Origin of the sequence: Noviherbaspirillum sp. ST9 (assembly GCF_048799745.1) — a bacterium.
Lineage (GTDB): Bacteria > Pseudomonadota > Gammaproteobacteria > Burkholderiales > Burkholderiaceae_D > Noviherbaspirillum.
In genome coordinates this window covers 55611-111746 of sequence record NZ_JBLWFR010000009.1, presented here as the reverse complement: position 1 = coordinate 111746, position 56136 = coordinate 55611, and the positions used below count along the sequence as shown (strand labels likewise).

56 protein-coding genes (2 of these 56 running past the window's edge) are annotated in these 56136 nt (G+C 62.0%); 18 read left to right on the top strand and 38 right to left on the bottom strand.

The window, feature by feature from the left end:
• Positions 1-1263, top strand: the final stretch of a protein-coding gene (locus ACNOHI_RS20630) for an EAL domain-containing protein (RefSeq protein WP_420476589.1). Its footprint begins 1869 nt before the window's first position; the window shows 1263 of its 3132 coding nt (coding positions 1870-3132); its start codon lies beyond the left edge, outside the window; it ends in the stop codon at positions 1261-1263.
• Positions 1264-1296: 33 nt separating this feature from the next.
• On the opposite strand, the gene ACNOHI_RS20625 is transcribed toward ACNOHI_RS20630, so the two are convergent.
• The 3 genes from ACNOHI_RS20625 to ACNOHI_RS20615 are packed head-to-tail and all read right to left on the bottom strand — an operon-like array spanning position 1297 to position 3193.
• Positions 1297-1890 carry a DUF938 domain-containing protein gene (locus ACNOHI_RS20625; RefSeq protein WP_420476588.1) on the bottom strand — a complete coding sequence of 198 codons (594 nt, stop codon included), beginning with the start codon at positions 1888-1890 and terminating at the stop codon, positions 1297-1299.
• 12 nt (positions 1891-1902) lie between these two features.
• Complete coding sequence (locus ACNOHI_RS20620; RefSeq protein WP_420476587.1) at positions 1903-2655, bottom strand: Mut7-C RNAse domain-containing protein; 753 nt, start codon at positions 2653-2655, stop codon at positions 1903-1905.
• A gap of 4 nt (positions 2656-2659) precedes the next feature.
• A complete protein-coding gene (locus ACNOHI_RS20615; RefSeq protein ID WP_420476586.1) occupies positions 2660-3193 on the bottom strand; it encodes a phasin family protein in 534 nt (177 codons plus the stop codon).
• A gap of 171 nt (positions 3194-3364) precedes the next feature.
• Here ACNOHI_RS20615 and ACNOHI_RS20610 point away from each other — a divergent pair, with 171 nt between their 5' ends.
• The gene (locus tag ACNOHI_RS20610; RefSeq protein WP_420476585.1) at positions 3365-4204 is read left to right on the top strand and encodes a universal stress protein; all 840 of its coding nucleotides are present in this window, start codon (positions 3365-3367) and stop codon (positions 4202-4204) included.
• Between the two features lie 217 nt (positions 4205-4421).
• On the opposite strand, the gene ACNOHI_RS20605 is transcribed toward ACNOHI_RS20610, so the two are convergent.
• The 4 genes from ACNOHI_RS20605 to ACNOHI_RS20590 all read right to left on the bottom strand — a co-directional run bounded on the left by ACNOHI_RS20605 (position 4422) and on the right by ACNOHI_RS20590 (position 7824).
• Positions 4422-4796 carry a translational machinery protein gene (locus ACNOHI_RS20605; RefSeq protein WP_420476584.1) on the bottom strand — a complete coding sequence of 125 codons (375 nt, stop codon included), beginning with the start codon at positions 4794-4796 and terminating at the stop codon, positions 4422-4424.
• Positions 4797-4816: 20 nt separating this feature from the next.
• The gene (locus ACNOHI_RS20600) at positions 4817-5212 is read right to left on the bottom strand and encodes a TraR/DksA family transcriptional regulator (protein WP_420476583.1); all 396 of its coding nucleotides are present in this window, start codon (positions 5210-5212) and stop codon (positions 4817-4819) included.
• A gap of 174 nt (positions 5213-5386) precedes the next feature.
• Positions 5387-7102, bottom strand: a complete 1716-nt coding sequence (locus ACNOHI_RS20595; RefSeq protein WP_420476582.1) for a methyl-accepting chemotaxis protein — start codon at positions 7100-7102, stop codon at positions 5387-5389.
• Between the two features lie 386 nt (positions 7103-7488).
• Positions 7489-7824 (bottom strand): hypothetical protein, encoded by a 336-nt coding sequence (locus ACNOHI_RS20590; RefSeq protein WP_420476581.1) that lies wholly within the window; start codon positions 7822-7824, stop codon positions 7489-7491.
• Positions 7825-8166: 342 nt separating this feature from the next.
• Between ACNOHI_RS20590 and ACNOHI_RS20585 the strand changes: the two genes are divergently transcribed.
• The 3 genes from ACNOHI_RS20585 (at position 8167) to ACNOHI_RS20575 (ending at position 9100) form a co-directional block, all read left to right on the top strand.
• Positions 8167-8367 (top strand): CsbD family protein, encoded by a 201-nt coding sequence (locus ACNOHI_RS20585; protein WP_420476580.1) that lies wholly within the window; start codon positions 8167-8169, stop codon positions 8365-8367.
• Positions 8368-8476: 109 nt separating this feature from the next.
• The gene (locus ACNOHI_RS20580) at positions 8477-8722 is read left to right on the top strand and encodes a DUF2188 domain-containing protein (RefSeq protein ID WP_420476579.1); all 246 of its coding nucleotides are present in this window, start codon (positions 8477-8479) and stop codon (positions 8720-8722) included.
• A gap of 108 nt (positions 8723-8830) precedes the next feature.
• The gene (locus ACNOHI_RS20575; protein WP_088709384.1) at positions 8831-9100 is read left to right on the top strand and encodes a GlsB/YeaQ/YmgE family stress response membrane protein; all 270 of its coding nucleotides are present in this window, start codon (positions 8831-8833) and stop codon (positions 9098-9100) included.
• A 113-nt stretch (positions 9101-9213) separates the two neighbouring features.
• On the opposite strand, the gene ACNOHI_RS20570 is transcribed toward ACNOHI_RS20575, so the two are convergent.
• Both ACNOHI_RS20570 and ACNOHI_RS20565 read right to left on the bottom strand, forming a co-directional pair.
• The gene (locus tag ACNOHI_RS20570) at positions 9214-10515 is read right to left on the bottom strand and encodes an NAD(P)/FAD-dependent oxidoreductase (RefSeq protein WP_420476578.1); all 1302 of its coding nucleotides are present in this window, start codon (positions 10513-10515) and stop codon (positions 9214-9216) included.
• A gap of 53 nt (positions 10516-10568) precedes the next feature.
• Positions 10569-11360: an HAD family hydrolase gene (locus ACNOHI_RS20565; RefSeq protein WP_420476577.1), complete on the bottom strand. Its 792-nt coding sequence runs from the start codon at positions 11358-11360 to the stop codon at positions 10569-10571.
• Between the two features lie 131 nt (positions 11361-11491).
• Here ACNOHI_RS20565 and ACNOHI_RS20560 point away from each other — a divergent pair, with 131 nt between their 5' ends.
• A complete protein-coding gene (locus tag ACNOHI_RS20560) occupies positions 11492-12460 on the top strand; it encodes a LysR family transcriptional regulator (protein WP_420476576.1) in 969 nt (322 codons plus the stop codon).
• Here the strand turns inward: ACNOHI_RS20560 and ACNOHI_RS20555 are convergent, their stop codons facing one another.
• From ACNOHI_RS20555 to ACNOHI_RS20530, 6 genes are all read right to left on the bottom strand, one after another.
• A complete protein-coding gene (locus tag ACNOHI_RS20555; protein WP_420476575.1) occupies positions 12461-12964 on the bottom strand; it encodes a septal ring lytic transglycosylase RlpA family protein in 504 nt (167 codons plus the stop codon).
• Between the two features lie 105 nt (positions 12965-13069).
• Complete coding sequence (locus tag ACNOHI_RS20550) at positions 13070-14779, bottom strand: long-chain-fatty-acid--CoA ligase (RefSeq protein WP_420476574.1); 1710 nt, start codon at positions 14777-14779, stop codon at positions 13070-13072.
• Positions 14780-14885: 106 nt separating this feature from the next.
• The gene (locus ACNOHI_RS20545) at positions 14886-15650 is read right to left on the bottom strand and encodes an SDR family oxidoreductase (RefSeq protein ID WP_420476573.1); all 765 of its coding nucleotides are present in this window, start codon (positions 15648-15650) and stop codon (positions 14886-14888) included.
• Positions 15651-15708: 58 nt separating this feature from the next.
• A complete protein-coding gene (locus tag ACNOHI_RS20540) occupies positions 15709-16920 on the bottom strand; it encodes an acyl-CoA dehydrogenase family protein (RefSeq protein ID WP_420476572.1) in 1212 nt (403 codons plus the stop codon).
• A gap of 165 nt (positions 16921-17085) precedes the next feature.
• Complete coding sequence (locus ACNOHI_RS20535) at positions 17086-17856, bottom strand: SDR family oxidoreductase (protein WP_420476571.1); 771 nt, start codon at positions 17854-17856, stop codon at positions 17086-17088.
• Position 17857: 1 nt separating this feature from the next.
• Positions 17858-18565, bottom strand: coding sequence for a histidine phosphatase family protein (locus tag ACNOHI_RS20530; RefSeq protein ID WP_420476570.1), 708 nt, complete (start codon positions 18563-18565; stop codon positions 17858-17860).
• Positions 18566-18664: 99 nt separating this feature from the next.
• Between ACNOHI_RS20530 and ACNOHI_RS20525 the strand changes: the two genes are divergently transcribed.
• The gene (locus ACNOHI_RS20525) at positions 18665-19564 is read left to right on the top strand and encodes a LysR family transcriptional regulator (RefSeq protein ID WP_420476569.1); all 900 of its coding nucleotides are present in this window, start codon (positions 18665-18667) and stop codon (positions 19562-19564) included.
• Between the two features lie 109 nt (positions 19565-19673).
• On the opposite strand, the gene ACNOHI_RS20520 is transcribed toward ACNOHI_RS20525, so the two are convergent.
• A complete protein-coding gene (locus ACNOHI_RS20520; protein WP_420476567.1) occupies positions 19674-20069 on the bottom strand; it encodes a response regulator in 396 nt (131 codons plus the stop codon).
• Between the two features lie 133 nt (positions 20070-20202).
• On the opposite strand from ACNOHI_RS20520, the gene ACNOHI_RS20515 reads away from it, so the two are divergent.
• Positions 20203-20586: a helix-turn-helix domain-containing protein gene (locus ACNOHI_RS20515; protein ID WP_420476566.1), complete on the top strand. Its 384-nt coding sequence runs from the start codon at positions 20203-20205 to the stop codon at positions 20584-20586.
• Between the two features lie 23 nt (positions 20587-20609).
• Here ACNOHI_RS20515 and ACNOHI_RS20510 read toward each other — a convergent pair whose 3' ends face one another.
• The 4 genes from ACNOHI_RS20510 to ACNOHI_RS20495 form a co-directional block, all read right to left on the bottom strand.
• A complete protein-coding gene (locus ACNOHI_RS20510) occupies positions 20610-22259 on the bottom strand; it encodes a methyl-accepting chemotaxis protein (protein ID WP_420476565.1) in 1650 nt (549 codons plus the stop codon).
• Positions 22260-22508: 249 nt separating this feature from the next.
• A complete protein-coding gene (gene fumC / locus ACNOHI_RS20505; RefSeq protein WP_420476717.1) occupies positions 22509-23903 on the bottom strand; it encodes a class II fumarate hydratase in 1395 nt (464 codons plus the stop codon).
• A 70-nt stretch (positions 23904-23973) separates the two neighbouring features.
• Positions 23974-24636 carry a DUF599 domain-containing protein gene (locus ACNOHI_RS20500; RefSeq protein ID WP_420476564.1) on the bottom strand — a complete coding sequence of 221 codons (663 nt, stop codon included), beginning with the start codon at positions 24634-24636 and terminating at the stop codon, positions 23974-23976.
• 57 nt (positions 24637-24693) lie between these two features.
• Positions 24694-28026: an EAL domain-containing protein gene (locus ACNOHI_RS20495; protein ID WP_420476563.1), complete on the bottom strand. Its 3333-nt coding sequence runs from the start codon at positions 28024-28026 to the stop codon at positions 24694-24696.
• 212 nt (positions 28027-28238) lie between these two features.
• On the opposite strand from ACNOHI_RS20495, the gene ACNOHI_RS20490 reads away from it, so the two are divergent.
• Positions 28239-28724, top strand: coding sequence for an SRPBCC family protein (locus tag ACNOHI_RS20490; protein WP_420476561.1), 486 nt, complete (start codon positions 28239-28241; stop codon positions 28722-28724).
• 54 nt (positions 28725-28778) lie between these two features.
• Here the strand turns inward: ACNOHI_RS20490 and ACNOHI_RS20485 are convergent, their stop codons facing one another.
• The 7 genes from ACNOHI_RS20485 to rpsP form a co-directional block, all read right to left on the bottom strand.
• The gene (locus tag ACNOHI_RS20485; protein ID WP_420476560.1) at positions 28779-29120 is read right to left on the bottom strand and encodes a DUF3579 domain-containing protein; all 342 of its coding nucleotides are present in this window, start codon (positions 29118-29120) and stop codon (positions 28779-28781) included.
• Between the two features lie 294 nt (positions 29121-29414).
• On the bottom strand, positions 29415-30371 hold the full coding sequence (locus tag ACNOHI_RS20480) for a CobD/CbiB family protein (RefSeq protein ID WP_420476559.1): 957 nt from the start codon (positions 30369-30371) through the stop codon (positions 29415-29417).
• Positions 30372-30440: 69 nt separating this feature from the next.
• Positions 30441-31109, bottom strand: a complete 669-nt coding sequence (locus tag ACNOHI_RS20475) for a CoA pyrophosphatase (RefSeq protein WP_420476558.1) — start codon at positions 31107-31109, stop codon at positions 30441-30443.
• Positions 31110-31237: 128 nt separating this feature from the next.
• The gene (gene rplS / locus ACNOHI_RS20470; RefSeq protein ID WP_420476556.1) at positions 31238-31621 is read right to left on the bottom strand and encodes a 50S ribosomal protein L19; all 384 of its coding nucleotides are present in this window, start codon (positions 31619-31621) and stop codon (positions 31238-31240) included.
• Positions 31622-31720: 99 nt separating this feature from the next.
• Entirely contained in the window at positions 31721-32473 is a 753-nt protein-coding gene (gene trmD / locus ACNOHI_RS20465; RefSeq protein WP_420476555.1) for a tRNA (guanosine(37)-N1)-methyltransferase TrmD, read from the bottom strand.
• A gap of 23 nt (positions 32474-32496) precedes the next feature.
• The gene (rimM, locus tag ACNOHI_RS20460; RefSeq protein ID WP_420476554.1) at positions 32497-33003 is read right to left on the bottom strand and encodes a ribosome maturation factor RimM; all 507 of its coding nucleotides are present in this window, start codon (positions 33001-33003) and stop codon (positions 32497-32499) included.
• 70 nt (positions 33004-33073) lie between these two features.
• Complete coding sequence (rpsP, locus tag ACNOHI_RS20455; RefSeq protein WP_420476553.1) at positions 33074-33325, bottom strand: 30S ribosomal protein S16; 252 nt, start codon at positions 33323-33325, stop codon at positions 33074-33076.
• Positions 33326-33537: 212 nt separating this feature from the next.
• On the opposite strand from rpsP, the gene ACNOHI_RS20450 reads away from it, so the two are divergent.
• Positions 33538-33888 carry an NINE protein gene (locus ACNOHI_RS20450; protein ID WP_420476552.1) on the top strand — a complete coding sequence of 117 codons (351 nt, stop codon included), beginning with the start codon at positions 33538-33540 and terminating at the stop codon, positions 33886-33888.
• Here the strand turns inward: ACNOHI_RS20450 and ACNOHI_RS20445 are convergent.
• The 9 genes from ACNOHI_RS20445 to ugpQ form a co-directional block, all read right to left on the bottom strand.
• The gene (locus tag ACNOHI_RS20445; RefSeq protein WP_420476551.1) at positions 33885-34100 is read right to left on the bottom strand and encodes a DUF1059 domain-containing protein; all 216 of its coding nucleotides are present in this window, start codon (positions 34098-34100) and stop codon (positions 33885-33887) included. The two genes, ACNOHI_RS20450 and ACNOHI_RS20445, sit on opposite strands and share 4 nt — an antisense overlap.
• 124 nt (positions 34101-34224) lie before the next feature.
• On the bottom strand, positions 34225-34662 hold the full coding sequence (locus ACNOHI_RS20440) for a DUF4864 domain-containing protein (protein WP_420476550.1): 438 nt from the start codon (positions 34660-34662) through the stop codon (positions 34225-34227).
• Positions 34663-34806: 144 nt separating this feature from the next.
• Complete coding sequence (locus ACNOHI_RS20435) at positions 34807-36600, bottom strand: acyl-CoA dehydrogenase (RefSeq protein WP_420476549.1); 1794 nt, start codon at positions 36598-36600, stop codon at positions 34807-34809.
• 153 nt (positions 36601-36753) lie between these two features.
• Positions 36754-37683 (bottom strand): electron transfer flavoprotein subunit alpha/FixB family protein, encoded by a 930-nt coding sequence (locus ACNOHI_RS20430; RefSeq protein WP_420476548.1) that lies wholly within the window; start codon positions 37681-37683, stop codon positions 36754-36756.
• A gap of 27 nt (positions 37684-37710) precedes the next feature.
• Positions 37711-38460 (bottom strand): electron transfer flavoprotein subunit beta/FixA family protein, encoded by a 750-nt coding sequence (locus ACNOHI_RS20425; RefSeq protein ID WP_420476547.1) that lies wholly within the window; start codon positions 38458-38460, stop codon positions 37711-37713.
• A 265-nt stretch (positions 38461-38725) separates the two neighbouring features.
• Positions 38726-38953 carry a sulfurtransferase TusA family protein gene (locus tag ACNOHI_RS20420; RefSeq protein ID WP_420476546.1) on the bottom strand — a complete coding sequence of 76 codons (228 nt, stop codon included), beginning with the start codon at positions 38951-38953 and terminating at the stop codon, positions 38726-38728.
• Between the two features lie 111 nt (positions 38954-39064).
• Complete coding sequence (locus tag ACNOHI_RS20415; RefSeq protein ID WP_420476545.1) at positions 39065-39583, bottom strand: NUDIX domain-containing protein; 519 nt, start codon at positions 39581-39583, stop codon at positions 39065-39067.
• The gene (gene alaS, locus ACNOHI_RS20410) at positions 39583-42210 is read right to left on the bottom strand and encodes an alanine--tRNA ligase (RefSeq protein WP_420476544.1); all 2628 of its coding nucleotides are present in this window, start codon (positions 42208-42210) and stop codon (positions 39583-39585) included. The genes ACNOHI_RS20415 and alaS overlap by 1 nt, the downstream gene beginning before the upstream one ends.
• A gap of 118 nt (positions 42211-42328) precedes the next feature.
• Complete coding sequence (gene ugpQ, locus ACNOHI_RS20405; RefSeq protein WP_420476543.1) at positions 42329-43072, bottom strand: glycerophosphodiester phosphodiesterase; 744 nt, start codon at positions 43070-43072, stop codon at positions 42329-42331.
• Positions 43073-43172: 100 nt separating this feature from the next.
• Between ugpQ and ACNOHI_RS20400 the strand changes: the two genes are divergently transcribed.
• Complete coding sequence (locus ACNOHI_RS20400; protein ID WP_420476542.1) at positions 43173-45746, top strand: EAL and GGDEF domain-containing protein; 2574 nt, start codon at positions 43173-43175, stop codon at positions 45744-45746.
• Positions 45728-46966, top strand: a complete 1239-nt coding sequence (locus ACNOHI_RS20395) for a CaiB/BaiF CoA transferase family protein (RefSeq protein WP_420476541.1) — start codon at positions 45728-45730, stop codon at positions 46964-46966. The genes ACNOHI_RS20400 and ACNOHI_RS20395 overlap by 19 nt, the downstream gene beginning before the upstream one ends.
• 176 nt (positions 46967-47142) lie before the next feature.
• On the opposite strand, the gene ACNOHI_RS20390 is transcribed toward ACNOHI_RS20395, so the two are convergent.
• Both ACNOHI_RS20390 and ACNOHI_RS20385 read right to left on the bottom strand, forming a co-directional pair.
• Positions 47143-48468 carry a TldD/PmbA family protein gene (locus ACNOHI_RS20390; protein WP_420476540.1) on the bottom strand — a complete coding sequence of 442 codons (1326 nt, stop codon included), beginning with the start codon at positions 48466-48468 and terminating at the stop codon, positions 47143-47145.
• Entirely contained in the window at positions 48465-49913 is a 1449-nt protein-coding gene (locus ACNOHI_RS20385; protein ID WP_420476539.1) for a TldD/PmbA family protein, read from the bottom strand. The genes ACNOHI_RS20390 and ACNOHI_RS20385 overlap by 4 nt, the downstream gene beginning before the upstream one ends.
• A gap of 203 nt (positions 49914-50116) precedes the next feature.
• Here ACNOHI_RS20385 and ACNOHI_RS20380 point away from each other — a divergent pair, with 203 nt between their 5' ends.
• The 6 genes from ACNOHI_RS20380 to ACNOHI_RS20355 form a co-directional block, all read left to right on the top strand.
• On the top strand, positions 50117-51715 hold the full coding sequence (locus ACNOHI_RS20380; protein ID WP_420476538.1) for a gamma-glutamyltransferase family protein: 1599 nt from the start codon (positions 50117-50119) through the stop codon (positions 51713-51715).
• 124 nt (positions 51716-51839) lie between these two features.
• Entirely contained in the window at positions 51840-52220 is a 381-nt protein-coding gene (locus ACNOHI_RS20375) for a DUF2306 domain-containing protein (RefSeq protein ID WP_420476537.1), read from the top strand.
• A 14-nt stretch (positions 52221-52234) separates the two neighbouring features.
• The gene (locus ACNOHI_RS20370) at positions 52235-52507 is read left to right on the top strand and encodes a 2TM domain-containing protein (protein WP_420476536.1); all 273 of its coding nucleotides are present in this window, start codon (positions 52235-52237) and stop codon (positions 52505-52507) included.
• Positions 52504-53577, top strand: a complete 1074-nt coding sequence (locus ACNOHI_RS20365) for a sensor histidine kinase (RefSeq protein ID WP_420476535.1) — start codon at positions 52504-52506, stop codon at positions 53575-53577. The genes ACNOHI_RS20370 and ACNOHI_RS20365 overlap by 4 nt, the downstream gene beginning before the upstream one ends.
• Entirely contained in the window at positions 53574-54365 is a 792-nt protein-coding gene (locus ACNOHI_RS20360; protein WP_420476534.1) for a LytR/AlgR family response regulator transcription factor, read from the top strand. Before ACNOHI_RS20365 ends, ACNOHI_RS20360 begins: the two co-directional genes overlap by 4 nt.
• Positions 54366-54541: 176 nt before the next feature.
• Positions 54542-56136: the 5' portion of a methyl-accepting chemotaxis protein gene (locus tag ACNOHI_RS20355; RefSeq protein WP_420476533.1), read on the top strand. 469 nt of this gene lie beyond the right edge of the window; the window shows 1595 of its 2064 coding nt (coding positions 1-1595); the start codon lies at positions 54542-54544; the stop codon falls past the right edge of the window.

Below are 56136 nucleotides of genomic sequence, written 5' to 3'. Positions count from 1 at the left end.
ATGCTGTTCCATCAACGGCTGGAACACGCGCTCAACATTGCGGAACGTCCCGGACGTTCCCTGGAAGTCCTTTTCCTCGATCTCGACAGGTTCAAGCACATCAACGACACGCTCGGCCATGCGACGGGAGACCGGGTCCTGAAAGAAGCCGCTTCCCGCCTGCAGAGCATCCTGCGCGAATCGGACACGGTGGCGCGCCTGGGTGGCGACGAATTCGTCGTACTGGTGGAAAACATCGGGGAGCCGCATCGGGGAGGAATCATCGCGGAAAAGATTCTGAGCGCCTTTTCCCCGCCCTTCCTGCGCGACGAGGAACCGCTGAACGTCAGCACGAGTATCGGCATCGCCAGTTTTCCCAATGATGGCACGGACTCCGAAACACTCCTGAAAAACGCGGATATCGCGATGTACCGCGCCAAGGAAACCGGGCGCCATACCTATCGCTATTTCTCGCCGGAGATGAACGAGCACGCTGCCGAACGCCTCGCGCTCGAGAACGCACTGGGGCGCGCGATCGAACTCGGGCAGTTGTCCCTGCATTACCAGCCGAAGATCGACATCCTGACCAACCGCATCACCGGGATGGAAGCACTGCTGCGCTGGGACCATCCGACACTGGGATCGATGGCCCCGGCGCGCTTTCTTTCCGTCGCGGAGGAAAGCGGCCTGATCCGACCGATCGGCTACTGGGTAATACGCACAGCTTGCGCGCAGAACAGGGAGTGGCAGCGAGCCAGTCCGGTGCGGCTGCGCGTCGCTGTCAACCTGTCGGCCAAGCAGCTGTCGGACAACCGGCTGGCCGACAACATCGATGCCATCCTGGCCGAGACCGAACTGGACGCGCAGTATCTCGAACTCGAAGTCAGCGAAAGTGCCGTCATGGCTGATCCGGAACGGGCGATCGGCGTGCTGAACAAGTTGCGCGATCGCGGCATTTCGATTGCCATGGACAACTTCGGCATCGGCAATTCCTCGCTTGCCTACCTGAAGCGTTTCCCTATCCGTGCAGTGAAAATCGATCACTCCTTCGTACAGGGCCTGCCGTACAACAGCGACGACTCCGCCATCACCAAGGCGATCATCACCCTTGCACACAGCCTGGAGTGCAGTGTGATCGCCGAAGGCGCGGAGACGCAGCAGCAGTTCGATTTCCTGCGCGATAACGATTGCGACAGCGTGCAAGGTTTTTACTTCAGCGCCCCCATGCCCGCCGAACATTTCGAGGACTTGATCAAGGTGCAGTCGAAGTTGCACCTGCATTGAGCCGTCAGATCGTCACACGGCGCGCGTCCCTCCTCACGACTTTTGCCAGACCAGCAGCCGGTTGTTGGCTGGCATGGCGCAGTCCTCCAGCAGCACCAGTCCGTTTTGCTGCGCCACCCTGTTCACGTCTTCGAAATTGCGCAGGCCCATGTGCTCTCCCTGCGCCTTGAGCGACATGTCGAACAGCGCATTGCTTTCGCTGGTAAACCGGCCTTCGTAGTTGAAGGGCCCGTACACGCACAGGGTGCCGCCGGTGCGCAAGGCCCGTGCAGCGCCCATCAACATCGTCTCTACTTCCTCCCAGGCCATGATGTGGCAGGTATTGGCGGTGAACACGGCGTCCCAAGGGCCGGCGGGCCACTGCGCTGCGCGGACGTCGAGTTCGAGAGGCGGGAGGACGTTGGACGGCGCCTCCTCGGCAAGCCATGCGTGGATGCCCGGATGATTGGATGGCAGGTCGCTCGTCTGCCAGGTGAGCGCCGGCAGGGCGGCGCCAAAATACACGGCGTGCTGGCCGGTCCCGCTGCCGATCTCCAGTACCCGCCCTGACGGCGGCAAGATGCGGCGCAACTCTGCGAGGATGGGTTCACGATTGCGTTCGCATGCGGCAGAAAACGGCTTGGTCATGGCAGGCTCCCTTCAGTCTATGCCGGCATTGCGCAACATCTGCTCGACACGCACACGCATGCGTGCCACGTGCGAACCATCCCAATAGACATGGGCGCATTCGGCGCATTCAAAAAAGTGCTCGTAGAACTGGCGGCTGTGCTGGGGAACACGGTGTGCGACATCCTGCTTGGCGACGGCGCGCAGCTCGCCATTGCAGGTAAGGCAGCGGCTGAAGGCGCGCACGTGCGGCGCCAGCCTGAAGCGCGCGATGACTTCGGCCATCTGGCGCTCGGTGTCCAGCGCATGCAGGTAGCATCCCAGGACGATTTCCTTGCGGATCAGCAGGTCGCGGTCGCGGGTGAGGACGATGCGCTCCTCGCCCGCGGCAATGCGCGCCACTTCCGCGTCGCTGTAATCGTTGCGGTAGAGGACGTCGAAACCGAGCATGCGCAAGTCCTTCGCGAGTTGGCCCAGGTGCGCGTCCGCGATGAACCGGCCCGGTACGGAGGGCTCCGGCCGCAGGCGCACTGCCGGCTCCATATCGATCGAGGAAAAGACGGGATACACGCTCACCCGCTCGCCGTCCTTCAGCCGGTGCGAAAAATCCACCGCCACGTCATTGATGCGGATCAGTGCCACCTCGGTGTGCGGAACGCCCAGCGCCTCGATCATGTGCTTGACCGTCGCATCCCGCGAGCAGAGGTGGCTGAATGTGCGCTGGCGGTGCAGCGGCGCAAGGAAGTTGTTCAACTCGGCGTAGAAGCGGAAATGCGCGGTGGTCATCGCGCTAGCGCCCGCGGCGTGCGTAGGCAATGCGCAGCTTGCCGGACTCCCACGCAGGCGCGTTCAGGTTGAGCGCGAGCCGTCCGGCGCGGGCGGCGTCGGCGGGAAATCGGAATGCGCTGCCGGTCAGCGCCTGGAAGAAGGATGACATGGCCCGCCATCCATCCACCTCGCCGGGCCTGGCAAGACGCTCCCAGTGACGCGCGGGATCCGGCTGACTGGCGAAGACACGCAGCATGCCGCCCTGCATCTCGGCGATGATCGTGACCATGTAGTAGCCATAGTCCAGCGCGCGCTTCACCCCCGGGTGCACTTGGGCGGCCGCCAGGGACAAGAACTGTCTTGTGTCGCGGGCGGCGGCAAGTTGCCGTGTCGAAAAGTTGCTTTGCTCCAGCGTCAAGCGGAGCATTCCCATGTTCAGCTCGGCAACCTGGCGCATGCCCTGCACCAGCGTATCGCCGAACATCGTGCCAACAGCGAGCTGCCATGACACTTGCTCCCGTACCGCCCGGGAAACCTCGTCATGATTCGCGAGCATCCGATTCTCCTGCGCCGGTCCGTCCGGCGCCCCTTCATTTTATGTAGGGCACGAATGAAATCAAGGCAACGTCCGTCATCGCCTCGCTTTGATGCCTGTCAAATTTCCGAAGAGGCATCTTCGGAGGCATGCTGTGTCTAATCACGACCGCACGAAGCCGAAAAGCACACCATGCCCTACAAAACCATCCTGGTGCACGTGGATGAATCCAGCCGTGCGAGTGAACGCATCAAGATTGCCGCGGCGATTGCGATGGCGGAGCGTGCCCACCTGATCGGCACGGCAGTGACGGGCGCGTCACGCTACCTCCTGCAGTCGCGCATGCTGGCCGAACTCGATCCCAGCCTGCAGGCGCATCTCGCCTTCCTGCGCGGGCGCGCCGAGCGCGGCCTGGCGGATTTTGAGGCGGCGGTGCGCATGCTGCGCTTGTCGTCATACGAAAAGCATCTCGTGGACGACGAGGCCGGCGGAGGAATCTGCATGCAAGCGCGCTATGCGGACCTCGTCGTCATTGGCCAGTATGATCCGGAGGAAACCTCGCCGGTCGTGATGCCGGACTTTCCCCAGTACGTGGTGCTGCATTGCGCACGACCGGTACTGCTCGTGCCGCATGCCGGGCGTTTCGAGAATATCGGACGGCGCGTGCTGATCGCATGGGACGCCAGCATGCAGTCCACCCGTGCCGTCACCGATGCCATTCCATTGTTGCAGCGGGCCCATACGGTGGATGTGGTGGTGTTCAACGCCGGTGCGCAACAGCAATTGCAGAGCACGCGGCCTGGGGCGGACATTGCCGCCTACCTTGCTCGGCACGATATCAAGGTGGAAGTCTTGCGCCGGCGCACCGAGGAGCCGATAGGCGACGCGCTGCTTGCCCTCGTACAGGAACTCGGCGCCGACCTGATAGTGATGGGCGGTTACGGCCATACACGCTTCCGGGAAATCATTCCCGGGCGCGTCACTGAAAAAGTAATGGCTGCGGCAACCGTGCCGGTGATGATGTCCTGCTGACTTCGCCGCGATATCCCCGTCATTCCCGCGAAGGCGGGAATCCATGCTGAGTTTGTATCAATCAGCTCACTATGGATTCCCGCCTGCGCGGGAATGACGGACTACTTTATGCGATAGACCGAACGCACTTACCCGCCCGCACGCCAGACGACGGACAAAGGAGGGCGAGTCATGAACGGAATGGCGCGTTCTGCCCTTGCTCTTTTCCGATAACGCATCAAGCCGCAAGCGGCAATGCGCTGAAGTGCTTGCGCGCCCAGGGCACCATTTCTTCGTCGCTCGGGTGATCGACCGTCTCCAGCGCCACGATCCTGTCGGCCACGTGCGGATATCCGCGGCGCAGGTGGACGAGCAATTCCAGGCGCTCGAAACCCGGTCCGAGAATCAGGATGCCGTCGGCGTCGCTGATCGCCTGGGCGATATCGTCGAAATAGCGCGCCGTGTCAGGCGCATGCACGCTTCGCTCGGCAGGCAGGGTTTCTGGCGCGGTAGCGTACGTCTTGATGATTTCGGTTTTCACCAGCGCGCGATTGAAACGGCTGACGCACGCCTGGTCGTAATCGATCCAGACGACCACATGATTGATCGACATACAATTTTCCTTGAGACGAATTAGAGAGACACGCCGTGGCTCAGCCCGTGCTGTTTTTCATAGGCCTGCTGGCATTTCACGCAGCTCACGGCGGTGGGCAGTGCGTTGAGCCGCGCCGCGGGAATCTCTTCGCCGCAGTCGACGCAAATCCCGTAAGTGCCGGCCTTGATGCGGGCCAGCGCTGCATCGATATCCCGCAGGCGCACGAGTTCATGACTCAGGAGCGCGATGTCGGTGTCATTGAGCAGGTCGGCTTCCACCCAGTCGCCCACGGCTTCAAGGTGGTTCAGCAGTGCCAGCTTGCCAGGCTCTCCGGCGGAATGAAGATGCTCTCGAATGTCGGCGAGCACGGATTCGCGCTCGGCGAGCAGCACGTCTTCCATGGCTGCCATGCCAGTGTGGCGTGGGGCGTTCATGTTATCCTCCTTGCAACCCCGTCTTTCAGTACAGGGCTCAAGATGCAGCGTAAGGGATTTTTCTTTACGCAATGAATGACCTGGATCAACCTTGCCCCACTCGTCGTCGAATCTTCCCGCACAAACAAAAAAGGCCGCAACACGTGCGGCCTTTCCAAGCGATCCCGTTGCGGGTCAGAACTCTTCCCAGTCGCTGTCGTTGCCGGGCCGAGTCGTCGCGACCTGCCTTTGGACGGGGGCGGCCACCGCAGTGCGCGGCTTCGGCAGCGGAACGACGCGTGCCGGAGCGGCCGGAGCGGCCGGAGCGACGGGGACCGCCGCCGTGGCGGGCGCATGCATGGCGTCCAGCTTGAACACGCTGACGACGTGCGCGAGGCTCGACGCCTGCTCCTGCAGCGACGATGCCGCGGCGGCCGCTTCCTCGACCAGCGCCGCGTTCTGCTGCGTGACTTCGTCCATCTGGTTGATCGCCTGGTTGACCTGCTGGATGCCGTCCGTCTGTTCCTTGCTGGCCACCGAGATCTCACTCATGATGTCGGTGACGCGCTTGACGCTCTCCACGATCTCTTTCATCGTGGCGCCGGCCTGGTCGACCAGGCGCGCACCGGTGTCCACCTTCTCGACCGAATCGTCGATCAGCAGCTTGATTTCCTTGGCCGCCGCCGCCGAACGCTGCGCGAGCTGGCGCACTTCCGTGGCCACAACCGCGAAGCCCTTGCCCTGTTCGCCCGCGCGGGCCGCTTCGACGGCGGCGTTGAGCGCGAGGATGTTGGTCTGGAAGGCGATGCTGTCGATCACGCTGATGATGTCGACGATCTTCTTCGCCGACTCGTTGATGGAGCCCATGGTCAGGACGACTTCGGACACCACGGCCCCGCCCTTGACTGCCACTTCGGACGCTGATGCCGCCAGCTGGTTTGCCTGGTAGGCGCTATCCGCATTCTGCTTGACGGTCGACGTCAGCTCTTCCATTGAGGACGCCGTTTCCTCCAGCGAGCTGGCCTGGGTTTCGGTACGCGCCGAGAGGTCGAGGTTGCCGGCGGCGATCTGGCGCGACGCGGTGGCAATCGATTCCGTGCCCCCGCGCACTTCGCTGACGATGCGCACCAGGCTTTGGTTCATGTCCTTGAGGGCCTGCAGCAGTTCGCCCGTTTCATCCGATGTCGTGACCTTGATCTCCTTGGTCAGGTCGCCCGCCGCGACGGCCTTTGCGACCCCCACGGCATCGGCGAGCGGCTTGGCGATCGCGCGCAGCAGCCAGATGCAGATGACGGTGCCAAGCAAGACCGCGAAGAGCATGCCGCCGATGCAGGAATTGCGCACCCAGACGTACATGGTCTCGTTCTTCTGGTAATCCGCCTTCGCCGTCTCCCGCTGGTATTGCATCAGCTTTCCGGCGGAGTCGACGACGGGCACGAACAATTCGGTCATCGGGCCGCGCATGAGCTGGGCGGCCTTGGCAGTGTCATTGGCGCGCAAGGCGGCGACCGCCGGCTTCAACCCTTCTTCGAGGAATTTCTTGCGGCTGGCGACGAACTTGTCGGCAAGTGCCGTTTCCTCCGCGGAGATCTCATCCCGCATGTCCGCCATCAATTGTTCCCACTGGCGGTTGATCTCGACGATCCGCTTCTCCACGCCATCCATCTCGCGCTGGACGCCTTCCGGCGTGTCCGTCAGCGCCTGCGCCACCGCGAGCTGGTTGCGGTCGATCAGCCGGATGATCTGGTCGATTCCGCCCATCGGGACGAGCCGGTGCTCATAGGTGATGTGCAGGGTCTCATTGGCGGCGTACAGGCTCGACAAGCCGACGACGGCGCCGGAGACGCACATGAGTGAAAGGAAGCCGACCACGAAGATCAGGCGCGATTTGATGCTGAGATTCCTGAGCATGCCTTTGCCTCTTTTTTGTTTGCCCGCGAAGCCTGGACCCGCACATCCCTGCGTCGCTTGTTATCGTTTTGTTGACCTGTGTAGCGCTTGCGGGACCTTCTCGTCGGCACACCTGCACCGGCCGCGAAAAGTTGATTTTGGTCAATATTTTATTGAGGATAGGGATTGTACCGGCGAAAAACATTGATTCCAGTCAATTTTTTTCGGGTGGGCGCCATCACACCGTCGGCTGCAGCACGGCATGCGGAGGGGATGGGTTGGCGGGGAAAAAGCGGAGCGGGCAAGAAAAAGCTGCCTCGGCCGGGGCGAGCGCCCGCGAGGGAGCACAGGCTGCCCTGCCGGCACTTCAGGATGAAGTCCGGGAGGACAGCCGATGGACGGGCATGTCAGTGAAAGTGGCTGGGCTGGCCGCCAGTCGGGGCTGCTTCAGCCGGCGGTGCCTTCGGCTTGCCCTGGGCGTCGCTGAGACGATACTTGGTGCGGCGATCGCCCATGAGGTCGCGCAGCTCGCGAATGCTCATGCCGGTCGTTTCATGCATGCGAATCAGCAGCGAGGCGCCGATCGGCAGGCGGCGGTGGCGGATCTTGCTGATGACCGGCGGGGCGACTTCCAGCATGCGCGAGAGTGCCGCGTCGTTCTTCAGATTCATCCGTTCGAGCAACGTGTCCAGTAGACGATTGGGATCGTAGCTTTCCTGGCTCGACAGCGCGTGTTCGGTCATGATTGGCTCCTGATAAAAAAAACAACTCATCGTACTTAGGTGTAACAAATGACACCTTGACTTCAATTAAGTTTCCAAAAACAACAGAAATTATTGAAATTTTTCCGGGACGAGGTGAGCATCCACTCCCGGCCGCCTCCGCATCGGCAATATTGCCAATCACACCACTTCACAGCGTCGATTTGACGCCTCCGCTGTATTGTTTTCAAACGCGCTGGAACATTTACAACCAGGCACTGCCAAATGGCCCACATGTCTGTTGATTAAGTATAGGCACAGGATTTGCAACGGCTAGGGCGCACCAAGGAAGCATTTCTCATTTTTAAACAAAAGGAGATTGTCATGAATTGGGATACCGTCGCAGGGAACTGGACACAGTTCAAGGGCAAGGTGAAAGAGCAGTGGGGCAAGCTCACCGACGATGAGCTGGACATGATCGCCGGACAGCGCGACCAGCTTGCCGGAAAAATCCAGGAGGCCTACGGGATCGGCCGCGAGGAAGCAGAAAGGCAGATCGACGGCTTTGAACGGACGCTTCACTAATCCGCGCAGCGCTTCATCCCCCCTTCTCAATGCCAGGCCACCGGACCGCGGCTAACCGTTTCCACACACGAGCATGAACCGCCTGGCCGGCGGGCAAGGAGTCAGCGACATGGGATTCGATCAGCAAGGCACATTGGTCATCTGCGTGTCACCCGGCCTGAACGGCCGATGGGATGTCTCCGAAAAGGGGCAGGACGTACCACTTGCATCGTTTGACGATAAGGAGGATGCCTATGCGTATGCCACTCAACTGACGAAATCGAAACAAGACGCGACTGTCCTGGTCGAGGATGAGGAAGGGTTTTCACCTCTCCCGACTGACGACAAGGGCGGCATCCGCCGGCCGCGCGGCTGATTGAAGCATTCACGGCGTGATTCGGCAAACAGGAATTCGACGTGATGAACCATTCCCCAGGCAGCCAGTCTATTGATGTAGCCACTTTGTCAACATAGGAGGTAAACCATGAACTTCATTATCTGGATCGTTGTAGGCGGTATTCTCGGCTGGCTCGCCAGCCTCGTGATGCGCACGGACGCCAGCCAGGGCCTGCTGCTCAACATCATCGTCGGTATCGTGGGCGCACTGCTCGGCGGATGGCTGCTCGCACCGCTGTTCGGCACGGGAACCATCAACCAGAATGACTTCAGCATCTCATCGCTGCTGGTGTCCTTCCTGGGCGCGGTGATCCTGCTGGCGATCGTCAATCTCCTGCGTCGTGGTACGCCACGCTAACGGCGAAAGGAAATAGCGCAGCACAGAATACCCTGCCGGTTCAGTGAGCCGGCAAAAAGAAACAGGCGCGAATTCCCGGCTTGCGGGAATCGCGCCTGTTTCCGTTTCAGGCGTTAGTGAAGTTTGACGGGCGGTGTCACCTTGCCGCGTATCCAGTGCGCGACCGACTGCGCGGCCATGCGTACAAAACCGTGCAGTGCCATCACATGCTTCTGATACATGAGTCTGTACAGCACGCGCGCCGCCATGCCGCCGACAAGCATCTCGCGCTTGTTCGCGCCACCGATCAGTACCCCCATCGCGGCAAAAGGGCCGAGCGACACGACCGAACCATAGTCGCGATAGCGGAATCCCGCCGCCCTGTTTCCAACCGCGCGGACCAGCGCATCGGCCAGGTAGACCGCCTGCTGGTGTGCGACCTGTGCCCGCGGCGGAACCGCTGCGCCGTCCACCGGACACACATAGCTCGCGCAGTCACCGAGCGCGAAGACGGCCGGATCGTTTTCCGTGCGCAGCTCCGGCGTCACCACGATCTGCCTGATGCGATTGAGCGGAAGACCGAGCGTGGTGCAGATGGCCGGCGCTTCCACACCGGCCGCCCACACCGTGATGTCGGAAGGGTGGCGGACCCCGGCACTGTCATGGACGGCATCCGCCTCCACGCGCGCCACGGTCGTGCCCGTGCACACCTCGATACCGAGCCGCCCCAGGGTCCGTGCCGCCCGCGCAGACAGGCGCGGGTTCAGCTGCGGCAACAGGCGGTCGCCCCGCTCGATGATGCGGATGCGGACGTCCCGTGCCGGATCGAGCGAGTGGACGTTGTACTGCGCCAGGGAGCGAACGGTGTGGCAAAGCTCGCCCGCCAGTTCTATGCCGGTCGCCCCGCCACCCACGATCACGATATTCACGGCCGCGCCATCCGGTGCACCGTTCCGCTGGCTGCTCGCCTGCAGGCACGCCCCGAGGAAACGCCTGCGGAACAGCTCCGCATCCTGAACGCTGTCGAGGGTCAGCGAGTGTTCCGCCGCGCCGGGGATGTTGAAGAAATTGGTCACCGCACCGCAGGCAAGCACCAGCTTGTCGTACTGCAGGGTGCGTGGAGGAAGAAGTTCGGCGCCGTCATCGGTGCGCCAGGACCCGATCTCGAGCGTGCGGGCGCCGCGATCGACGCAAAGCACTTCGCCGCAGATGAACTGGAAACCGTGGTCGGCGGCCTGGGCGGCGTACTCGACCTGGTGCACTTGCGGGTCGAGCTTGCCCGCGGCGACCGTGTGCAGCAGCGGCTTCCAGAAATGTGTCGGGTAACGGTCGACAAGAACGATCCTGGCACGTCCGTTCTTGCCCAGGCGGTCGCCCAGACGGGTTGCGAGCTCAAGCCCGCCGGCACCTCCTCCCACGATCGCAATCGTTTCCATTTCTTGCCTCCAGACTGATTGAAATTTCGTTGAAAACCATGATCGGCAGAGCGTCAGGCCGCCACACGGACGGGCACCGGTTTCGACAATACCGGCATGCCGGTGCGCTCGCGCTTGAATGCACGCAGCGCGTCGAAAGTCACGAAGCGCTCCGGGCGCGTCCTCGGCACATTCCTGCGCTCGATCATGTCGCGCAGCTCCTGCATCTGCGGACACCAGATGTCCGCGCCGGAAATGCGCGCAATATCCTTTTCATACGGCGTCACAGCCATGGTCCAGATGCCGGCCTGCCGCGCGGCATTCAGGCCGGGGACCGCCGCGTCGACGGCGACACATACGCCGGGTTCCGCGCCCATCGTGCGCAGCGCCAGGTCGTAGGGGCCATTGCCGCCAGCCGTCGAGAAATCCGCGCCGCTGACGATCACCGAAAAGATGTTGGTGACCGCATTGCCGAAGACCAGGTCCAGCAGGGTCGTCGCCGTTTGCGCTGGCATGTCGGTGACGACGGCAATCTTGCATCCGCTCTCGAGTGCATCGGCCATCAACTGCGCACCCCCCGAGCTGCGCACTGGCTGGCTCCCGAGAACGAGGTCATGGAACAGCCGGTTCTTCTCCTGCCCCAGGTTGACGACACGTTCATCCGTCGCGGCAAGTCCCATGCGTTCGGCGACGGAGTCGGTCACGTTCGCCGCACCCCAAACGCGCGTCGCCGCGCGCAACTGGGGCAAGGACCATTGCAGGTCAAGGCCGCAGGTGCCAAAGGCTGCATTGCAGGCACGCAGTTGCGCCTCTTCGGTGTCCAAAATCACGCCGTCGAGCGCGAGTGTGATCGCTTCGATTCCCATTCCTGTTCGCCTGAAAAAAGTGCGCCGGTGTGATGCGCTGGCGCGATTTGTTGTCTCGTTCACTGTTAATATAAGCGCAAGAAATCCAAAAGAAAAATTAATTTTTCTGTGTATTTGATAAGGTATCGCTTATGCATCTCGCCAGCTTCAAACAATTGCAGGCCTTGCTGATGGTGGCGCACTATGAAAGCGTTTCACGTGCTGCAGACGCATTGCACGTGACGCAACCGGCGGTGTCGCTGCAGTTGCGGATGCTCGAGGAGGCAGCGGGAACATCCCTCACGCGCAAGGTGGGACGCGGCATCCAGCTGACCGCCGCGGGCGAGGTGATGGCGGAGTTTGCCGATCGCATCCTGCGCTTGTGGGACGAGGCGGTGGACGAGGTCGCCGCGCTCAAGGGCGTCATCTCCGGCACCTTGCGCATCGGCGCCGTCACCACCGCGGAATACCTGCTTCCCCCCATGCTGGTGCAGTTCACCACCGCACGGCCCGATGTGCGCATCAAGCTGCAGGTCGGCAACCGCAACGAGATCGTGAACATGTTGGGCAGGCACGAAATTGATCTCGCCATCATGGGCACGCCGCCTCGGGAGTTCCGCACGAATGCTGCACCCTTCGCGCGCCATCCGATGGCTTTCGTCGCCAGTCCGAACCACCCGCTGATGCAGAAGAAGAAGTTGACGCTGGCGGACATCATGGACGTCAACCTGCTGGTGCGCGAGCGCGGCTCGGGTACACGCACTGCGATTGAAAGGCTGTTCAAGGAATCGGGCTATCCGCTGCGCATCGGTTCCGAGTTGTCGAGCAACGAGGCGATCAAGCGGATGGTGGTTGCGGGACTCGGCGTGGCCTTCCTGTCGGTGCATGCCTGCACGCTGGAGTTCGAGGCTGGCCTGATGCGCATGCTGCCAATGGCGGAAAGCCCGGTCGAGGCGGACTGGTATGTGATGCACCTGGCCGATCAGCACATCCCGACTGTCGCAGCGGCCTTCCAGGACTTCGTGATCGAGAGCGGGCAGGAGGTGGTGATGCGCCAGCTCGAGGCATTTCACCGCGATGCTGCGAAACTCAAGTCCTCGAGCCGGATAATACGCAGCTGACTACTGCCCGGAACTCTGATCGACGCTGCTGCGCTCCCGCGACGCAGACTTGATCGCATTGTCCTGCGGCGGTAACTCGATCGGTTTGACCTCGACCGTCGCGACGCCATCCTCTTTCATGTCGAGCTTCTCGGCGGTCTTCGGCGTCAGGTCCACGATGCGGCCGTCGACATACGGCCCGCGATCGCGGATCTCCACCACTTCGCTCTTGCCGTTTTCGAGATTGGTCACGATCGCCTTCGTTCCGAGGGGAAGCGTGCGGCTGGCGGCGATGTTGGAGTTGGGATCCATGGGTGTGCCGTCGGCCATTTTCCTGCCGTGGAATTTCTTCCCGTAGTAGGAGGCCTTGCCCTTGCGCGGCTTGCCTGAACGATCGAGCTGAGGTTTCTTCGTTGAACTTGCGGTGGATTGGGTTTCGCTCTTCGAAGGTGCCTGTGCCCACGACGGCGCGCCGAAACACAAAGCCAGAGCGAAAACCACCGCGCTGCGACATTTTTTCTTCATCTTCCTGCTCCAATCGAGCTGTCACAACAAACGGTGCGGACATTCCCGAAAGAATGTCCTTGTCAGTTCGATAGCGTGCGGGCGACAAAGGTTCTGGGAAACATGTTACGCAATGTTTCGCTTCTTCTCTTCCTCATCGACTAGTTCCTTCTTCGAGAGCTTGCCCACAGGCGTCCTCGGCAGTTGCGTGCGAATCTCCATCGCCTGCACCATCTCATGCTTGCCGAGCCGGCGCTTGAGGAAAGTCTTCAGTTCCTCCAGCGTGAACGGTTCCGCGCCCGCCTTGAGCACGATGAAGGCCTTCGGCGATTCGCCGCGATAGGGATCGTGCACGCCGATGACGGTCACTTCGGCCACCGAGGGATGTTCGTAGATGGCTTCCTCGATGATGCGGGGATAGACGTTGTAGCCACCGCACAGGATCATGTCCTTGGTGCGGTCGACGATGTACACGAAGCCGTCGTCGTCCATCCAGGCCACGTCGCCGGTGCGGAAGAATCCATCTTTCGTCATCGACGCCGCGGTGGCATCGGGCTTCTTCCAGTAGCCCTTCATGACATTGGGTCCCTTGATGCACATCTCGCCGCGTTCGCCGCGCGGCACCTCGACTGAGGGGTCGGACACGTCGACGAATTTCAGGACGACGCCCACCGTCGGCATGCCGCAGGAGCCGACCTTCTGCATGCCATACACCGGCGTGAAGGTACCCGTGGGCGAGGTTTCGGTCATGCCCCACCCTTCCACCAGGCAGCAGCCGGTCAGGTGCTGGAATCGTTGGTTCACTTCGACCGGAAGCGGTGCGCCGCCGGAGCCACAGAACTTGAGCGAACTGAGGTCGTGGTTCTCGATGCCGGGGTAGTTGATGATGGCGGTGTACATGGTCGGCACGCCGGGGAAGACCGTGATCTTTTTCGCGGCCAGGTCGCGCACTACGGTATCGATCTCGAACTTGGTGTGCAAAACGAGTTCCGCGCCCAGTCGCACGCCGAAGAGCATGTCGACCGTCAGCGCGTAGATATGGAACAGCGGCAGCACCGCGAGCACGCGTTCCTTGCCCTCTTCCAGCACACGGTTTTCGCCGCCGGTGACAGCGCAAAGCTGGCTCACCGCCGTCGTCAGGTTGGCGTGCGTGAGCATGGCGCCCTTGGGCAGTCCGGTGGTGCCGCCGGTGTATTGCAGCACCGCCAGCGCATCGTCGAGGTCGCCGATCGGGTACGCCTGGTACGCGCCGTCGTTGTCGAGCAGGCTGGCGAAGCGGACATGGCGCTCGTCCTCCGCCACGTCGGCGAGTTGCCCTGCATTGCGCATGTGCGCATCCACGGCCTCCGGATTGCCGCTCATTTCGCCGATGCTGCCGACGACAAGCTTCTTGAGGCGGGTGGTGGACAGCAGCCGGTCCATCTGCGGATACAACACCGCGAGGTCGAGCGTCACGATGATGTCGGTCTCGCTGTCTTCGACCTTGTGCTCCAGCACACGCTCGGCATCGAGCGGCGAGTAGTTCACCACCGTTCCTCCGGCGCGCAGCACGCCGAAGAAGCCGATGACGTAATGCGGCGTATTCGGAAGGTACAGGCCGACGTGCACGCCCGGCTTCACCCCAAGCGCCTGGAAGCCCTTCGCCGCGCGGTCCACGAGGCCCTGCAGCTCGCGGTAGGTGAAACGCCTGCCCATGAAGTCGATCGCCGCATGGTCCGGCCATTTTGCAGCCGCGTCGTCGAGCAGTTGCGGTACCGGCATGGTCGGCAGTTCGGCATCCCAGTGGATGCCCGGCGGGTAGGATTTGATCCACGGGAACGGCGTGTTGCGCTTCATGCCTGCCACTCTCCTTCATGCAAGGTTGAAAACGGCACCGCCCCGGACACCGGATGAAGGAGTTTCATCCGGAGCCGGGGCGGCCAGGGGGAAATTGTTGTTGCGCTCAAATCGAGGTCAGCCCGCCGTCGACAGCCATCTGGTGTCCCGTGACGAAAGAGGCGGCGTCCGAACAGAGCCATACGGCTGCGTTCGCGATCTCCTCGGCTTCGCCCAGGCGTCCGATCGGGTGCGCCTTCAGGATGTTCTTCTCGCGCCGGGGCTCGCGCTCCAGCGCGCGTTCGAGCATCGGGGTGCGGATGATGCCGGGACAAACGGAATTCACGCGAATGCCTGCCCTGCCATATTCGGCCGACGCCGTCTTGGTCATGCCGACCACCGCGTGCTTGCTGGCGGCATACACGGGCATGCCGGGTGCGCCGACGAGGCCCGCGACCGACGCGGTATTCACGATGGCGCCGCCGCCCTGCTTCAGCATCTGGCGGATCTCATGCTTCATGCACAGCCACACACCCTTGACGTTGACGCTCATCACGCGGTCGAAAGTGGCTTCATCGGATTCGGCCAGCGGCAGGTGTTCGATTTCGATGCCGGCGTTGTTGAAGGCGCAATCGAGCCGTCCGTAGCGTTCGACCACCGCGGTCACCATTGCTTCGACCTGTGCCGACTGCGAGACGTCGGCCTTGAAGAAGAAAGCGTCGCCACCACCCTGCGCGATCAGCCCGACGGTTTCCTCTCCGCCCTTGGCGTCCACATCCACGATGGCAACGCGCGCACCCTCACGCGCAAACGCGAGTGCCGCGGCACGTCCAATGCCACCTGCCGCGCCGGTGACGAGGACCGACTTTCCCGAAAATCCCAGATTGCTCATTCCATCCCTTCCTCTGAAGCACGCGCCGCGGGGCAGCACACCCCGCAGCGTCGCGCGATTACTTGTATTTCTTGAGTTCCAGCTTGCCGATCTGGTTGCGGTGGACTTCGTCCGGACCGTCGGCAATGCGCAGCGAACGCGCGCTGGCATAGCTGTGCGCCAGCACCGGATCGGCCATGCCACCACCACCGTGCGCCTGGATCGCCCAGTCAATCACCTGGCAGGCCATGTTCGGCGCAGCCACCTTGATCATACCGATTTCCTTCAACGCGGCCTTGTTGCCGACGCGATCCATCATGTCCGCAGCGTTGAGCACCAGGAAGCGCGCCTGGTCGATCAGGATGCGGGACTGGGCAATGCGCTCCAGCGTGACAGTCTGCTCTGCCACCGGCTTGCCGAAGGCGACGCGGCTCAGCGTGCGCTTGCACATCTTTTCCAGCGCGCGCTCGGCCATGCCGATCAGGCGCATGCAGTGGTGGATGCGGCCGGGTCCGAGGCGGCCCTGTGCGATCTCGAAACCGCGGCCTTCGCCCAGCAGGATGTTCTTGGCGGGCACGCGCACGTTTTCGAACAGGGTTTCGCCGTGGCCGTGCGGCGCATCGTCAAAACCGAATACCGGAAGGTGGCGCACGATGGAAACGCCGGGGGTGTCGCGCGGCACGACAATCATCGACTGCTGCTTGTGCTTCTCGGCGGTCGGGTCGGTCTTGCCCATGAAAATGAAGACCTTGCAGCGCGGATCGTTGGCGCCCGAAGACCACCACTTGCGGCCATTGATGACGTATTCGTCGCCGTCGCGTTCGATGCGCGCTTCGATGTTGGTGGCGTCGGAGGAAGCGACCGCCGGTTCGGTCATCGCGAAGCAGGAACGGATCTCGCCGGCCAGCAGCGGCTTGAGCCATTGCTCCTTGATCTCTTCGCTGGCATAGCGCTCCAGGGTTTCCATGTTGCCGGTGTCCGGCGCGGAGCAGTTGAAGACTTCGGCGGACCACGGCGCGCGGCCCATGATTTCGCACAGCGGCGCGTATTCGAGGTTGGTCAGGCCCGCTCCCTTGTCGGACTCCGGCAGGAACAGGTTCCACAGGCCGGCGGCCTTGGCCTTGTCCTTCAGTTCTTCCATGATCTTCGTCGGAATCCAGGCATTGCCTTTCTCGCGGTTGGCGTCGATCTCCTTGTGGAAGGTTGCTTCGTTCGGGTAGACGTGTTCATCCATGAACGCGTTGAGGCGCTTTTGCAGGTCCTTGACTTTATCGCTGTACTGGAAGTCCATGTGTTGCTCCAAGAAAGTGTGCGGGGTTGGTGTTGTTATAGCTTGCGGTTGGATGCTTGTTCTGTGCTGGCGCAGATCGGTTGCCGGCTTTGCAGGACGAGGATCGCCCGTCCTGCTGCCGCTTCTTTTATGTACTGCTGTCTCCTGCCACTCTCACTGCCAAAATCAGCCCAGCAGGTACCCGCCGTCGACGTTGATGCAGGTGCCGGTGGTATAGCTCGCCGCATTCGAGGCGAGATACAACACGGCGCCGGCCATCTCGTCCGGCTGTGCGACACGGCGCATCGGCACGTGCGGCATCATCCTGTTGAGCACCGCGGGGTTCTGTACCAGCGCGGCGGCGAACTTGGTGTCGGTGGCGCCGGGCAACAGTGCATTGACGCGGACGCCGGCTTGCGCGCATTCTTTCGCGAATGCATGGGTCATGGAGATGACCGCTGCCTTCGTGATCGAGTAAATGCCCTGCATGTCGCCGGGAATCACGCCGTTGACGGAGGCGACATTGATGATGCTGCCGCCGCCATTCTTCTTCATCAGTTTCGCGCCGTTGACCGATGCAAAGAAGTAGCCGCGGATGTTTACGTCCACCGTCTTCTGGAAGGACGACACGTCGGTTTCGAGGATGTGTCCGAAATACGGGTTGGTCGCCGCGTTGTTGACGAGAATATCCAGACGACCGTGCTTATTTTCGATCGCGGAAAACAGCGCTTCGATCTGTGCCATTTCACCGATGTGGCAGGCGAGTGCTTCGGCGGATCCACCCTCTTCGCGGATGGCGGCGACCACTGCTTCGCAGCTTTCCACCTTGCGGCTCGACACGATGACGTGCGCGCCATAGGCGGCGAGGGTTTTGGCGATGGATTCGCCGATGCCGCGGCTGGCGCCGGTGACGAGGGCGATTTTTCCGGAGAGGTCGAACAGATTGGTGTTGGTCATGTCAGCGATAGGTGATGGATTCAGGTTTTCCCAGCCATTCGAGGTGGGAGTAATTGTTGAGGTAACTGAGCGTCACGCGGCCCGGCTGGTAGAAGAGCTTGGTCATCGCGCAATTCACCAGCGTCCAGTTCATTTCGGCCGTCTGACGATTCGACAGGCCGAGGATGTGCTGGCAGATCGTCGATATCGTTCCGCCGGAGGTGAAGACGATGATGTTCTGCGACTTGTCCGCACTCTCGACCAGGCGCTGCAGCGCACCGACGCAGCGCGTCTGGAATGCCGGCCAGGATTCGACGTAGTCCCCGTCGTACTCGCCGCTCATCCAGCGCGACATCGATGCCTGGAAAATGTCCTGGAAGGCGTACTTGGCCTTCGGGCTGGACGCGAGGAAGCGCTTCACCTCTTCCGGATCGTCGAACTCCGGGCGGTGGCGCACCAGCACTTCATGGTGGTTGTATTCATCGAACCCGGCATCGGTCGCCCAGTCGGTGTCGACGCGATGCGCTTTCGGGAGCATGGCGATGCAGGCATCGGCCGTCTGGCGATGGCGCTTCAGGCTGCCGGTGACGACGCGGTGGAATTTCTGGTGGGAATTGGCAAACCACTCGCCGAGCAGGCGCGCCTGCTCCAGGCCAAGCTCGGACAACTGGTCGTAGTTCGCACTTCCGAACGATGCTTGTCCATGACGGACCAGATAGATTTGTCCCATTGCTTGCCTTCCCTGTTGCTGGTTTCCGGGTTGTGGAAAGCATATCGCCGGGGTTAGAATCGATCAAATGAATAGTTATTATCGGATTCGATAAATCTCATGCATATTTCGCGCGTCGACCTTAACCTCTTCACGGTCTTCGAGGCCATCTACACGGAGGGCAGCGTCACGCGCGCCAGCCAGAAACTCAACCTGACGCAGCCGGCGATCAGCCATGCGCTCGGAAGGCTGCGGCAGATGTTCGACGACCCCCTGTTCGTGCGCCAGGGCCATGCGATGGTCTCGACGCCGTTGGCGCGCAGCATCATCGATCCGATCCGCCGCTCGCTGCGCAGCCTGGAAGTCACGCTCAACGGCGTGCACGCCTTTGATCCGGCGACGACGGCGAAGCGTTTCAATATCGCACTGCGCGACGTGCTGGAGGCCACCATCCTGCCGCCCCTGATGCTGCAAGTGCGCCAAAGCGCGCCGCTGGTGGATGTGGCGGCGAGCCATGTGGAACGGCGCGAACTGCAGAGCGAAATGGCCAACGGAACGCTCGACGTGGCGATCGACGTGCTGCTGCCGCTGCCCAGCGACATCATGCACACCCGCATCTACCAGGATTCCACGGTCGTGGTGGCGCGCAAGGGGCATCCGGCGATTGACGGCACGATCGATATCGACACTTATCTGAAGCAGGACCACATCCTCGCCAGTTCGCGCCGTCGCGGACCAGGACTGGAGGATTTCGAGTTGAGCCGCTTCGGCATGGAGCGGCGCATCTGCCTGCGCTGCCAGCATTACTTCGCTGCCTGCCGCGTGGTCAGCCAGACCGACATGGTGCTCACCATGCCGGGACGCTACGCGCGCATCGCCAACGAACAGTTCGGCAACCAGATCATCCCCTTCCCGCTCGAAGTCCCGCCCTTCGACGTATTCCTGTACTGGCACTCGAACGTGGACAACGATCCCGCCAACCGCTGGTTCCGCGAGCAGGTGATTGCCTCGACGCGTTAGGCCAGCAGCTCGACGAGAAGTGCCACACCGATCCAGGTGAGACACAACAGCAGACAGACGCCGACGACAATCACCAGCCCGCCCGAAACCTCTTCAAGCAACCGTCTCATCACGTCAATCCCTTCTTCTTCAGGATTCCGTCCACTGTGCGCCGGAGTATCGCCGCACTGAGGAGTGTCTTGACGATGTATCCATCAGCCCCGGCTGCCACGGCGGCGGCCACACTGTCGTCCTCCGCCTCGGCGGTAATCATCAGCACCGGCAGATGCGACAGCTTTGTACTGGCGCGAATCGCGCGGAGCAATGCGATGCCGTCCATAACCGGCATCTTCCAGTCGGTAAGAATGAAATCGACCGCTGGACCCGACTGCAAAAGCGAGAGCGCCTGTTTCCCGTCGCCGGCTTCGGAGATGGTGGTGCAGCCAATCTCGCGCAGCAACGCGGAGACAATCCACCGCACCGACGGCAAGTCATCGACAACGAGAAAATGAAACCTGGAGAGCATGAAATTTACCTCCCATTCAACGTGGGCTATTAAACTTCAATAATGACATTCAAGTCAAACATCATTTGACATTAAAGTCATTCTTATCAGGCATGAATGGACTGACCATGCAAGCCACTTGGACAGGTGGCCTATGGCGAGAACGAAGCGAACAAACAAGGAACTGGCGATACGGGTCGGGCAGGCAATTCGCGCCCAGCGCAAGATCGCGGACATGACACAGGAAGCGCTGGCGGAAGCAATCGAACTGCAGTCGGAGACGATTTCCCGCTTTGAGAACGGCCAGCGTACGCCGAGCCTTGAAAAGCTGGCGGAAATCGCCGATGTCCTCGGGGTTCCCATCGCGGTTTTCTTCGAGGACCTGGACGGCAGCCCCGCGCTCGATGCCGACCCCTATGCGCAAAAACTCAGGGCGGCATTGGACAAACTACCGGACGAAGGCAAGAACTTTGTGCTGGTGGTAGCCCAGGACTATGCGCGCTACCACGTGCCGAAGCCGAAGAAAACGCGCAAGTAGGCCGGGCGACCGAGCTGGACGATTCAGCTCGCCAGTTGCTTGCGCACCCCGACGCGGGTCCTGCCAGATGGCAAGGCCGGTACCGTGGCACGTGCCGCGGCAAGAGCCGGCTTTGCCGCGACGGGCGCCGGTCCGCTGGAGCGGTAGCCCATGCGGAAACCACCCCAATGTTTGCCATTGACGTAGATCGGCACTGACAGGTCGTGCATCACCTCCCCCGTATCCCGCTTGTAGGTCTGCAGCAGGAAAGGCTTGGTGTTGGAGCCGCAGCGGGTGCCCGTGCGGTCACTGAAGATGCGCTTGGTGCGGTTGTTCACCAGGTCGACATCGTAGTTGCCGGTCAGGGGCTTTGAGAATTTGCGGTTGTGCGTCGGGAAGTAGCCGTTGTTGTCGACCGCGCCAGCGTAGGCGATGTTCGGCATCTTTTGCAGGATCGCCTCCTGGATCGCGGGCAGTACCCGGTCGGTGAAGGCGTCGAAGGCCGTCTTGTGCTTGGGCGGATTGGTGTTCGGGATCGGCTTGTAGTTACGGTCGAAGAGCGCCATTTCGGTGATCTGGCCGGTGGCGATCGCCTGTTCGAACAGCTTGCCGATGTCGCGCGCCGCCTGCTCGCCTACCGCGCGGATTTCGTCGTGTGAGGTCTTGGCGTGGCAGGCTGTCGCCGCATCGAACAAGCCTTCGGCGCGATCGTTCAGCATCATTGCCGATTTGGAGGCCAGCGGCAGTTCCGCTTCCGTGGCCAGCATGCCGTCGCGGATGCGGGAAATGGCTTCTGCAATGCGGCGCGTGGTTTCCACATGCTCGCGGGAAGCGGCGGCGATTTCCTCGATCTCGCCCTGCGACGCGCCAGCGAGGCGCTCGATGTTGCTCAGGAAGTCGTGCACCTTCTCCACGTTCTGCGCGGCTTCCATCACCTTGTGCGTCAGTGCGCCCATGCCGGTCGCGGCGCGTTCGGCTTCTTCATTGATTTCCCGCACCATGACGCCGATATCACCCGTCGCCGAGGTCGTCCGTTGCGCGAGCTGGCGAACCTCGCCGGCGACGACGGCGAAGCCGCGGCCGTGTTCGCCGGCGCGCGCGGCCTCGATCGCGGCGTTCAGCGCGAGCAGGTTGGTGCGGGCGGCGATTTCATTGATCACTTCGGTAATGCCGTGGATGCGGCGCGCCTTGTCCTGCAGCTTGCCCATCATGCTGGACGCTGCCTGCGCATCTTCACGCGCATTGCTGATCTGGCGCAGGCCCTGGTCGACTTCGGCGCGTCCCGCCACGCTCTCGGAGCACACGTCGGCAGCCACCCTGGCGGCACGTTCGGCGTTGACGGCGATCTGTTCGGTGGTGTGCGCGGTCTCCTGCGTACTGCCCACGATTTCCTCGGTGGTCTGCAGGTCGACATCGACCTTTTTCTTGATCGAGTCAACGAAGTAGGACGTTTCCGCCGCGCCGATCATCAGGTGGTCGATTTCCTCACCGACCTTTTGCGCGAACGCTTCCGTGCCGTCGCCGCTCCGCGCATGGAAGAGCGTCGCCACAGCGATCCCCGTCCCGCAGGCGATGAAGGCGGCGACAAAGGGATTCACTGCAATCCCGGCCAGCCATTCAAAGGAAGCCAGGACCGCGCTCACGAGCATGGCTGCGGCCAGCAGCAACAGATAGCGAAATTGTCGAATATGCATGGTAAATCCTCCCGGGTTCTTTTTATTCATCCTAGTCCAGAGCGGCGCGGCCGTTTCTCAAAATGTTTCGACGGCACAATCATGCCGCGACGCACAAGGCCGGACTAGCAATATGGAAGGCGGTGGAGAGCGCGGGCGTCAAAAGGCATGCACCGGAAGCATCCGGTGCGCGCGATGATGGGACAGGAAGATTACGGCTTGCTTACTATAAGATAAATTTTCTCATGAACCAAAATTCACCTTTTGGCGTCATTCCGACGGTTTCGTCATGTCTTCGGCCCTGATCCAGCGGTCGAAATCCTCCTCCGTGACGTAACCGTACGCCAGCGCCGCCTGCTTGAGCGTGGTGCCTTCGCGATGCGCCCGCTTGGCGATCTGCGCCGCGCGGTCGTAGCCGATGTGCGGGGCAAGCGCGGTCACCAGCATGAGCGAGCGTTCCATCAGCTCGGCGATGCGTTCCTGGTTGGCTTCGATCCCCTGCACGCAATGGGTGTCGAAACTGCGCATGCCGTCGGCAAGCAGGCGCACGCTCTGGAGGAAATTGTGGGCAACCAGCGGCTTGAACACGTTCAGCTCGAAATTGCCCGACGCGCCGCCGATGTTGATGGCGACGTCGTTGCCGAACACCTGGCAGCAAAGCATGGTCAGCGCTTCGCACTGCGTCGGGTTCACCTTTCCCGGCATGATGGAACTGCCCGGCTCATTTTCCGGAATCGTGATCTCGCCCAGCCCGGAGCGCGGACCCGACGCCAGCCAGCGAACGTCGTTGGCGATCTTCATCAGCGCCACGGCAAGCGTCTTGAGGCCGCCGTGCATGGCGACCATGGCATCGTGCGAGGCCAGCGCGGCAAACTTGTTCGCGGCGCTCCGGAACGGCAATCCCCGGCTGTTCTCCAGTTCGGTGGCGACACGCTCGCCAAATGCGGGATGCGTGTTCAGCCCGGTGCCAACAGCCGTGCCGCCCACCGCCAGTTCACACAGGGCGGGCAGCATCGCTTCGATCACGGAGCGCGCATGGTCGAGCTGGGCGACATAGCCGGAGAACTCCTGGCCCAATGTCAGTGGCGTGGCATCCTGCAGATGGGTGCGGCCGATCTTCACGATGCTGGCAAACGCCGCCGCCTTGCGTCCCAGCGATGCGCGCAGCGCATGCAAGGCGGGCATCAGGCTGTTCGTGACGGCAAGGGCGGAGGCCACATGCATCGCCGTCGGGAAAATGTCATTGGAGGACTGGCCGAGGTTGACGTCGTCGTTGGGATGCACCAGCCGCCCGTCCCCGCGCGGTCCGCCGAGCAACTCGGAAGCCCGGTTGGCGAGCACCTCGTTCATGTTCATGTTGCTTTGGGTGCCGGAGCCGGTTTGCCATACGGACAGAGGGAATTCGTCCGGGTGCCGTCCTTCGATCACTTCGTCGGCGGCGCGGACAATGGCGTCTGCCTTCGAAGCGTCAAGGCGGCCGAGGTCGAGATTGACGACCGCGCAGGCCCGCTTGACGACGGCAAGCGCATGCACCAATTCGCGCGGCATCGCTTCCGTCGAGATACGGAAGAACTCGCGCGAACGCTGCGTCTGCGCTCCCCACAAGCGTGCCGCCGGGACATCGATTGGTCCGAAGGTATCGCGCTCTGTCCTGTTCTGATCCATCTTCACCCCCATGTTGTTGTGAAGTTTGATCGGCAATGCGTCCGAGCGTTCCGGCAACCCGCCGGCGAATTCAACCTTCCTGCGAGAACGGACTGCGATCGAGGTAATACAGGATGACTACCAGTCCCATGGTCGAGAGTACCAGCAGGACCGGGCCGAAGAGCCAGAACGCCAGCGGCACCGTGACGAAATAGGCGCGCATGCCAACGGTATAGAAGGCGCCCGCCTGGTTCAGCCGGGCTGCCGTGCGCGCCGGCGACAGCGGCCCCAGTGCGGCATCGGCTGGCAGGCTGATCATGAAGACGACATGGTTGAGCACGCGGATCGTCATCGCAAAAGCAAAGAAGGCAACCAGCAGCGCGGTGAGCAGGCAGAGTATCTTGATGATCCACAGTTCCGGGGCGATCGAGCCGCCGATGCTGAGTACGTGCCAGGTGCGCGCAAGGCTTTCGGCCTGACCGGACAGCGTCAACGTACCGATGATGAGCAGGATGGCCGATGATGCCTTGAAGGTGGCAGCCATTGCGAAGTTGCGCAGCGCCTGCACGCCCATGATGTCCTTGGTCCGGTCACGCATCACCGCCTCTACCCACAGGGTGCGCGCCTTGTGGTTGATCGCCTGGATGGTGTAGTCAGGGTCGCGCCGCACGCGTGACAGGAGGAAGATGTAATAGGAAGCGATCAGCGTCACGCTGATGGCAACGGCGACAGTGTCGAGCTGGATTGCGTTCAAGCGCGGTTCCTTGGTAGCGGTAATCCCCGCATCTTACCCCGAAGCGCCGGCAGCGCCTCAGGTTCCGACACCGGCGACCGCTTCCGCGCCGCCGTCTGTCTCGACGGCCGCCCCCTGCATCGTCCAATAATGGCGGAAAGCGTCGCGAATCCCGTCGCGCAACGTGCCCTCATCCCACGGCTTGGCATAGAAGCGGAAGATGCCGCCGAGGTTGACCGCGTCGACAATGCTGTCGAAGGCGGCATGGCCGGACATCATCACGCGCACCGCTCCCGGATACAGCGTGCTGATCCGGCTGAGCAGTTCGCTGCCCGACATGCCGGGCATCCTCTGGTCGCACAGCACGACCTGTACCTGATGGCGTCCAAGCAGCTCGAACGCTTCTGCCGGGCTCATCGCAATCAGCACTTCGTACCCGTCGGAACGCAGCGTGCGCTTGAGCGCCGACGCGACGCCCGGCTCGTCATCCACAATGAGCAGCGTCTGCCGGAGCGGCGTCGTCAGCGCCGGCGGCAGGCGGCGGCGGTTGCGCAACATCGCCGTGCAATCCTCGACCGGCAGCGGCTTGCTGAAGTAAAAACCCTGCATGAGATCGCAGCCATGGCGCTGCAGGTAACTGAGCTGCGCTTCGGTTTCCACGCCTTCGGCAATCACCTTCAGGCGCAGGCTGTGCGCCAGCGAAATGATGGACAGCACGATGGCCGCATCGTCAGGGTCGACGGTAATGTCGCGCACGAAAGACTGGTCGATCTTGAGCAGGTCAATCGGGAAACGCCTGAGGTAGGACAGGCTGGAATAGCCGGTGCCGAAATCGTCGATCGACAGATGCACGCCGATCGCCTTCAGCTTACGCAGGATGGCAACCGCGTGCTCGACGTCGTTCATCATCATGCTTTCCGTCAGCTCCAGCTCCAGCAGGTGCGGCGCGATACCGGTCTCGTCCAGGATCACCTTGATCGTGGAAACGAGATCCTGCTGATAAAACTGGCGCGGCGACAGGTTTACGGCAACGCGCACCTGACCGTACCCCGCTCGCAGCCATGCCACGCTTTGCTCGCAAGCGGCGCGCAGCACCCAGTTCCCGATCGGCACGATCAGGCCCATTTCCTCGGCAAGGGCGATAAACCGTCCCGGTGGCACGGCGCCAAGCATGGGATGCCGCCATCGGATCAGCGCTTCCACCCCAAGGATGCGCCCGGTGGCGAGATCAACCTGCGGCTGGTAATGCAGTACGAATTCATTGCGGTCCAGCGCATTGCGCAGATCGCTCTCGAGCCGCAGCCGCTCCATCGCCTGTTCGTTCATCGACGACGTATAGAACTGGAAGCTGTTGCGACCCGTTTCCTTGGCACGGTACATCGCGATGCCGGAGTGCTTGATGAGCGTGTCGGCATCAATGCCGTCGGTCGGACAGACAGCGATACCAACACAGCATCCCATCACGAATTCGTACCCCTCGATCACGATCGGTTGCGCAATGGAGGCCATGATGCGCTGGACAACGACCGGCGACAGGTGGTCCTCGGCGCCTTCGTGCAGGATGAGGACGAATTCGTCGGCGCTCAGGCGCGCGATGGTATCGGACTCGCGTACCGCTTCGCGCAGCCGCTGCGCCACGATATTCAGCAGCTGGTCGCCGGCCCGGTGGCCGAGTGTGTCGTTGACGAACTTGAACCGGTCAAGGTTCAGGAACAGCACCCATACCGGATGGCCGTACCGCACCGCATACGCGCTCGCCTGCCGCAGACGGTCCTGCAGCAGGTTGCGATTGGCCAGGCCGGTGAGCGTGTCGCGGTTGGCCTGGAATTCCAGTTCGGCCTGGTAGCGCTTGGTGGCGGTAATGTCATACAGCGCGACGACAAAGTGGTTGACCTCATCCGATTCGTCGCGCACCGGCGCAAGGTAGGCGTCGCTCCAGAACAAGCGCCCGTCCTTGCCGTAGTTGCGCAGGACGGCATGCGTCTCGCGCTTTTCGCGGACGGCGGCAAGGATTTCCTGGATTTCCGGCTGGTCGCGGTCTTCCGCCCACAACAGGCTGCAGCTGCGTCCAACGACTTCGGCGGCGCTGTAACCCGTAATCCGCTCGAATGCCGGATTGACGTACTCGATCGGATACTTGGGCGGCACGGCACTGGTAATGATGACGGCGTTTGCACTTGCATCGATGGCGCGCTGCCGCAATTGCAGGCCGTCCTCGGCGCGCTTGCGTGCCGCGATATCGTGGATCAGGAGTTCATTCGCCTGCCGCAGCTCCGCGCTGCGCTGCTCCACCAGCTTGTGCACGCGGCGCGAGCGTGAGGCGAGGACCTGCACGAATGCCGCCAGCAGCATGCTGAACAGAATGCCGCCGATTAATGTGTACAGAGAACCGTCGTGCCGCAGGAAGAACAGCTTGGGCTCGGCCGAAACGACGACACGCCAGGTCCTGCCGGCCACATCGAAGTTGTGCACGATGTCTTCCGGCAGGTCATGGAAAATCCAGTGCGGCAGCCACGAGGTCTGCGCCTGCCGGAAGGGCCGCGCTCCCTTGCGGAAGACGAGGAACTGTTCGTCCAGACTGGCCGCGGCATAGACGCTGATACCGATTCCGGCATCTTCCATCAGACTGTTGGACTGGAGGATCTGTTCGACGAGATAGGTGGCGTTGAACACCGCCGCCGTATCGCCAATCGCCGCCTTGCGCCGCCCCTCGACGGTGTTGAGCGGCATGCCGTGTCGATAGACCGGCATGAGAACGAGGAAGCCTCTCAGTTTGCCGCCGCCCTGGGCGAGGTTGATCAGCCCCGTCGAGGCCACCGCACCGGTATCGATGGCATGCTCCAGCGCCGCGACGAGCTCCGCATTGTGTGACACGTCCAGGCCGAACGCGGCTTCGTTGCCATACATCGGCTCGATGTAATCCACGACCAGGTGCCGCGCGCGCGGCTCAGCCGGCACCACCTTCCCGTCTTCCATGCGCGTCATCGCAAAACCCGGAAACCGACGCCGCGTACGCAGCTCGTAGGCCTCGCGCTCGCCATCCGCGACGAAGCGGTGGAAATTGAACGCCTGCACGTAGGGGTGGCGCTGCAACAAGGGGTCGGTAAATACGCCGAACTGCTCCCGGCTGACCGGCTCTACCGTCGCAAACAGCTGGTTGAGGAATTTGAGGACCTGAACCGTCTCGGTCAATTGCTGACGAAGGGTGACGGTGCGAAGACTGGCGCGCTGCTGGAAATCCAGGTCGACCTTGTCATGCTCTAGCCGGCGCATGCCCACGAACACGATCGTCGCCCCAATCAACCCCACAATGAGCGCGAGGACGGCGACGGCGGACAGGTTGAACGGCAAGCGGCGTCGCGCCATGGCGGTCTCGGTGAGGTACTTCTTGAATGAAATGTCGCTGGGCAAACGGGTTTCCCTCGCCACGAGAATTGAGCGAATTCATCATAGGGTAGCGCAATTTATTGCCATAAGGTAAGAATGAACGACGGATTCTGTAACTCCGCCTCTTACAGCAGCCCGTCGGTGTGGCTGTGCGTCAACAATCCGGGTCTCCATGGGATCGCGGCGCGTCTGCCAGAGGCGTCGGCAAGATCTATAGTGGTAGGGAGAGGATTCGCATGGAATACCGGCTTCTTACGCTCTGGAAGATCGCCGCGCCGCGTCGGCAGGTGTATGACGCCGTGTTCGACTCGCTGCGGTGGCCGGCCTGGTGGCCCGCGGTGGAACACGTGGAGCAGATCGCATCAGGCGATGCGGATGGCATCGGCGACCTGCGGCGCTACATCTGGAAAGGCCGGCTGCCCTATTGCCTCTCCTTCGTCGCGCGCGCCACTGCGATTGAAGAATGCCACCTTCTTGCCGCCGAGGTGGACGGCGACCTGACCGGTTCAGGGCGCTGGACTTTCCTGTACGACAGCGGGATCACGACAGTACGGTATGACTGGCAGGTGCGAACGACCCGGCTGTGGATGAATGCGCTTGCGCCGCTTGCCCGCGGAATCTTCGCCAGAAACCACCACGCGGTCATGCGGCAAGGCGGCGAGGCACTCGCCCGCCATCTCGAGACGCGTCTTGTCAACGCCTATTACGGAGACCTGCCCTGAGGAAGAGTGACCTGGACCGGCCTGGAAACAGGGAGGGAGCGGACCGCAGTCCGGTCAGGCCTTCTTCTCCACCGGTTCCGGCAGGAGGCAGGCATCAACGATCTGCAGGTCGTTGTCCTTGGCAAAGTTCAGCACGAAGTGGTAAGCCATCGGCTCAATCTGGCGCAAAGCCTCGTTGACCACCACGGACTTCACGCCGCCAAGGACGGTCGGCCTGACATACGGGGAATATCGAAGGTGCGAGCCGGGCCCGCGCATGCCTTCCGGTCGGAAGCAGGACATTACTCCACACAGGCGTTCTGCCCAGTCGCTCGGGCGGAATTGCCTGCCGTCGCTGGTAAGTCCCTGGATGAAGAACTCGCTGGCGACGGTCTTCGATGTGGTGGAATCGGCCATGTGTTCGGCTTCTTTCAAAAAGCGGTGCTACTGCTTTCGGGTCCGTTTCGATGCATGCGAAGCGGCTCTTTCGGCTTGCTCCTATTATGCAGAAGCAAGCTTTCATTATTCTTGCATATTATATCTTATAGAAGACTTGAAGTGAAACAACATCTCGCAATGTGAAAAATGACAATATTGCGAGAATGACCATCCCTCGCCCGCGCAGGCGAAGAAGGCCATTGAGAAAGGATAGTCGGCGCCCGGCGTTTCGCTACCGGCGCGCGCGATTTACAGGAAGGAAATACGGATCGGTCAGCCGAGCCAGACGGCGAACGAGAGCAGGAGCAAGAGCAGCATCCAAAGCAGCAGTGCCCGCCAGACAAGGCCTACCGTGCTCTGCAATGCACGCACAGTTGCCTCTTCCCCTGGCGGCGTTTCGGCCTCGATGCCACCGGCATCAACGGTCGTCGCGTCAGCGAACCGCAAGTCCGCGGCATTTTCCCTGGCACTGCCCAGACGCAAACCCATCGCGCCGCCGCCGGCACACAGGATGATGCCGATCGCCTCATCCTGCCAGCGATGGGCAAAATTGCGCCATGCGTAAATGGCGTCCTCGAAATTGCCGACCACGGCAAAAGCGATTGCGGTCAGGCGTGCGGGAATCCAGTCGATCCAGTAGAAAGCCCTGGTCGCGAATCGGCCGAACGGCTCGTTGCGCAGGTGCTCGGGCTCGTTCCAGGCGCGGGCAAGGTATTCCGAAACGCGATACAGGATAGCGCCTGCCGGCCCCAATGGCATCGCGAACCAGAAAAACACGCCGAAAACATTCCGGTGCGTCGTCACCAGCGCATTCTCGACCGCGACGCGCGAAATCTCGCTCACGTTCATGCCGGTCGTATCCTGCTTTGTCCATTCGGCCAGCAGGCTGCGGGCAGTCGCCTCGTCGCCGCTGTTAAGCGCCAGCTGGATGGACGTGAAGTAATGGCTGTAATGGCGAAAGCCGAGGGTCAGGTAGACCACGAGGATATTCCAAGCCAGCGCGAGGAAGGGACTGATCTTCACGCACATCCAGTAAATCAGCAGCGCAGGCACGAGCAACGCGAGCATGGTAACGATCCACGCCAGCCTCCCGTGGCCTTCCTGCCCGGCGTTGAATGACGCCTCCATCCGCGCCGCCAGTTGCTTGATCGCCGCGTACATGGGGTTGTCGGCCCGCAGCGGCTTGAGTTGTTCGAACAGCAGCGCGAAAAGAATCGAGAGAAAGGTCATCAGCTTGTCGGTTGTATCAGGTAGCCGTAACGATAACCCAGTGCCACGCGGGAATCAAACCGGCAGGCTTCAGGCACGCAGGAAATGGAACAGATTGCGCAGCATGCCGGCCGTTGCGCCCCAGATGAAGAAGCGGTCATACGGCATCGCATAGAAGGTCCGCCGGCCGACGCCGGGCAAATCGATGCTGCGCCGCTGGTGGTTGGCGCCGTCGAGAAGGAAGGCGAGCGGCACTTCGAAGATCTCGGCAACCTCGAACGGATCGGCGCGCAGATCGAAAGGCGGCTGCACGAGCGCGACGATCGGGGTTACCCGGAATCCGGTACCGGTGAAATAGTCGGGCAAGGCACCAAGGACGTCGATATGACGACGGTGCAAACCGACTTCCTCCTCGGTTTCACGCAAGGCGGTTTCGACAGGCGAGGTGTCGACTTCGTCAACACGTCCACCGGGCAGACTGATCTGGCCGGCGTGGTCATTCAGGTGCGCGGTGCGCTGGGTAAGCAGCAAGGTCAGTCCGTCATCGCGCACTACGATGGGCATCAGCACCGACGCCGGCGTCGGCTCGCCGGTCTGCTTTCGCATCAGCCGCTCCTCGAAGCCTTCCGGCTCCCATGCGGGAGGATTGGCAAAACGTTCACGCAACCAGGACTCATTCAACCGCTCCGGCACGACCGCGGGCTCGCCCGCAAGGGATTCAACGGGAAGAGCTTCGGGGTCGAAAATCAGTTTGGACAAAACGTGTTCCTTGGCGATGCGGACAATCCGGTATCGATTCTAGCCTGATTGAGCGCGCTACTCACGACGCAGCGCAGAAATGAAAAAGGGCACCACAGGTGCCCTTTCCGTTTGCTGCCAACCGCAGATTACTCTGCAGCCTGGGTCGCAACGCGACGGTTCGGCAGCTTTTCCTTGATACGTGCGGACTTGCCGGAACGCTCGCGGAGGTAGTACAGCTTCGCACGGCGCACGTCGCCGCGACGCTTGACTTCGATCGAAGCGATCAGCGGGGAGTACAGCTGGAAGGTACGCTCAACGCCTTCGCCGGAAGAGATCTTGCGGACGATGAAGTTGGAGTTCAGACCGCGATTGCGACGTGCAATCACGACGCCTTCGTAAGCCTGGGCGCGCTTGCGGGTGCCTTCGACCACGTTGACGTTGACGACGACGGTGTCACCCGGTGCGAAGTCAGGGATGTTTTTGCCCAGGCGGGCGATTTCTTCTTGCTCGAGTTTCTGGATCAGATCCATGTTCAGCTCCTTAAGCCATCATGCCGGCGCGTTGAAAATTGTGTGCCCGGTAGAGGATGGGGTTTTACAAATGCGGGTTGCCCCGCGCGATACAACAAACTACAACTTCAAACTGCTCAAAAACTTTTCATCGGCCCGCGTCAGCAAACCTGCCTCTCGCGCCGCCTGAATCAGGTCAGGTCGCTTGTTGGCAGTTGCCAGCAGCGCCTGTTGCCGTCGCCACTTCTCGATTTCCGCGTGGTTTCCGCCCATCAGAACCGGCGGCACTGCAACGCCTTCGTACACATCCGGCCGCGTGTAGTGCGGGCAATCGAGCAGGCCATTGACAAAGCTGTCTTCGACGGCCGACACATCATCATTCAGCACACCCGGCAATTGCCGGATCACCGCATCCATCAGCGCCATTGCCGGCAACTCTCCGCCGGACAGCACGAAATCGCCAAGGCTGATTTCTTCGTCCACGCACCGGTCGAGCAATCGCTGGTCGACCGCTTCATAGCGGCCACACAACAACACCAGGCCGGCCTCGCCGGTCAGCCGCATGACGCGCTCGTGCGTCAGCTGTTTGCCTTGCGGCGACAGGTAGACGACGCGCGGCTGCGGCAAGCCCTGCTCCATCTGGCGCGATTTTGCTGCGCCGATGGCCGCTTCGAGCGGCTTGGCCATCATCACCATCCCGGGACCGCCGCCATAGGGGCGATCATCGATGGTGCGGTAGTTGTCTGACGTGAAATCGCGTGGATTCCAGAGCGACAGTGCGCACTTCTTCTGTTCGAACGCGCGCCGGGTGATACCCGACTGCGTGATTGCGGTGAACATGTCGGGAAAGAGCGTGACGACATCAAATTGCATCTCGACTCATCCCAAAAACCGGGCTAATAATCCAGCCCCCAATCCACCGTGATTTTCCTGCCCGCCTGGTCTACGGTCTTGACGAACTGGTCGACGAACGGGATCAGCCACTCTTTCGGCTTCTGATCCGGCGACGCGACCGGCGCCACGACTCTCAGGATGGGATGCGCGCCATTGTCCATCAGGTCGGCGACTGCACCGAGGGTTTCGCCCTCCAGGTTTTCTACTGCCAGGCCGACCAGGTCGACCCAGTAAAACTCGTTGTCATCAAGCGGCGGGAAATGGCTTCGCCGGATCTGCACGGCCGCGCCCTTAAGGGCTTCCGCCCCGTTGCGGTCCGCCACGCCCATCAACTGGGCGACGACGTCTTCACCGTGCATCTTGGCCTGCATCATGTCGACGTCGCGCAGGACAGGTTTGTCCAGCCACCACGTCTTTGCATGCAGCATGGCATCCGCATCCGAGGAATAGGGCTTGATCCTGACCCAGCCCTTGATGCCATAGGCGCCGGTCACATGACCAACCAGCACCAGATCTTCAGGGACAGTAACCCCTGATACCGTCTTGATCGACAAATTCAGCGACTATGCAGAAGCCGAATTAAGCAGCGGTCTTGCCGGCTGCCTTGACCAGGCGAGCAACCGTCGGGGACAGTTGTGCGCCAACGCCTTGCCAGTGAGCCAGACGGTCTGCGGCGATGCGAAAACCTTCATCCTTGCCTTCGGCAACCGGGTTGTAGAAGCCCAGGCGCTCGATGAAACGGCCGTCACGGCGGTTACGCGAGTCGGTAGCAACGATGTTGTAGAACGGGCGCTTCTTGGCGCCGGCGCGGGAAAGACGAATAACGACCATAATGTGCTTCCAAAAATTGTTCGAAGGCGGAAAAAGCCGGGAATTATAGCCTGTTTTTCAGGCTACCTGCAAGTTAAGTCATGGGATGGCGACAAGAAGCGCTGTCAAATTGCACTGCAGGCGCGCCTCATGCACACTACAGCCCCGAAAACATTCGGTTTCCGGCTTGCAAGGAGCCGGATTTTAACAAAACCACCACCCCGCAGGTTGGAATGACTACACCACACAAGAACAAGACGCTTGCCACCTTCCTTGCCGCCATTTTCGGCGGTTTGGGCTTCCACAGGTTTTATCTGTATGGCAAGAAAGACGTCTGGGCCTGGGTGCATGCCCTGCTCTTCCCGGTTTCCATCTTTCCTGCATTTATAGAAGCACTGGTCATCGGCCTCACGCCGGATGAAAAATGGGACGCCATCCATAACAAGGGCTCCGGCCGGAAATCGGATTCGGGCTGGATCCTCGTGGTTCTGCTGGTGTTGACGTTCGGCGGCGGGGCAATCGCCATTATTGCGGCAATCGCCCGCACATTCGACCTTCTGTTTACCGGCGGCGCCTACGGTTAAGCGTGGGCGAGCGGGCGCTCGATCGGAGGAGTGCCTTCCTTGAACATCTGCTTGATCTGCTGACGTAATTCAGGCGTGTCTTCATGATGATGTACGGCAACAGCATGCTGGACTGCGGCATCCAGGAGTTCCTGGTCTGAATCGGCCGATAAGGCTACCGTGCAGTTCATGTCGCTTGGGAATTCGCGACAGTCGATGTACTTGCGTGTCATGATCCTGCCCTCCTCGTTGGAGTGAATGGACGAACGTGCAGCGATGCACTGCACTATGTCGTTATAGCGTGAGGATGTTTACACACAAGGCGCGCAGGGGCGCCACTGTTGATCCAGATCGAAGTCAGATGGAGACGCTGGTGGTTTCCAGGAGCTGGCAACCGTCAATCCGCCAATTGCTATCCTCCCCTTGAAGCATCCAGAAGACAGCAAGCCAGACGCGGCTGTTGCCGTCCGTGACGCGCACTATCTGAATGGCATCGCCGTTGATGACTTCCGGCCTGGAGAAAATGACGCGCTGGTAGCGGTAGATGGGGTTGTACTCTTCCTTGATCAACCGCAGGAAGTTGTCCGGACTGCCGATCAGCATGCGCTTTTCTGGAGTGGCAAGCTGGAATGCGGAGTCGGCATCGTCGTTCGACAATGCCTCAAGCTGGTTTTGCACCACCTCGTGGATCGCGATGGCGTCAGCGGTCGTGATATCGTCGATCGCCCAAGCGCTGCTCCACCATGGTGCACAAAGCCCGAACACCAGGCCTGCCGTAGCCAGAAACCGTTTCATGATCGCCTCCCGACCAGAAACAAAGGGTTGTCAAATCAGTATACGGCAGATAGAAAAAAGTGCTGAGAGTTCACTGCTGGACAAAAAATAAGGCAGTCCGGCCTGCGCCGGACTGCCTTTCGGGTTGTTGCAACGACCCTTGCGTCAGAACTGGTCTTCCGCGAGCGCCATGACGCCGGCGCTGCCGTCGATGATCGACGTACGGTAGCTGGACGCCTGAGACAGGATGTGGTCCGCAAAGAAGCGCGCGGTACCAATCTTCGCCTGGTAGAACTTCGCGTCGCCCTCGCCTGCCTGCAGCTTGCGCTCGGCGATCAATGCGGCCCGCGCCATCTGCCAGCCGCCAAGCACAACGCCGGCAAGCTTCAGGTAGGGGACGCTGCCGGAGAAGACAGCCTTGATGTCGGACTTCATGTTGCCGACAACGAAGTTGACAACGTCTTCGAGCGCTTTCGAACCGATGGACAACTGGGCACGGATCGCGGCAAGGTCAGGCGACGTGGAAGCGGACAGCTCTTCTTCGGTGCGGCGCACCTGGGTCAGGATGGCCTTTGCCGTCGCACCGGCGTCGCGCACCGTTTTGCGGCCAACGAGGTCGTTGGCCTGGATGGCGGTCGTGCCTTCGTAGATCGGGAGAATGCGGGCATCACGATAGTATTGCGCGGCGCCGGTCTCTTCGATGAAGCCCATGCCGCCGTGCACCTGCACGCCATTGGAGGCGACGTCGATCGACATTTCGGTGGACCAGCCTTTAACGATCGGCACCATGTATTCGTAGAACGCCTGATTGGTCTTGCGCACGGCGTCGTCCGCGCTGTGGTGCGCGGCATCGTAGGCAGCCGCGGTGACATAGGCCATGGCGCGCGCTGCTTCAGTGTGCGCACGCATCGACATGAGCATGCGGCGAACGTCCGGGTGATGAATGATCGCGACGGGGCCGGCAGAACCGGCGAGGTCGCGCGACTGGACGCGGTCGCGCGCATAGGCGACTGCCTTCTGGTATGCGCGTTCTGCAACGCCCACACCCTGCATGCCGACAGCGAAACGGGCGGCATTCATCATGATGAACATGTATTCCAGACCGCGATTTTCTTCGCCGACCAGCGTGCCGATGGCGCCGCCGTGGTCGCCGAACTGCAGCACCGCGGTCGGGCTGGCCTTGATGCCGAGCTTGTGTTCGATGGAGACGCAATGCACGTCGTTGCGCTCGCCGAGGGAACCATCCTGGTTGACCAGGAACTTGGGCACGACGAACAGCGAGATGCCCTTCACGCCTTCGGGCGCGTTCGGGGTGCGGGCCAGCACGAGGTGGACGATGTTCTCGGCCATGTCGTGCTCACCATAGGTAATGAAAATCTTGGTGCCGAAAATTTTGTAGGTGCCGTCACCCACTGGCTCGGCGCGCGAGCGCACGAGAGCGAGGTCGGAACCGGCCTGCGGCTCGGTCAGGTTCATCGTGCCGGTCCACTTGCCGGAGATGAGGTTTTCCAGGTAGGTGTTCTTGAGCGCGTCGGAGCCGGCGGTCAGCAACGCTTCGATCGCGCCGTCGGTCAGCAACGGGCACAGCGCGAACGACAGGTTCGCGGAGTTGAGCATTTCGATGCAAGGCGTCGCCACGAGCTTGGGCAGGCCCTGGCCGCCGAATTCGGTGGGATGCTGCACACCCTGCCAGCCGGCTTCACCGAAAGCCTTGAAGGCTTCCTTGAAGCCCTTGGTCGTGGTGACCTTGTTGCCGTCGTGCCAGTAGCTCGGCTCCTTGTCGCCCGCGACGTTGAGGGGTGCGACGACTTCGCCGCAGAACTTCGCGTTTTCGTCCAGGACCGCTTCGACGGTTTCCGGCGTTGCGTCTTCGCAGCCGGGCAACGCATTCACTTGGGACAGGCCAGCGAGTTCGTTGATCACGAACAGCATGTCCTTCAACGGGGCGACGTAGCTCATTTGAGACTCCACATAAAAATGGCAGGACTGCGGGAATTATTACGGAACGGGGAAAAAAATCCTGTCAGTTCCGCGACAAACCCGGCAGGTCCTGCCCGGTATCTAATAATTATTGTGCGCGGGGCAACCATGGCAGCCGCCCCGTTTCTTCTATCAGCCGAGCTCGGAAACCAGCTGCGGCACCACTTCGAACAGGTCGCCCACGATGCCGTAGTCGGCAACGGAGAAGATCGGTGCTTCCGGATCCTTGTTGATGGCGACGATGGTCTTCGAATCCTTCATGCCGGCAAGGTGCTGGATCGCGCCGGAAATACCGACGGCAATGTACAGCTGCGGCGCGACGATCTTGCCAGTCTGGCCGACCTGCCAGTCGTTCGGCACGAAGCCGGCGTCGACTGCCGCACGGGACGCGCCCATGGCTGCGCCCAGCTTGTCTGCCAGGGGTTCGAGGATCTTGAAGTTGTCGCCGGAGCCCATGCCGCGGCCACCGGAAACGATCACCTTGGCGGCAGTCAGTTCCGGACGGTCGGACTTGGCCAGTTCGCGGGAGACGAAAGCGGACTTGCCCAGGCCGGCGGCGGCGCTGATGGTTTCGACGGCAGCGTTGCCGCCTGCGGGAGCGGCGTCGAAGCCGGTGGTGCGCACGGTGATGACCTTGACGTTGTCGGTCGACTGCACGGTGGCGATCGCGTTACCGGCGTAGATCGGGCGCTCGAAGGTGTCAGCGGAGACGACCTTGGTGATTTCCGATACCTGGCCGACGTCCAGCTTGGCGGCAACGCGCGGCAGGATGTTCTTGCCGTAGGCGGTAGCAGGCGCCAGGATGTGCGAGTAGTTGCCGGCGATGGCCAGGACTTGCTCGGCGACGTTCTCGGCGAGGCCGTCGGCGAAGTGCGCGGCGTCAGCCAGCAGCACCTTGGACACGCCGGCGATCTTGGAAACGGCTTCGGCTGCGCCGCCGGCATTGTGGCCGGCAACCAGGACGTGGACGTCGCCGCCGGCTTGTGCCGCGGCGGTGATGGTGTTGAGGGTGCTTCCCTTCAGCGAAGCATTGTCGTGTTCAGCAATGACGAGTGCGGTCATGATGATGGATTCCTGATCTGAATAGGTTTAGATGACTTTTGCTTCGTTCTTGAGTTTGGAGACCAGCGTCGCGACGTCCGGCACCTTGATGCCTGCGGAGCGCTTCGGCGGCTCTTCGACCTTCAGGGTCTTCACGCGCGGGGTGACATCGACGCCGAGGTCAGCCGGCTTGAGAGTGTCCAGCTGCTTCTTCTTGGCCTTCATGATGTTCGGCAGCGTGACGTAGCGCGGCTCGTTCAGGCGCAGGTCGGTGGTGACTACAGCCGGCAGCGTCAGGGAAACGGTTTCGAGACCGCCGTCGACTTCGCGCGTCACGACAGCCTTGTCGCCTTCGATAGTGACCTTGGAGGCGAAGGTGGCTTGCGGCCAGCCCAGCAGGGCGGCGACCATCTGGCCGGTCTGGTTGCAGTCGTCGTCAATGGCTTGCTTGCCGAGGATGATCAGTTGCGGCTGTTCCTTGTCGACCACGGCCTTGAGCAGCTTGGCGACAGCCAGCGGCTGCAGTTCGGCATCGGTCTCGACCAGCACGCCGCGGTCGGCGCCGATGGCCATGGCGGTGCGCAGGGTTTCCTGGCACTGGGTCACGCCGCAGGACACTGCAACGATCTCGGTCACCTTGCCGCCTTCCTTCAGGCGGGTGGCTTCCTCGACCGCGATCTCATCGAACGGGTTCATCGACATCTTGACGTTAGCGATGTCGACACCGCTGCCGTCGGACTTGACGCGGACTTTGACGTTGTAGTCCACCACGCGTTTGACAGGTACCAAGACTTTCATAGCTTTGCCTTTGTAAAGAAACAATTGACGTTAACGTAAACCGAACCGTGATTATAGGGGAGAGCTGACCGTGAAACGAAATTTAGCACGACCGTTCTTTTAATTGGTAGAGAGTATGCACTAAATCGCATCAAAAATCCAAGGAATCCTGATGCATATTGCCCGCCGGAATCAAGCGGGATCCAAGTAAATACGGGAGCTGCGGGGACGGTGAAGGGAGGAGATTACGGGAAAGGACGGAAGCGGGACATGCGGGGGATCAGGCTTACTTGCGCTTCATGAAGAAGGTGAATTCCTTGTCATTCTCGCTCTGGCCGACAAGTTCGTTGCCGGTCTGGCGTGCGAAAGCCTGAAAATCGCGCACGGAACCGGGATCGGTCGCCAGTACACGGAGGATCTCGCCGCTGGTCATCTCGGCCAGTGCCTTTTTTGCCTTCAGAATCGGCAGCGGACAGTTGAGGCCGCGAGCGTCGAGCTCTTTGTGAAATTCCATATTCATTACTCTGTAACGAAAAATCGATGGGAAATTCTACCCCAAATGAAAGGGACTTGTGCGGCGCAACAAGCAACGAAAACTTCGCAGGAGAAATACTGGCGACAACGATCACTGCGTCGGCAAGTCGATGAACTCCACCGGCAGACCACGCGCACGCATCCAGTCTGCCATGGCATAGCCCGTTCCTGCACGCCAGGGACGCAACTTTTCCGGCGCAATCAAGCGGTAATCGACCAATTCCTCCGATAAACGGATATCACCCGATGCTTTCACATGGTACGCAATGATGACTTCGTTCTTTCGGATGAATTCGTAAACGCCGATCAGGGTGATTTGGTTGGCATCGAGGTTGGTTTCTTCCTTGAGCTCGCGGGCGACGCCCTGCTCCGGCGTTTCGCCGCGTTCCATGAAACCGGTGATGAGTGCAAACATTTTTTCCGGCCAGGCTGCATTGCGCGCCAGGAGGATGCGGCCCTCGACTTCAACGAGGGCCGCGAGGACCGGAAGGGGATTGTCCCAGTGCGTCCAGTGGCCGTCGGGGCAGGCCAGGCGAATCTTGCCTGCCTCGGCGGCATCCCCGCGCTCGATGAGCGGCGCGGCGCACTCGGGACAATAGCGCGGCGTCATTACGCCCGCTCGCGCACCCAGTCGGTGACGCCTTCGAGCGCCTTGGGCAGGCCGGTCGGGTCTGTGCCGCCGGCTTGCGCCATGTCGGGACGGCCACCGCCCTTGCCGCCGACCTGCTGGGCGACGAAGTTGACCAGTTCGCCGGCCTTGACCTTGGCGGTCGCGTCGGACGTGACGCCAGCGATCAGGCTGACCTTGCCTTCATTCACGGCGGCCAGCACGATTGCCGCGGTCTTCAGCTTGTCCTTCAGCTTGTCCATGGTTTCGCGCAGGGCCGGGATGTCGGCGCCGTTCAGGGTCGCGGCAAGAACCTTGATGCCGTTGACGTCGACGGCCTTGGCGAGCAGTTCGTCGCCCTGGGCGGAAGCCAGCTTGCCCTTGGCTGCGGCCAGTTCCTTTTCCAGCGAGCGGACCTGTTCGAGGACGCTGCCGATCCGCGTGGACAGTTCCGCCGGCGTTGCCTTGAGCGTGCCCGCGACCTGGTTCACGGTGGATTCCAGCGATTGCAGGTAGGCCAGCGCGTTGTCACCGGTCACCGCCTCGATACGGCGCACGCCTGCCGCCACGCCGCCTTCGGCGACGATCTTGAACAGGCCGATGTCGCCGGTACGCTGGACGTGCGTGCCGCCGCAGAGTTCGCGGCTGGAGCCGATGTCGAGCACGCGGACTTCATCGCCGTACTTCTCGCCGAAGAGCATCATGGCGCCGACCTTCTGTGCTTCGTCGATCGGCATCACACGTGCCTGCGTGGGATGGTTGGCGAGGATTTCGGCATTGACGATGGCTTCGACCTTGCGGATCTGTTCCTGCGTCACCGGGCCGTTGTGGGCAAAATCGAAACGGGTGCGCTCGGCGTTGACCAGCGAGCCCTTCTGCTGGACGTGCGAGCCGAGGACTTCGCGCAATGCCTTGTGCATCAGGTGCGTCGCGCTGTGGTTGCGCACGGTCTTGGCGCGCTTCTCGGCGTCGACCTTGGCGTTGACCACATCACCGACCTTGATCGTGCCTTCCGCGATGCTGCCATGGTGGCCGAACACGTCGGCCTGGATCTTGAGCGTGTCCTCGACGAGGAAGCGGGCTGCGGCATTGCGCAGTTCGCCGGTGTCGCCGACCTGGCCGCCGCTCTCAGCGTAGAACGGCGTGTGATCGAGGACGATCACGGCGTCGTCGCCAGAGTTCGCCTGTTCAACCGGCGTGCCGTCGACGTAGATCGCGGTGACCTTCGCGGTGTCATGGATCAGTTTTTCGTAGCCGTGGAAGGTGGTGGGGCTCCCGGAATACTCCAGGCCGGCCGCCATCTTGAACTTGCCGGCTTCGCGCGCGCGCTGGCGCTGCTCGTCGAGCAGCGCGTTGAAGCGCGTCTCGTCCACCGTCACGCCGCGCTCGCGGCAAACGTCGGCGGTCAGGTCGACCGGGAAGCCGTAAGTGTCGTGCAGCTTGAATGCGGTGTCGCCGTCGACCACCTTGGCGCCGGACGCCAGTGCGCGGTCGAGGATTTCCATGCCGTTGGCGATGGTGCGGAAGAAGGCTTCCTCTTCCTGCTTGAGCACCTGCATCGCGCGTTCACCGTTCTGGCGCAGTTCCGGATAGGCGTCGCCCATTTCGGTAACCAGCGCCGGGACCAGTGCATGGAAGAACGGTTTGCGCGCACCCAGCTTGTAACCGTGGCGGATTGCGCGACGGGCGATGCGGCGCAGCACGTAGCCGCGACCAGCGTTGCTTGGGATTACGCCGTCGACGACGGTGAAGGTGCAGGCACGAATGTGGTCGGCAATCACCTTCAGCGACGGAGAATCCTTGTCGCAGTCGCCCGCGCCGACGCCATCGACCGCCTTCTTGGCGGCAGCCAGCAGGTTGACGAAGGTATCGATCTCGTAGTTGCTGTGCACGTGCTGCATCACCGCCGTGATGCGCTCCAGGCCCATGCCGGTGTCGACGCTGGGCTTCGGCAGCTTGTGCATCACGCCTTCTTCGTCGCGGTTAAACTGCATGAAGACGTTGTTCCAGATTTCGATGTAGCGGTCGCCGTCTTCGTCGGGCGATCCGGGCGGGCCGCCGGCGATTTCCGGCCCGTGATCGTAGAAGATCTCGGTGCAGGGGCCGCAGGGGCCGGTGTCGCCCATCATCCAGAAGTTGTCGGAGGCGTAACGCGCGCCCTTGTTGTCGCCGATGCGCACGATGCGTTCAGCCGGCACGCCGACGGTCTTGTTCCAGATTTCATAGGCTTCGTCGTCTTCCGCGTAGACGGTTACCCACAGCTTTTCCTTCGGCAGCTTGAAGACTTCGGTCAGCAATTCCCACGCGTAGGTAATCGCATCGCGCTTGAAATAGTCGCCGAAGCTGAAGTTGCCCAGCATTTCGAAGAAGGTGTGGTGGCGTGCGGTGTAGCCCACATTTTCCAGGTCGTTGTGCTTGCCGCCGGCGCGGATGCACTTCTGCGAAGTGGTCGCGCGGGAGTACGGCCGCTTGTCGAAACCGAGGAACACGTCCTTGAACTGGTTCATGCCCGCATTGGTGAACAGCAATGTCGGGTCGTCGCCGGGCACCACCGGGCTGGACGCGACGATGGTGTGGCCTTTCGATTCGAAGAACTTCAGGAATTTTTCGCGGATTTCGGACGATTTCATGTTGGGCGAAGTGAGGGAAATGCGTTGCAAACCGTTGATTATACGTGATTAGCCCATCGCGATGAGGGGCTGGAAAGGGATTGCGGAGCCAGTCTGCGTACCGGGCGGGCCGCCTGAATCAGGCAGCGGCGAAATTCGGCCCGATCAGGTCGATGCGATCGGTGCAAAAGGCGTCCACGCCCCAGTCGAGGATTTCCCGCGCCCGCTCCGGTGTGTTGACGGTATAGCAAAACAAGCCATAGCCGGCCTGCTTGACCGCACGCGCGCGCTCGGGCAGGAGATGCTTGTGGTTGGTGTGCAGCGCCACTGCGTCCAGCGCCTGCAGGCGCTCGCGCCAGTCGGGAGGAATGACGTCGGCGAGCAAGCCGCGCGGGATGCCGGGCGCCGCGGATTTCGCCTCTTCCAGCGCTTCGAAGGAAAACGAAGAAAATAGAGGCAACCCGCCGTCGACGCCTTCGAACAGCCGCCGTGTGACCTCGCCAACTACCCTTCCCGTCGCCGCCTCGGCGCCAGGCGACGGCTTGATTTCGACATTCATCCAGACTCCGTTTTCCCTGCAGAAATGGACGACCTCCTCATACGTCGGCACCGGTTCGCCAGCAAAGACCGTGCTGAACCATCCGCCCGCGTCCAGCCGGGCGAGTTCTGCCGCCGTCGTTTCGCCGACTTTGCCCGCGCCCCGTACCGTCCGCCCGAACTCCGGGTCGTGCATGAGCACCGGAATACTGTCCTTCGACAACATCACGTCGAACTCCACCGCGCGGAACCCATGCGCCAGGCCGCAACGGATGCCCGCCAGCGTGTTTTCCGGCGCGAGCGTGCCGCCGCCGCGATGCGCGAGAACTCTCGGATAAATCCACATGGCTTGATCGATCTCTTGGAATGATATTCAGGGAATTACAGTCTAATGCCAATCGTTCATCAGAAGGTGACGCGGCTTCGGCCTGCCCGCCCTGCCCGATATGCCTGCAGACAGTCCGTTTCCCGCCCCGTTCGATACGTCCACCTTTCTCTTTCCGGTGGAATGGCATGCGTTCTCCGATCTGCTCGGCGGCGCAGATACCGGCTTGATTTGCCTGCAGGAAGGCGTCATCACGCACGTGAACCGGCATCTCACGGAGCGGCTCGGATACGACGAGGCCGAATTGGTCGGCCAGCCGGTGGAATCCCTCTTCGCGGAAGGCAATGCCGCCATGGAAGGCGACCCGTCGTCGATACGGCTTCGCGCCAAATCGGGCAAGATCCTGCGCTTCCAGTTCGTCGCCAATCGCATCGATGCCCTGCACGACTCCCGCTCCACCATCTGGATCCTGCGGCCGGAATCCCGGAGCGAGGACGGCACTGACGGTAGCGCATTGAACGAGGCGATCGTCGGGCACATCCCCGGCCTCGTTCTGGTCTGCGCCGCGGACACCTCCTTGCGCTTTGCCAACCGGTCATTCGAGGAAATGACGGGCGGCAGCGGCGGCATGCTGTCCGCCCTGGTTCACAGCGAAGACAGGCACAAGCTGCTGACCGCCCTGGACAAGGCAGCAGGCGGTGAAACGGGCGCCTCGATGCCGGTGTCGTTCCGGCTGCGCCACCATGATGGCGCGTGGCGCCGCTTCGCCGGCGAGGCCTGCCGTCTCGAGCTTGCCGACGATCCGAATGCACTCCTGGTGACCGCGCGCGACGTCACCCGCGAGCTGCAATTGCAGCAGGACATCGCTGCGGATAGAAAGCGGCAGCTGCATTACCTCAACCGCCTGTTGCGCCTTGCGCAGCAGCCGAACGTCAACCTCGATTCCGCCCTGAAAGTGATCCTGAAGGCCGCCGCAAAGGCGATTGCCGTGGACCGCTGCTCGTTCTGGGAAATCTCGCCCGAACCATCCATCTCGCGTTGCATGGCGATGTACGACGACGTCAGGCAAGTCCTCGCCGTGGAGGAACCCGACCCGCTGTTCGCATCGTCCTTTCATCCGCTCGTGCTGCAAGTCGTGCATGGTGAGCAGCAGTTCGTCGTCGATGACGTCGACCAGGATCCGCGCACGGCGACGTCTTGCGAGTACTTCCACGCTCACGGAATCAAGGCTTTCATGGCCATTCCCGTGCCGCGCGGAAGCCTGCCTTCCGGCCTGCTCCTCTTTACCGTACTTGGCAGGGCGCGCCGGTGGCGCAAGGATGAAGCCGAGTTCGGACACAATGCGGCGGCGCTGCTCGGCAGCCTGTTCAGCCAGGCGGAGCGCGTCAGGCACGATGCGCAGTTGCGGCATCTCGCACACCACGACAGCCTGACCGGGCTGCCGAACCGGCACTACCTCTTCGACCAGGCGACCGATTTTTTCCCGAAAGTGACGGCGGATGCGAGGACACTGGCCGCCTTCTTCATCGACCTCGATGGCTTCAAAAACGTCAACGACACCTTCGGCCATGCAATCGGGGACGAGTTGCTGAAGGCCGCGGCGCTGCGCCTGAAGAACGTCGTGCGCAAGGACGACGTCCTGGTACGGCTGGGCGGGGACGAATTCATGCTGCTGGCGCGCAACCTGAGCAACATGCGCATCGCCGACGACATCGCCCAGCAGATCGTCGAGACGATGCGCGGCGCATTTTCCCTCCAGGGGCGTGAGCTGCAGGTGTCGGCCAGCGTCGGCATCGCGCTCTACCCGTTCGACGGCGCGGACATCGATACGCTCATGAAGAAAGCGGATATCGCGATGTATCACGCGAAATCCGCAGGACGGGACCAATACCAGATGTTTGCGCCGCAGCTCAAGGGCTCCGCGTCGCAACGCTCCGTTCTCGAAGCGGACCTGCGCCGCGCGATCGACGAGCATGAACTGGTGCACTACTATCAGCCGCAGATTGACCTGCGTACCGGCAAGGTGCGCTGCGTCGAGGCGCTGCTGCGCTGGCGGCATCCGCAAAAGGGCCTCCTGCTGCCCGCCGTCTTCCTGCCGGTGGCCGAGGAGTCCGGACTGATCCGCGACATCAGCGCCTGGGTGATGAATGAAGCCTGCGAGCAATTGAACGAGTGGATCATGCAGGGACTCCACGATTTCACACTGGCCATCAACCTGTCTGCCAGCCAGCTGATGGACCGGTCGCTGGTGCCCGAGCTTGAGGATGCGCTGGAGCGCACCGGCGTTCCCTCCCATTTCCTCGAATGGGAAGTGAAGGAAAGCACGGTCATGCAGCACCACACGATGGCATCGTCGATGCTGGACCATATTGCCGACCTGCGCATCGGCTTGAGCATCGACGACTTTGGCACCGGCTACTCGAGCATGGCCTACCTCCGGCGCTATCCCGTGCGCAAGGTTAAAATCGACAACAGCTTTGTAGACGGCCTGCCCGGGGAACAAGACGACCGCGCCATCACGGAAGCCATCATCTCGATGGCCAAGCCGCTGGGTTTAATGGTGGTTGCGGAGGGCGTGGAAACACCGCAGCAGATGGAATTCCTGCGCGAGCACGGCTGCGACATTGCACAGGGATACTTCTTCACACAACCACTGACTGCGGAACAATTCGAAACATGGGTGATTCGACACTGAAGAAAGCGCTGGGACATATTCGCGTACTCGACCTCACCCGCGTCCTCGCCGGCCCGTGGTGCGCACAGAACTTCGCCGACCTCGGCGCGGACGTCATCAAGATCGAACGGCCCGGCGCCGGCGACGACACCCGCCACTGGGGCCCGCCCTACCTGAAGGACGCCGAAGGACGCGACACCAGCGAGGCGGCCTACTACCTCGCCGCGAACCGCGGCAAACGCTCCGTCACGCTCGACATCGCCACGCCCGAGGGCCAAGAAATCGTTAGGCGGCTGGCGCGGCAATCCGATGTGGTGCTGGAAAACTACAAGGTCGGCCAGTTGAAGAAGTATGGCCTCGATTACGACTCGCTGAAGAAGGAAAAGCCCGATCTCATCTACTGCTCGATCACGGGTTTCGGTCAGACCGGTCCCTATGCACAGCGCGCCGGCTACGATTTCATCATCCAGGGCATGGGCGGATTCATGTCGATCACCGGGGAGCGAGACGATCTTCCCGGAGGCGGACCGCAGAAGGCGGGTGTGGCGATTTCCGATCTGATGACCGGCATGTACTCGACCATTGCGGTCATGGCCGCCCTCGCCCATCGCGATCGCACCGGCGAAGGCCAGTACATCGATATGGCGCTGCTCGACGTGCAGGTATCGATGCTGGCCAACATGAATACGAACTTCCTTGCCAGCGGCAATCCGCCGAAGCGCTGGGGAAACGCGCATCCGAACATCGTTCCTTACCAGACCTTTGCCACTTCCGACGGGCACATCATCGTCGCCGTGGGCAACGACGGCCAGTACAGGCGTTTCGTTGAAGCTGGCGGCCGGCCGGAGCTGGCAGCCGATGAGCGCTTTGCGACCAATCCGATGCGGGTGCGCCATCGCGATACGCTGGTGCCGCTGCTGGCGGAGATGGTGAAGACGAAGACCAAACAGCAGTGGATCGATGCGCTGGAAGCAGCGGGTGTGCCGTGCGGGCCAATCAACAACCTCGATGAGGTGTTCGAGAATCCGCAGGTGCAGGCGCGCGGGCTGCGCATGGATTTGCCGCATCCGACGGGTGGTACCGTGAAGCTGGTGGGCAGTCCGATGCGCATGTCGGGGACGCCGCCGCAGTATGACTTGCCGCCGCCGTTGCTGGGGCAGCATACGGAGGAGGTGTTGTGCGGGTTGCTCGGGGAGAGTGGGGAGCGGGTTGCGGAGTTGCGGGAGAAAGGGATTATTTGAACTGCCCCCAGGTTGCGTGCGGGCGCTCTTGCACGCTTCTCGTATCCCCGTCATCCCCGCGAAGGCGGGGATCCATGCTGAGGCTATCCCGACGACCTGCCTATGGATCCCCGCCTTCGCGGGGACGACGGGGAAGAGTAGGCGTTGGCGCAACGAACCGTTCCCGCAAACTAGCCTCACAGCACGAACGTAAAATCCTCCACTAGCGCCCCCGGCAACAACGCACTCCCCGTACTCCGCGCCCCGTACGTATCCGTATCGATCAACATCTCCCGTTCCCGCGTCAGTCCGATCAACTTGTCCCCCAACAGCCGGAACAGCGAATCGTCAAAGCGCATGACATTCAGCGGGGCCTTGATCGCCCCTCCCTCCACCCAGAAGGTCGCGAAACGCGTCATTCCCGTCAGCCGGCCGTTCATCCGATCCGAAAAGTTGAGGTACCAGAGATTGCTGATGAAAATGCCGGTATCGAGTTCGCCCAACACGCGCTCCAGTGGCAAGCTGCCGGCCGCCAGTTCGAGCGACGACATGCTCTCTCCCGCATCGGCGCCATTGGTCGCAATACCGTACTCCTTGGCCGTACGCGGCGACACCAGGCTGCCGGTCAGCCGCCCTTCGTCGAACAGCACTACCCTGTCCGGCTTGATGAAACCATCGGCCTGAAATGCCGGCGCCAATCCGCCGGCGGTGTGCTCGGACAAGGTGACGGCACGGTTCAACTGCAGCCCGTCGTCTCGCATCCGGCACAGCGGGCTCTGCCGCGTGCGCAGCGACTTTTCCGACACGCCTCCCCAGTTCAGCATTCCCAGGATTTCGTTCAGTGCGGACGGCGTGAGATAGGCACGATAGGCGCCGGGCGGAATGCTGACCGGTTCGCGTTGCAGGAACGCCAGTTGTTCCACCGCGTGACGGAACTTCACCTCGAAGGCGGCGCTGTCCCACGCGAACCCGGCATGGCTGGACTTCACCGCCTTGTCCCGCTGATGGTAGAGACTCCAGTCAAGGTTGAAACTGGCCGTCTCGTGCCAGTTGCGCTGCCCAAAGGAGTTGGCATAGCCGCGATAGACCGGACCGGCAGCGAGGATGCCGACCAGGTCGTGGCCGCGCGCGGCAGCCAGTACCTCGTCGACGATGGCGGCGCTTTCGGGCAGGCGCGAAGGGACGATGTGCTCGGTCGAATGTACCTCGGTGGCGCGCAGCAAGTGCGGGTCTTCGGGCAGGTCCTGGACCTGGCTGCGCAACGCGGCGACCATGCGGTCGAGGACGAAACGATCCGCATCGATGCTGCCTCCGAGCGCCATCGTCATGCTCGCATGCCGCAGGCCCTCGAACAGCGTGAGCGTGAGGTAGATCTGGCGCACATGGCCGGGCTGGCGGATTGCGCTGCGGTTGAAGCGCACGAAGTCGGACGATTCCGCCTCCAGCCAGCACTGGTACTCGTCACCGTCGCGCATGCGCGCGTCGAGCCGGGCGGCGAGGTCAAGAAAGTACTGACGCATCATGCCCCTCCGAATACATCGACGTTGCCGAACAGGCAGGCCGGCGAGGCGTGGCCGACGCGGATCACTTGCGAGGGTTCGCCCTTGCCGCAGAACGGCGTGCCCATCACGCTGAAGGTGGAGCGGTCGCCCACCGCCTTCAGCGAGCGCCAGAACGTGGCGGAGATGCCTCGGTAGTTCGGATTCTTCACGATGCCTTTCAATTCGCCATCCTCGATCAGCCGGCCGAATTCGCAGCCGAACTGGAACTTGTTGCGCGAGTCGTCGATGGACCACGACAGGTTGGTGTCCATCAGCACGCCGCGCTCGACCGAACCGATCATTGCGTCGAGCGTCGAATCGCCCGCCTCGATGTTGAGGTTGGCCATGCGGTCGATCGGCGGCCTGTTCCAGTTGCAGGCGCGGGCGTTGGCGACGCCCTGCATCCCGCTGCGCGCCTGCGACACCGTGCCGCCAAGCGGCCGTTCAAGAACGCCGTCGCGGATTAGCCAGGCGCGCTCTGCCTTGCTGCCTTCATCGTCCCAGCCGTAGCTGGCGTACTGCTCTGGCCGCTCCGGATCGTAGGTGACGTTGAGCAGCTCGGAGCCGTAGCGATAGCTGCCGAACATGTCGAGCGTAACGAAGCTGGTGCCGGCGAAATTGCGTTCGTCGCCGAGGATGCGGTCCAGCTCCAGCGGATGGCCGATGGACTCGTGGATCTGCAGCATCATCTGCTCCGGCATCAGCAGCAGGTCCATGACACCGCTCGGGCAGTTCGGCGCGGCGAGCAGTTCCAGTGCCTGCCCGGCCACACGCTGGCCCGCGCCGTGGAATCCGGCCTGCTCGAGGATCTCGAATCCGCCCTGGCGGCAATAGCCGTTGTACTGGCCGCCGAGACTGCGCGTCTGCGTATCGTTTCCGTCGCTCGTCGAGACGGACAGATTGGGAACCAGGTAGCGGAATTGCTGTTCCACGTCGGCGCCGTCCGCGGTCAGGTAGCGCTGCGACGTCGACACGCTCCACAGCGATGCCTGCCAGTCGACCACACGGGAGTCGATGCGGCATGCCGCCGATTCGGCCATCAGCAGATCGATCAGTTCCCTGCGCGACGGCAGCGATGAAGGCGGCGTCGGCGTGGCATAGCGGCCTTCGGGGCGTGGCAGGGAAATGCGGGAATAATCGACAACCGAACGGCCGGCACTGGCTTCCGCCCAGCGGCGCGCGCGGGCAATTGCGTTGGTCAGACCGGAGGCGCTCAAGTCACTGGTGGCGGCATAGCCGCAGCCGCCGCGATGAATAACGGTGACCATGGCGCCGCGGTCGACGCCGGTCGAGAGCGGCTGCAGGACATCCTGGCGCACGGTCAGGTATTCGCTCGTTTCCTCAACGAGGCGCAGCGAACAGAAATCAACCGCAGGCGCCAGGCTGCGGAACAGGGAACGGATGGAATCGGGCAAGGGTGGACTCATGCAATCGGGAAGCAACAGTAAAGAGACTGTAGCAGACCGCGTTCGTTCATTTCCATGCGTCATTTATTGATAACGTCGAGCAACCTTCCGGCAGCGAAATGACGCGACACAACATTTTCCTTTGCAAATAATCAAGACACGCCCCGCACAGGTGCATGGGTTGTCAGTAGAATCATTCGGTCATCTCCTTGAGGCATACCACCATGGCCGACTTCAACTGGAGCAATCCCTACCCCTCCACGCGCTCCCCGCTGTTTGCCCGCAATGTCGTCTCCACGTCCCATCCTCTTGCCGCCCAGGCCGGCCTGCGCATGCTGCTCAAGGGCGGCAATGCGGTGGACGCTGCCATTGCCGCCGCCGCCGCGCTCACCATCGTCGAGCCGGTGTCGAACGGCCTCGGCGGCGATGCGTTTGCGATTCTGTGGGATGGGCAGCAGTTGCACGGCCTGAACGCATCGGGCCCCGCACCGCAGGGGTGGAGCCTGGATTACTTCAACAGCAAGCACGGCGGGAAGATCCCCGGACATGGATGGGATTCGGTGACGGTGCCGGGCATGGTGGCGGGCTGGGTCGAGCTGTCGGAAAAATTCGGCCATTTGCCGTTCGCAGAACTGTTCGATCCGGCCATTGAATTGGCCGAGCGCGGCCATCTCGTCGCACCCATCGTGCAGAAGAAATGGGCCGCCGCCGTTCCTGTCCTGAAGCGGCAACCCGGCTTCGCCCGTGCCTTCATGCCCGACGACCGTGCACCCGCCGTCGGCGAAAAATTCGTCTTTGCCGAGGCCGGACACACCCTCACCCGTATTGCCGAAACGCATGGTGAAGCCTTTTACCGCGGCGAAATCGCCGAGGCGATCGCCCATCACGCAAAGCAGTGCGGCGGCGTGCTGTCGCTGGAAGACCTGGGTGCCTTCGCGCCGGAATGGGTGACGCCGATCCAGAAGGATTTCGCCGGTTACACGATCCATGAAATTCCCCCGAATGGCCAGGGCATTGCCGCGCTGCTGGCGCTGGGCATCGTCGCCGAACTCGACATCACGCGCTACCCTGTCGATTCCGCCGACAGCATCCACCTGCAGATCGAAGCCATGAAGCTGGCCTTCGCGGACACCTACCATTGGGTGGCCGACAGCCGCCACATGAAAAGAGTCAGCGCCGAAGACCTGCTCGACGATGCTTACCTGGCGGAGCGGGCAAAACGGATCGACCTGCGCCATGCCGGCGACTTCAAGCACGGCACGCCGCCGCGCGGCGGCACGGTCTACCTGACCGCCGCCGATGAAAACGGGATGATGGTCAGTTTCATCCAGTCCAACTTCCTCGGCTTCGGCTCCGGCGTGGTGGTGCCGGAAACCGGGGTCAGCATGCATAGCCGGGGCACCGGTTTCTCGCTCGATCCGAAGCATCCCAATTGCGTGGCGCCGGGCAAGCGCCCCTTCCACACCATCATCCCCGGCTTTGTCACGAAGGAAGGCCAGCCGCAGATGAGTTTCGGGGTGATGGGTGCGCACATGCAGCCGCAGGGACACCTGCAGGCCCTGTTGCGCATATTGTCTTACGGTCAACAACCGCAGGCCGCCTGCGACGCGCCGCGCTGGAAGGTCAATGCCGGCATGCACGTCGACCTTGAGCGCACCACGCCGCCCGAGGTAGCCGAAAACCTTGCCGCACGCGGCCACGAGGTCAATACGAAGACCGACAGCACCCGGGATTTCGGCGCCGGGCAGTTCATCTGGAAAACGGAAGACGGCTACATCGCCGCCAGCGACCATCGCCGCGACGGGCAAGCGGTCGGATTCTGACGCCGTTCGCTGCCGGGAATCCGCGCTTTACTCCTGTTTGGCGCAGTTCGTCGCAATCCGATATGCCTTTGACGCCGCCCGGCGAATAATGCCTCCATCGAAACAGGCAAAACAGGAGGCAGTCATGGAATTCACCCCCGTCATCGTCGCCCATATCGCCGCCGCGGCCGGCGCGCTCGTTTTCGGCGCCATCACGCTGAGCTTGCGCAAGGGCACGCCTACCCACAAGCTGTTCGGCCGCATCTGGGTCGTGCTGATGGCGGCGACCGCGCTGGTGTCCTTCGGCATCCGGTCCAATGGTTCCTTCTCCTGGATTCACCTGCTGTCGATCTGGACCCTGGCCGCCCTGGCCGCCTCGATCTACGCCATCATCCGCGGCAACGTGAAAGCGCATCGCAAGGGCATGATGTCCGCCTACGCCGGACTGGCCATCGCCGGCGTATTCGCCCTGCTGCCGGGACGCCGCCTCGGTCACCTCGTCTGGTCCACCGTCGGTCTCGTTTAAGAAAGGAAACCATCATGGAACGCACCCCCGCCTACCGCGACGCCCGCCGCCATGTCGAGCGCAAGATCGGCTTTTACATTCATCTCGCCGTGTACCTCGCGGTCAATACCGGCTTGGTCCTGTTCAACCTGCTGGCGGTGCCGGCGAAGATGTGGGCCTTCTGGCCGGTAATGGGATGGGGAATCGGGTTACTATTTCACGGCCTCGCCGTCTTCCTGCGCGCGCCCGGTTCCGCGTGGAAGGAACGCATGATCGAAAACGAATTGAACAAGCAGAAGAAAGAATGATCACCTCCGCGGCCAACGCACCCCGTTACTCCCGCCTGCGCCGGTTTGCGATCGATATCGCGATCACGCAGGTCTTCAACCTGATCATCGCCGTGCTCATCACGTATGTCGTGCGCGGCCACGGCAGCTTCTTCGTCAACCTCATTTTTTCGATCTGCATCGGCACACTGGCGACCTCCTTCATCGACGGCGGCCGCCTGATCATGTGGGGCGAGCTCAAGCCGCCGAAATGGAAGTTCATCGCGCTGATCATCGTATCGCTGCCGGCCGCCCAGTTCATGGGCAAGGCGCTGGCGGCCTTGACGCTCGGTATTCCGCGCGAGGCGCTCTCGGCCATGCGTTCAGGGAATACGACGGCCATGCTGATCGGCGGCGGTGTGTGCTCGATGTTCATCATCTGGTTCTTCTGGAGCCGTGAACACATCGAATACCTGCGCGCCGAAGCCGAGGCCGAAAAGGCGCGCGCCGCCTCCATCGAAAAGCAGGCATTGCAGGCACAGCTCCAGATGCTGCAGGCGCAGATCGAGCCGCACATGCTGTTCAACACGCTCGCCAACCTGCAAGGACTCATCGCCATCGATCCGCTCCGGGCGCAGCACATGCTCGACCAGCTGATCCAGTACTTGCGCGCCACGCTGTCCGCGTCGCGTGCGGAGAAAACCACGCTGGCACAGGAGTTCACGCTGCTCGACGCCTATCTCGGGCTGATGAAAGTGCGCATGGGCGCGCGCCTGTCGTACAAGCTGGAACTACCGGAGGCGCTGCGGCCGCTGGCGATCCCGCCGATGCTGCTGCAACCGCTGGTGGAGAACGCGATCAAGCACGGCCTCGAACCGAAGGTCGAAGGCGGCCTGATCACCGTACGCGCCGAGCGCGAGGACGGCCGGCTGAAGCTGACCGTGTGCGACACCGGCCTCGGCCTCGATGGTGCGCCCGAAAGCGACGGCACCGGCATCGGTGTCGACAATGTCCGCGAACGCCTGCGCGCACTGTACGGCACACGCGCAGAATTTTCCCTGAACCCGAATACGCCGGAAGGCGTCATCGCCCAACTCACGATTTCGCTATGAACATGATCCGCGCCCTCATTGCCGAAGACGAACCGATCCTTGCGCATACCCTGCTGCAGACGCTGCAGCGCCTCTGGCCCGACCTGCAGGTCGGCGGCGTGGTGGAGAACGGCATCGCCGCCGTAACCGAGGCATTGGCGCAGCGGCCCGACGTGCTGTTCCTCGACATCAAGATGCCCGGCAAGACCGGGCTCGAGGCCGCGCAGGAGCTGGCCGAGGACTGGCCGGAGGATGTGCCCTTCCCGCTCGTGGTCTTCGTCACCGCCTATGACGAGTACGCACTGCAGGCCTTTGAACAGGCCGCTGCCGACTATGTGCTCAAACCCGTGACTGAAGCGCGCCTGGCCAAGACCGTCGAACGCCTGAAGGGCCGGCTTGCGCAGCACACCGAGCGCAACGCCGAGCTGGAACGCATCGTCGGCCAGCTCCGTTCCCTCGTGCCGCACGTTCCGGCGGTGAGCGAGCGCTTGAGCGTCATCCGCGCCGCCGTCGGCAACCAGGTCCGCATGATCCCGGTGTCCGACGTCGTGTATTTCGAGGCCACCGACAAGTACGTCAACGTCGTCACCGCCGATAGCGAATCCCTGATCCGCACCAGCCTCAAGGAGCTGATGCCCCAGCTCGATCCGAATGCCTTCTGGCAGGTGCACCGCGGTACCGTGGTCAACGTCAATTGCATCCATGCCGCAGTCCGCGACGAAAGCGGCAAGCTGTCGCTCAAGCTGCGCGGACGGGCCGAGAGCCTTGCCGTAAGCCGGGTTTTTGCGCACCTGTTCAAGCAGATGTAAGTCCGCCCTCGCTTCCGAGGCGCCGGAAATCTAATCTGGATCAAGCACTTCACAACATCCCACATTTAAGGTATTGCCCACCTACAACAGCACGCCTATAACAAGAACAGGCAGTGCCGCGACGCACTGCATCATGGCGCGTCGCCGCACCTCCTGTCGCCTATATAGGAGTGTGTATGTCCTCGCTACTCAACCGACTCGCCCTCTGGCAAAAATTCGCCCTGCTCGGCGCAATCGCAGCCACCCTCGTTTCCCTTCCGCTCGGCATGTACATCAGCGAAGCACGCAAGGCCATCCTCGCCTCGGAGGCGGAAGTGCGCGGCCTTGGACCGGTGCGATCGGTGATGGGCGTGGTGCTGCTCGTGCAACAGCACCGCGGCATGTCGGCCATGGTCCTCTCCGGCAACGATGCGGCGCAGGCGCAGCGCGCGGCCAAGCAGTCCGAGGTCGACAAGGCCATCTCCGCCGCCAATGCCGCCGTTTCCCAGGTCGCCAATCACGTGATCGAGGCCAAATGGAAAGAGGCGAAGGACCGCTGGGCCGTCCTCCCCGCGAAGGTCGCCGACCGGCAGCTCAAGGCGCCTGAAAGTTTTGCCGCGCACACTGCGCTGGTGGAACAGATGCTCAAGGTGAGCGAGCTGATGATCGATCATTTCGGACTCAGCCTCGATCCGGAGGCGGACAGCTACTACCTCATCGAGGCCGCCCTGACGCAATCGCCGGACCTGATCGAGACACTCGGCCGTCTGCGCGCAAGGGGCTCCGGCATCCTCACCGCAAAGACCGCCTCACTTGAAGATCGCGCCTCCATCGTGGCGCTGATCGAAAAGGCCAACGGCCGCATCACGGAAGTCCGCAGCGCGGTGGACAAGGCGGCCGCGTACAATCCCGCCGTCAATGCGCGTCTCGCCGGCGCGCTGCAAGCCGCCATGTCGAAGGGAGACGACTTGCTGCGCCTCGCCCGCGAAGAAATCGTGCGGCCCGAACAGCTCACCTACAACGCTCCCGACTACTTCAACAATGTGACGGCGGCAATCAGCGAGCAGGTGCAATTCCAGGAAGCCGCCCTGAAGCAGCTGGAAGAAATACTTACCACGCGCGAGTCGAAACTTGCCCGGACCAGCTACGCACTTATCGGCGCGATCCTGGCACTTGTCTTCATCGGATGGTTGCTCGGCTTGAAGATCATCCGCTCGATCAGCAACCCGCTGCATGAAGCCATCGACATTGCCGAGCGCGTCGCGGCCGGCGACCTGAGCACGCACATCGAAGTCCGGTACCGCAACGAAACCGGCAAGCTGCTGCAGGCGCTCAAGGACATGAACACCGGCCTGTCGAAGATCGTGAGCGACGTCCGCAACGGCACGGAAACCATCGCCACCGCGACCAGCGAGATCGCCAGCGGCAACCTCGACCTGTCTTCCCGAACCGAGCACGAAGCCAGCTCGCTTGAAGAGACCGCGTCGACCATGGAAGAGCTGACCAGCACCGTCAGGCAGAACGCCGACAACGCCCGCCAGGCCAACCAGCTTGCCCTGTCGGCATCGGCCGTGGCGAGCAAGGGCGGTGAGATGGTGCAGCACGTCGTGGATACGATGAACTCGATCAACGATTCCTCGCGCAAGATCGTCGACATCATCAGCGTGATCGACGGCATCGCCTTCCAGACCAACATCCTTGCGCTTAATGCGGCGGTGGAAGCGGCGCGCGCGGGCGAACAGGGACGCGGCTTTGCGGTGGTTGCCTCCGAGGTGCGCAGTCTCGCGCAAAG

Coding starts and splice junctions, on each gene's coding strand:
- ACNOHI_RS20625 (WP_420476588.1), bottom strand. CDS start 1,890: ATGACCAAGCCGTTTTCTGCCGCATGCGAACGCAATCGTGAACCCATC.
- ACNOHI_RS20620 (WP_420476587.1), bottom strand. CDS start 2,655: ATGACCACCGCGCATTTCCGCTTCTACGCCGAGTTGAACAACTTCCTT.
- ACNOHI_RS20615 (WP_420476586.1), bottom strand. CDS start 3,193: ATGCTCGCGAATCATGACGAGGTTTCCCGGGCGGTACGGGAGCAAGTG.
- ACNOHI_RS20610 (WP_420476585.1), top strand. CDS start 3,365: ATGCCCTACAAAACCATCCTGGTGCACGTGGATGAATCCAGCCGTGCG.
- ACNOHI_RS20605 (WP_420476584.1), bottom strand. CDS start 4,796: ATGTCGATCAATCATGTGGTCGTCTGGATCGATTACGACCAGGCGTGC.
- ACNOHI_RS20600 (WP_420476583.1), bottom strand. CDS start 5,212: ATGAACGCCCCACGCCACACTGGCATGGCAGCCATGGAAGACGTGCTG.
- ACNOHI_RS20595 (WP_420476582.1), bottom strand. CDS start 7,102: ATGCTCAGGAATCTCAGCATCAAATCGCGCCTGATCTTCGTGGTCGGC.
- ACNOHI_RS20590 (WP_420476581.1), bottom strand. CDS start 7,824: ATGACCGAACACGCGCTGTCGAGCCAGGAAAGCTACGATCCCAATCGT.
- ACNOHI_RS20585 (WP_420476580.1), top strand. CDS start 8,167: ATGAATTGGGATACCGTCGCAGGGAACTGGACACAGTTCAAGGGCAAG.
- ACNOHI_RS20580 (WP_420476579.1), top strand. CDS start 8,477: ATGGGATTCGATCAGCAAGGCACATTGGTCATCTGCGTGTCACCCGGC.
- ACNOHI_RS20575 (WP_088709384.1), top strand. CDS start 8,831: ATGAACTTCATTATCTGGATCGTTGTAGGCGGTATTCTCGGCTGGCTC.
- ACNOHI_RS20570 (WP_420476578.1), bottom strand. CDS start 10,515: ATGGAAACGATTGCGATCGTGGGAGGAGGTGCCGGCGGGCTTGAGCTC.
- ACNOHI_RS20565 (WP_420476577.1), bottom strand. CDS start 11,360: ATGGGAATCGAAGCGATCACACTCGCGCTCGACGGCGTGATTTTGGAC.
- ACNOHI_RS20560 (WP_420476576.1), top strand. CDS start 11,492: ATGCATCTCGCCAGCTTCAAACAATTGCAGGCCTTGCTGATGGTGGCG.
- ACNOHI_RS20555 (WP_420476575.1), bottom strand. CDS start 12,964: ATGAAGAAAAAATGTCGCAGCGCGGTGGTTTTCGCTCTGGCTTTGTGT.
- ACNOHI_RS20550 (WP_420476574.1), bottom strand. CDS start 14,779: ATGAAGCGCAACACGCCGTTCCCGTGGATCAAATCCTACCCGCCGGGC.
- ACNOHI_RS20545 (WP_420476573.1), bottom strand. CDS start 15,650: ATGAGCAATCTGGGATTTTCGGGAAAGTCGGTCCTCGTCACCGGCGCG.
- ACNOHI_RS20540 (WP_420476572.1), bottom strand. CDS start 16,920: ATGGACTTCCAGTACAGCGATAAAGTCAAGGACCTGCAAAAGCGCCTC.
- ACNOHI_RS20535 (WP_420476571.1), bottom strand. CDS start 17,856: ATGACCAACACCAATCTGTTCGACCTCTCCGGAAAAATCGCCCTCGTC.
- ACNOHI_RS20530 (WP_420476570.1), bottom strand. CDS start 18,565: ATGGGACAAATCTATCTGGTCCGTCATGGACAAGCATCGTTCGGAAGT.
- ACNOHI_RS20525 (WP_420476569.1), top strand. CDS start 18,665: ATGCATATTTCGCGCGTCGACCTTAACCTCTTCACGGTCTTCGAGGCC.
- ACNOHI_RS20520 (WP_420476567.1), bottom strand. CDS start 20,069: ATGCTCTCCAGGTTTCATTTTCTCGTTGTCGATGACTTGCCGTCGGTG.
- ACNOHI_RS20515 (WP_420476566.1), top strand. CDS start 20,203: ATGGCGAGAACGAAGCGAACAAACAAGGAACTGGCGATACGGGTCGGG.
- ACNOHI_RS20510 (WP_420476565.1), bottom strand. CDS start 22,259: ATGCATATTCGACAATTTCGCTATCTGTTGCTGCTGGCCGCAGCCATG.
- fumC (WP_420476717.1), bottom strand. CDS start 23,903: ATGGATCAGAACAGGACAGAGCGCGATACCTTCGGACCAATCGATGTC.
- ACNOHI_RS20490 (WP_420476561.1), top strand. CDS start 28,239: ATGGAATACCGGCTTCTTACGCTCTGGAAGATCGCCGCGCCGCGTCGG.
- ACNOHI_RS20485 (WP_420476560.1), bottom strand. CDS start 29,120: ATGGCCGATTCCACCACATCGAAGACCGTCGCCAGCGAGTTCTTCATC.
- ACNOHI_RS20480 (WP_420476559.1), bottom strand. CDS start 30,371: ATGACCTTTCTCTCGATTCTTTTCGCGCTGCTGTTCGAACAACTCAAG.
- rplS (WP_420476556.1), bottom strand. CDS start 31,621: ATGGATCTGATCCAGAAACTCGAGCAAGAAGAAATCGCCCGCCTGGGC.
- trmD (WP_420476555.1), bottom strand. CDS start 32,473: ATGCAATTTGATGTCGTCACGCTCTTTCCCGACATGTTCACCGCAATC.
- rpsP (WP_420476553.1), bottom strand. CDS start 33,325: ATGGTCGTTATTCGTCTTTCCCGCGCCGGCGCCAAGAAGCGCCCGTTC.
- ACNOHI_RS20450 (WP_420476552.1), top strand. CDS start 33,538: ATGACTACACCACACAAGAACAAGACGCTTGCCACCTTCCTTGCCGCC.
- ACNOHI_RS20445 (WP_420476551.1), bottom strand. CDS start 34,100: ATGACACGCAAGTACATCGACTGTCGCGAATTCCCAAGCGACATGAAC.
- ACNOHI_RS20440 (WP_420476550.1), bottom strand. CDS start 34,662: ATGAAACGGTTTCTGGCTACGGCAGGCCTGGTGTTCGGGCTTTGTGCA.
- ACNOHI_RS20435 (WP_420476549.1), bottom strand. CDS start 36,600: ATGAGCTACGTCGCCCCGTTGAAGGACATGCTGTTCGTGATCAACGAA.
- ACNOHI_RS20430 (WP_420476548.1), bottom strand. CDS start 37,683: ATGACCGCACTCGTCATTGCTGAACACGACAATGCTTCGCTGAAGGGA.
- ACNOHI_RS20425 (WP_420476547.1), bottom strand. CDS start 38,460: ATGAAAGTCTTGGTACCTGTCAAACGCGTGGTGGACTACAACGTCAAA.
- ACNOHI_RS20420 (WP_420476546.1), bottom strand. CDS start 38,953: ATGGAATTTCACAAAGAGCTCGACGCTCGCGGCCTCAACTGTCCGCTG.
- ACNOHI_RS20415 (WP_420476545.1), bottom strand. CDS start 39,583: ATGACGCCGCGCTATTGTCCCGAGTGCGCCGCGCCGCTCATCGAGCGC.
- alaS (WP_420476544.1), bottom strand. CDS start 42,210: ATGAAATCGTCCGAAATCCGCGAAAAATTCCTGAAGTTCTTCGAATCG.
- ugpQ (WP_420476543.1), bottom strand. CDS start 43,072: ATGTGGATTTATCCGAGAGTTCTCGCGCATCGCGGCGGCGGCACGCTC.
- ACNOHI_RS20400 (WP_420476542.1), top strand. CDS start 43,173: ATGCCTGCAGACAGTCCGTTTCCCGCCCCGTTCGATACGTCCACCTTT.
- ACNOHI_RS20395 (WP_420476541.1), top strand. CDS start 45,728: ATGGGTGATTCGACACTGAAGAAAGCGCTGGGACATATTCGCGTACTC.
- ACNOHI_RS20390 (WP_420476540.1), bottom strand. CDS start 48,468: ATGATGCGTCAGTACTTTCTTGACCTCGCCGCCCGGCTCGACGCGCGC.
- ACNOHI_RS20385 (WP_420476539.1), bottom strand. CDS start 49,913: ATGAGTCCACCCTTGCCCGATTCCATCCGTTCCCTGTTCCGCAGCCTG.
- ACNOHI_RS20380 (WP_420476538.1), top strand. CDS start 50,117: ATGGCCGACTTCAACTGGAGCAATCCCTACCCCTCCACGCGCTCCCCG.
- ACNOHI_RS20375 (WP_420476537.1), top strand. CDS start 51,840: ATGGAATTCACCCCCGTCATCGTCGCCCATATCGCCGCCGCGGCCGGC.
- ACNOHI_RS20370 (WP_420476536.1), top strand. CDS start 52,235: ATGGAACGCACCCCCGCCTACCGCGACGCCCGCCGCCATGTCGAGCGC.
- ACNOHI_RS20365 (WP_420476535.1), top strand. CDS start 52,504: ATGATCACCTCCGCGGCCAACGCACCCCGTTACTCCCGCCTGCGCCGG.
- ACNOHI_RS20360 (WP_420476534.1), top strand. CDS start 53,574: ATGAACATGATCCGCGCCCTCATTGCCGAAGACGAACCGATCCTTGCG.